Source organism: Candidatus Accumulibacter aalborgensis (genome assembly GCF_900089955.1).
Classification (GTDB): Bacteria; Pseudomonadota; Gammaproteobacteria; order Burkholderiales; family Rhodocyclaceae; genus Accumulibacter; species Accumulibacter aalborgensis.
This window is the reverse complement of sequence record NZ_FLQX01000150.1, coordinates 1-42,350: the sequence shown is the minus strand read 5'-3', so window position 1 is coordinate 42,350 and position 42,350 is coordinate 1. Positions and strand designations below refer to the sequence as shown.

General features: G+C 62.0%; 44 protein-coding genes and 2 riboswitches. Of the genes, 29 read left to right on the top strand and 15 right to left on the bottom strand.

Annotated features, from left to right (window positions below):
- Positions 1–132: 132 nt before the first annotated feature.
- The 22 genes from ACCAA_RS18945 (at position 133) to ACCAA_RS18840 (ending at position 17,051) form a co-directional block, all read left to right on the top strand.
- Complete coding sequence (locus ACCAA_RS18945) at positions 133–846, top strand: DUF6969 family protein (RefSeq protein WP_186408809.1); 714 nt, start codon at positions 133–135, stop codon at positions 844–846.
- Entirely contained in the window at positions 843–1,718 is an 876-nt protein-coding gene (locus ACCAA_RS18940; protein WP_186408808.1) for a phosphate/phosphite/phosphonate ABC transporter substrate-binding protein, read from the top strand. Before ACCAA_RS18945 ends, ACCAA_RS18940 begins: the two co-directional genes overlap by 4 nt.
- The gene (gene phnE, locus ACCAA_RS18935) at positions 1,719–2,612 is read left to right on the top strand and encodes a phosphonate ABC transporter, permease protein PhnE (RefSeq protein ID WP_186408807.1); all 894 of its coding nucleotides are present in this window, start codon (positions 1,719–1,721) and stop codon (positions 2,610–2,612) included.
- Positions 2,609–3,424, top strand: coding sequence for a phosphonate ABC transporter ATP-binding protein (locus ACCAA_RS18930; RefSeq protein WP_186408806.1), 816 nt, complete (start codon positions 2,609–2,611; stop codon positions 3,422–3,424). The genes phnE and ACCAA_RS18930 overlap by 4 nt, the downstream gene beginning before the upstream one ends.
- Positions 3,425–3,436: 12 nt before the next feature.
- Positions 3,437–3,553, top strand: a complete 117-nt coding sequence (locus ACCAA_RS18925) for a peptide-methionine (R)-S-oxide reductase (RefSeq protein ID WP_186408805.1) — start codon at positions 3,437–3,439, stop codon at positions 3,551–3,553.
- A gap of 106 nt (positions 3,554–3,659) precedes the next feature.
- Positions 3,660–4,562, top strand: a complete 903-nt coding sequence (locus ACCAA_RS18920; protein ID WP_186408804.1) for a hypothetical protein — start codon at positions 3,660–3,662, stop codon at positions 4,560–4,562.
- Between the two features lie 73 nt (positions 4,563–4,635).
- Positions 4,636–6,009, top strand: a complete 1,374-nt coding sequence (locus ACCAA_RS18915) for a patatin-like phospholipase family protein (protein ID WP_245754682.1) — start codon at positions 4,636–4,638, stop codon at positions 6,007–6,009.
- A gap of 159 nt (positions 6,010–6,168) precedes the next feature.
- Positions 6,169–6,429 carry a hypothetical protein gene (locus ACCAA_RS18910; RefSeq protein ID WP_245754681.1) on the top strand — a complete coding sequence of 87 codons (261 nt, stop codon included), beginning with the start codon at positions 6,169–6,171 and terminating at the stop codon, positions 6,427–6,429.
- The gene (locus ACCAA_RS18905; protein ID WP_342674073.1) at positions 6,356–7,714 is read left to right on the top strand and encodes a multiheme c-type cytochrome; all 1,359 of its coding nucleotides are present in this window, start codon (positions 6,356–6,358) and stop codon (positions 7,712–7,714) included. The genes ACCAA_RS18910 and ACCAA_RS18905 overlap by 74 nt, the downstream gene beginning before the upstream one ends.
- A gap of 174 nt (positions 7,715–7,888) precedes the next feature.
- On the top strand, positions 7,889–8,185 hold the full coding sequence (locus tag ACCAA_RS18900) for a BufA1 family periplasmic bufferin-type metallophore (RefSeq protein ID WP_186408801.1): 297 nt from the start codon (positions 7,889–7,891) through the stop codon (positions 8,183–8,185).
- A gap of 28 nt (positions 8,186–8,213) precedes the next feature.
- A complete protein-coding gene (bufB, locus tag ACCAA_RS18895) occupies positions 8,214–9,116 on the top strand; it encodes an MNIO family bufferin maturase (RefSeq protein ID WP_186408800.1) in 903 nt (300 codons plus the stop codon).
- Positions 9,113–9,883, top strand: coding sequence for an HvfC/BufC N-terminal domain-containing protein (locus ACCAA_RS18890; protein ID WP_186408799.1), 771 nt, complete (start codon positions 9,113–9,115; stop codon positions 9,881–9,883). The genes bufB and ACCAA_RS18890 overlap by 4 nt, the downstream gene beginning before the upstream one ends.
- A gap of 41 nt (positions 9,884–9,924) precedes the next feature.
- Positions 9,925–10,404 (top strand): DoxX family protein, encoded by a 480-nt coding sequence (locus tag ACCAA_RS18885; RefSeq protein WP_245754684.1) that lies wholly within the window; start codon positions 9,925–9,927, stop codon positions 10,402–10,404.
- A gap of 15 nt (positions 10,405–10,419) precedes the next feature.
- Positions 10,420–11,436, top strand: coding sequence for a YeeE/YedE thiosulfate transporter family protein (locus ACCAA_RS18880; RefSeq protein ID WP_186408798.1), 1,017 nt, complete (start codon positions 10,420–10,422; stop codon positions 11,434–11,436).
- A 65-nt stretch (positions 11,437–11,501) separates the two neighbouring features.
- Entirely contained in the window at positions 11,502–11,987 is a 486-nt protein-coding gene (locus ACCAA_RS18875) for a DUF302 domain-containing protein (protein WP_186408797.1), read from the top strand.
- 73 nt (positions 11,988–12,060) lie between these two features.
- A complete protein-coding gene (locus ACCAA_RS18870) occupies positions 12,061–12,348 on the top strand; it encodes a hypothetical protein (protein ID WP_186408796.1) in 288 nt (95 codons plus the stop codon).
- A 54-nt stretch (positions 12,349–12,402) separates the two neighbouring features.
- Positions 12,403–12,612: an RES family NAD+ phosphorylase gene (locus ACCAA_RS18865; protein ID WP_186408795.1), complete on the top strand. Its 210-nt coding sequence runs from the start codon at positions 12,403–12,405 to the stop codon at positions 12,610–12,612.
- 493 nt (positions 12,613–13,105) lie between these two features.
- Complete coding sequence (gene ltrA, locus ACCAA_RS18860; protein ID WP_186408794.1) at positions 13,106–14,425, top strand: group II intron reverse transcriptase/maturase; 1,320 nt, start codon at positions 13,106–13,108, stop codon at positions 14,423–14,425.
- An 87-nt stretch (positions 14,426–14,512) separates the two neighbouring features.
- Positions 14,513–14,848, top strand: coding sequence for an RES family NAD+ phosphorylase (locus tag ACCAA_RS18855; protein ID WP_186408793.1), 336 nt, complete (start codon positions 14,513–14,515; stop codon positions 14,846–14,848).
- Between the two features lie 82 nt (positions 14,849–14,930).
- Complete coding sequence (locus tag ACCAA_RS18850; RefSeq protein WP_186408792.1) at positions 14,931–15,641, top strand: TIGR04283 family arsenosugar biosynthesis glycosyltransferase; 711 nt, start codon at positions 14,931–14,933, stop codon at positions 15,639–15,641.
- On the top strand, positions 15,616–16,269 hold the full coding sequence (locus tag ACCAA_RS18845; protein WP_342674072.1) for a TIGR04282 family arsenosugar biosynthesis glycosyltransferase: 654 nt from the start codon (positions 15,616–15,618) through the stop codon (positions 16,267–16,269). Before ACCAA_RS18850 ends, ACCAA_RS18845 begins: the two co-directional genes overlap by 26 nt.
- A complete protein-coding gene (locus ACCAA_RS18840; protein WP_245754679.1) occupies positions 16,257–17,051 on the top strand; it encodes a DUF3047 domain-containing protein in 795 nt (264 codons plus the stop codon). Before ACCAA_RS18845 ends, ACCAA_RS18840 begins: the two co-directional genes overlap by 13 nt.
- Before the next feature lie 38 nt (positions 17,052–17,089).
- On the opposite strand, the gene ACCAA_RS18835 is transcribed toward ACCAA_RS18840, so the two are convergent.
- From ACCAA_RS18835 to nhaR, 3 genes are all read right to left on the bottom strand, one after another.
- Positions 17,090–17,992: a Tim44 domain-containing protein gene (locus tag ACCAA_RS18835; RefSeq protein WP_186408791.1), complete on the bottom strand. Its 903-nt coding sequence runs from the start codon at positions 17,990–17,992 to the stop codon at positions 17,090–17,092.
- A 421-nt stretch (positions 17,993–18,413) separates the two neighbouring features.
- Positions 18,414–19,460, bottom strand: coding sequence for a c-type cytochrome (locus tag ACCAA_RS18830; protein ID WP_186408790.1), 1,047 nt, complete (start codon positions 19,458–19,460; stop codon positions 18,414–18,416).
- A gap of 151 nt (positions 19,461–19,611) precedes the next feature.
- On the bottom strand, positions 19,612–20,622 hold the full coding sequence (gene nhaR / locus ACCAA_RS18825) for a transcriptional activator NhaR (RefSeq protein WP_186408789.1): 1,011 nt from the start codon (positions 20,620–20,622) through the stop codon (positions 19,612–19,614).
- 110 nt (positions 20,623–20,732) lie between these two features.
- Here nhaR and ACCAA_RS18820 point away from each other — a divergent pair, with 110 nt between their 5' ends.
- From ACCAA_RS18820 to ACCAA_RS18800, 5 genes are all read left to right on the top strand, one after another.
- Entirely contained in the window at positions 20,733–21,122 is a 390-nt protein-coding gene (locus ACCAA_RS18820) for an HPF/RaiA family ribosome-associated protein (RefSeq protein ID WP_186408788.1), read from the top strand.
- Between the two features lie 86 nt (positions 21,123–21,208).
- Positions 21,209–22,081, top strand: a complete 873-nt coding sequence (gene htpX / locus ACCAA_RS18815) for a protease HtpX (protein WP_186408787.1) — start codon at positions 21,209–21,211, stop codon at positions 22,079–22,081.
- A gap of 175 nt (positions 22,082–22,256) precedes the next feature.
- On the top strand, positions 22,257–23,348 hold the full coding sequence (gene moaA, locus ACCAA_RS18810) for a GTP 3',8-cyclase MoaA (RefSeq protein ID WP_186408786.1): 1,092 nt from the start codon (positions 22,257–22,259) through the stop codon (positions 23,346–23,348).
- Between the two features lie 4 nt (positions 23,349–23,352).
- Positions 23,353–24,648: a molybdopterin molybdotransferase MoeA gene (gene moeA, locus ACCAA_RS18805; RefSeq protein ID WP_186408785.1), complete on the top strand. Its 1,296-nt coding sequence runs from the start codon at positions 23,353–23,355 to the stop codon at positions 24,646–24,648.
- 167 nt (positions 24,649–24,815) lie between these two features.
- Positions 24,816–25,478 (top strand): CCXG family PEP-CTERM protein, encoded by a 663-nt coding sequence (locus ACCAA_RS18800; protein WP_245754683.1) that lies wholly within the window; start codon positions 24,816–24,818, stop codon positions 25,476–25,478.
- Between the two features lie 120 nt (positions 25,479–25,598).
- Here ACCAA_RS18800 and ACCAA_RS18795 read toward each other — a convergent pair whose 3' ends face one another.
- From ACCAA_RS18795 to gcvT, 8 genes are all read right to left on the bottom strand, one after another.
- Entirely contained in the window at positions 25,599–26,330 is a 732-nt protein-coding gene (locus ACCAA_RS18795; protein WP_245754678.1) for an alpha/beta hydrolase, read from the bottom strand.
- Positions 26,331–26,466: 136 nt separating this feature from the next.
- Positions 26,467–27,468 carry an ATP-dependent Clp protease ATP-binding subunit ClpX gene (gene clpX, locus ACCAA_RS18790; RefSeq protein WP_245754677.1) on the bottom strand — a complete coding sequence of 334 codons (1,002 nt, stop codon included), beginning with the start codon at positions 27,466–27,468 and terminating at the stop codon, positions 26,467–26,469.
- Positions 27,469–27,487: 19 nt separating this feature from the next.
- Positions 27,488–27,856, bottom strand: coding sequence for a hypothetical protein (locus ACCAA_RS18785; RefSeq protein WP_186408782.1), 369 nt, complete (start codon positions 27,854–27,856; stop codon positions 27,488–27,490).
- 17 nt (positions 27,857–27,873) lie between these two features.
- On the bottom strand, positions 27,874–28,452 hold the full coding sequence (locus tag ACCAA_RS18780; protein ID WP_186408781.1) for a DUF2946 family protein: 579 nt from the start codon (positions 28,450–28,452) through the stop codon (positions 27,874–27,876).
- Positions 28,453–28,524: 72 nt separating this feature from the next.
- Entirely contained in the window at positions 28,525–29,007 is a 483-nt protein-coding gene (locus ACCAA_RS18775) for a glutathione peroxidase (RefSeq protein ID WP_186408780.1), read from the bottom strand.
- Between the two features lie 89 nt (positions 29,008–29,096).
- The gene (gene gcvP, locus ACCAA_RS18770) at positions 29,097–32,021 is read right to left on the bottom strand and encodes an aminomethyl-transferring glycine dehydrogenase (RefSeq protein WP_186408779.1); all 2,925 of its coding nucleotides are present in this window, start codon (positions 32,019–32,021) and stop codon (positions 29,097–29,099) included.
- Positions 32,018–32,401: a glycine cleavage system protein GcvH gene (gene gcvH, locus ACCAA_RS18765; protein ID WP_186408778.1), complete on the bottom strand. Its 384-nt coding sequence runs from the start codon at positions 32,399–32,401 to the stop codon at positions 32,018–32,020. The genes gcvP and gcvH overlap by 4 nt, the downstream gene beginning before the upstream one ends.
- Before the next feature lie 52 nt (positions 32,402–32,453).
- On the bottom strand, positions 32,454–33,542 hold the full coding sequence (gene gcvT / locus ACCAA_RS18760) for a glycine cleavage system aminomethyltransferase GcvT (protein ID WP_186408777.1): 1,089 nt from the start codon (positions 33,540–33,542) through the stop codon (positions 32,454–32,456).
- A 76-nt stretch (positions 33,543–33,618) separates the two neighbouring features.
- Positions 33,619–33,721, bottom strand: a riboswitch (glycine riboswitch).
- Positions 33,722–33,724: 3 nt separating this feature from the next.
- Positions 33,725–33,812: riboswitch (glycine riboswitch) on the bottom strand.
- A 270-nt stretch (positions 33,813–34,082) separates the two neighbouring features.
- On the opposite strand from gcvT, the gene ACCAA_RS18755 reads away from it, so the two are divergent.
- Positions 34,083–35,843, top strand: coding sequence for a disaggregatase related repeat-containing protein (locus ACCAA_RS18755; RefSeq protein ID WP_186408776.1), 1,761 nt, complete (start codon positions 34,083–34,085; stop codon positions 35,841–35,843).
- Positions 35,844–35,895: 52 nt separating this feature from the next.
- The gene (locus ACCAA_RS18750; protein WP_186408775.1) at positions 35,896–37,125 is read left to right on the top strand and encodes a hypothetical protein; all 1,230 of its coding nucleotides are present in this window, start codon (positions 35,896–35,898) and stop codon (positions 37,123–37,125) included.
- A 136-nt stretch (positions 37,126–37,261) separates the two neighbouring features.
- Here ACCAA_RS18750 and ACCAA_RS22790 read toward each other — a convergent pair whose 3' ends face one another.
- The 4 genes from ACCAA_RS22790 to ACCAA_RS18730 all read right to left on the bottom strand — a co-directional run bounded on the left by ACCAA_RS22790 (position 37,262) and on the right by ACCAA_RS18730 (position 42,025).
- On the bottom strand, positions 37,262–37,378 hold the full coding sequence (locus ACCAA_RS22790) for a PEP-CTERM sorting domain-containing protein (protein WP_425394502.1): 117 nt from the start codon (positions 37,376–37,378) through the stop codon (positions 37,262–37,264).
- Positions 37,379–37,442: 64 nt separating this feature from the next.
- Positions 37,443–39,731, bottom strand: a complete 2,289-nt coding sequence (locus ACCAA_RS18740; RefSeq protein WP_186408774.1) for a nitric oxide reductase activation protein NorD — start codon at positions 39,729–39,731, stop codon at positions 37,443–37,445.
- 15 nt (positions 39,732–39,746) lie between these two features.
- Positions 39,747–40,550: a CbbQ/NirQ/NorQ/GpvN family protein gene (locus tag ACCAA_RS18735; protein ID WP_186408773.1), complete on the bottom strand. Its 804-nt coding sequence runs from the start codon at positions 40,548–40,550 to the stop codon at positions 39,747–39,749.
- 95 nt (positions 40,551–40,645) lie between these two features.
- Entirely contained in the window at positions 40,646–42,025 is a 1,380-nt protein-coding gene (locus ACCAA_RS18730) for a ribulose-bisphosphate carboxylase (protein ID WP_186408772.1), read from the bottom strand.
- Positions 42,026–42,350 lie beyond the last annotated feature (325 nt).

Below are 42,350 nucleotides of genomic sequence, written 5' to 3'. Positions count from 1 at the left end.
CACATCTTGACTTCAACACCACGACAGCGCCGCCGTTTCCTCCGCGTAGCGGCTTCGTCCAACGCCGAACTCAACCTGGGCTGGGTGATCGACACACCGGTCGGCGGGGATGACGGCCTCCGCTGATATCGCATGATCCCGGAAATCGACCTCACTGCCCTGCCCACCGCCCGGCGCCGCGAGATGCTTGCCGCCGGCCGCGAGATTGAAGCCTGTTACCGGGCCTTGGAAAATGGCGGCCTCAACATCGTTGGCGAAGTCCTGCGCGGCCAGGGAGATTTCGTCGAAATCGAGCATTACCCGAGCGACGATGTCTTCGATGCTGAGACACACGGCCAGTATTACTACCATGCGCACCGCGGTAACGACGATGAACACGGCCATTTCCACACATTCCTGCGCGCCGATGGCATGCCCGAAGGCAGCCGGCCAATCGACTACCCGCTGGCCAGCGACCCCTGGCCGACCGGCGACGAAGCGATCAGCCATCTCGTCGCCATCTCGATGGATGCCTGGGGTTACCCGATGGGGCTGTTCTGCACCAATCGCTGGGTGACGGCCGAAGCGTGGTACCCGGCCGAACAGGTCGTCGCCATGCTCGACCTCTTCGCCATCGGGCACGCCTTTCCGAACTGGGCGGTCAATCGCTGGATCGCGGCCATGGTTCGTCTGTACCGGCCGTATATCGAAGAGCTTGTTCGCCAGCGCGATGCCGTCATCGCCGACAGGCAGGAAAAGCTTCCCGGTCGCGATGTTTTTGAAGATCGCGACCTCGACATCACCACCTACCTACCCATCGACGTGCCAAGCCTGATTCAACGACTTGAAACCCTGGAGCAACCATGAAACGCATCGCCCGCCTTCTTTCCATTTTTGCCTCATTTTCCCTGTTGACCGTAGCAACTGCAGCCAGCGCCGCCGAGCCGCCGCTCAAGTTCGGCGTCGGCCTCTTCCAGCCGGACCGGGAAAAGAACGACGCGACTTATCGCCCACTCGCCGACTACCTGTCGAAAAAACTCAATCGCCCGGTCGAGTTGCGCACCGTCGATAGCTGGGAGGGCCTCGCCAAGTCGCTGGCCAATGGCGAAACCGATCTGGCGTTAATGGGCCCGTGGGGCTACGTACTGGCCAATCACCAGGCCGGTGTCCAGGTCATTTCGACCATCCTCTACGACGGCAAGCCCGAGTATTTCGCCATCACGGTCACCAGTCCGAAATCCGGCATCAACACGCTTGCCGACCTCAAGGGCAAGACCTTCGCCTTTGGCGACAAGGGCTCGACTTCAGGCTACCTGATCCCGCTGCACCACTTCATGATCCTGGGCATCGACCCGGAGAAGTATTTCAGCAAGGTCATCCACACCTCGCACCAGGCGATCGAAACCCAGGTCACGCAGGGAGTGCTCGACGCTGGCGCTGACTACAACCGCAATCGCAACGCGATGATCGAGCAGGGTCTGATCAAGGCCGAGGACTCGAAAATCATCTGGACCTCGGCCCCGCTGCCCAACGACGCCTTCGCCGTCAGTGCCGCACTGGCCGGCGACAAGGCCCTGATCGGCAAGCTGCAGGCCGCGCTCAGCGAAACGGGTGAGGCGCTGAAGAGCAATCCCAAGCTGCTGCCACCGCATTACACCGGTTTCGTCAGCCGTGATAACGCTTTCTACAAGCCGATCCGCGATGCCGGCATGGCGACCGGGAAGCTGCAGGCCAAGTAAATGAGTGCCCACGCTCTGACGACATCCTTCGTTGCCAAATTCAGCGGCCGGCTCGGCTTTCTCGGGCTAACGCTGATCTACGCGCTGCTCGTCGCCGCGTGCCTCGGCACGCTGGCGCGCGAAGACGAACTGTCGCTGGGGCGTAATCCCGTAGCCAACCTGGTCAAGACGGTGGGCGAATTCGCCCACCCGAGTTTTCTCGACGTCTGGTTCGGCAATCCGAAACTCGAATACAAGAGCGACGACGGCACCGTACTGCGCGTCGAGAACCGTCAGGAAGTCGAAGCCGACTACCTGGCCGGCCTCGGCCGCGCTACCTGGACAACCATCCGCATCGCCACCCTCGGCTCACTGCTCGGCGCCCTGCTTGCCCTGCCGCTGGCCGTGCTGACGGCGCGCAACCTGGCTGCCCCCAAGCCGCTGGCCTGGCTGGCCAAGGGCATCCTTGACGTCGCCCGCTCCATACACACGCTGGTCTTCGGACTGGTGCTGGTCGGTATCGTTGGCCTCGGCCCGACCGCAGGCATCCTGGCCATCGGCCTGCACTCGATGGGGACCTACGGCAAACTCTTCGCCGAAGCCATCGAGTCGCTCGACATGGCGGCCATCGACGCCGTGCGCAGCGTCGGCGCGACGCCCGACCAGGTTTTTTTCAACGCCATCTGGCCATCCGTGCTGCCGCAATTCGTTTCCAGTCATTTGTATGTCTGGGAATTCAACATCCGCGACTCGACCATCCTCGGTCTGATCGGGGCCGGCGGGCTAGGCCTGCTGATCACCGAAGCGACCTCACTTTTTCAGTGGGGCCGGTTATCGACCGTACTGATCGTCATCGTGCTGATGGTTTCCGCCTTCGACACCGTTAGTCGACGCATCCGGCAGGCCCTGTCATGAACGAGATTTCCATTTCCTTGCAGAAGGTGTGCTGCATTGCCGATGGACGAGCGCTGCTCGATGTCGGTGCGCTGACCATCCGCCACGGCGAACGTATTGCTATCGTCGGCCACAATGGCGCCGGCAAATCGACCCTGCTCCGCCTGTTGACCGGCTTCATGCCGGCCGCCCACGGTAAGGTCGAAGTGCTCGGCCGCAATCTAGCCGATAACCCGTCCGCACATGAACTGCGCACCCTACGGCGCAATGTCGGGCAGATCCATCAAGGCCTGCACTTGGTTGCCCGCCTGAGCGCGCTGGAAAACGTGCTGATTGGCAGCCTCGGTCGCGTCGTTGGGTGGCGCAGTTGGGTTCGCCACTTTCCGACTGCCGAGATAGCAAGGGCCGAAGCCGCGCTGCACGCCGTCGGCCTGCTCGCCCGCGCCAAAACACGGGCCGACAAGCTTTCCGGCGGCGAACGGCAGAAGGTCGCCATCGCCCGCCTGCTCGTCCAGCAGCCCAAACTGATTCTCGCCGACGAACCAACGGCCGCTCTCGACCCGGCTGCCGCCGGCGAGGTCTGCCACCTGCTGGCCCAGGCAGCGCGCCAGGCAGCGCGCCATGCGGCGCTGATCACGGTTGTCCACAACCCGTCCCTGCTGCCCTTGCTGGCCGATCGCGTCATCGGCCTGAAAAATGGCCGAATCGCCTTCGATTTACCGCTTGCTGCGGTCGACGATCAAAAACTGACCAATTTGTATCGCCCGGACGAGGCCGCTCCCGCAGCCCCCTGGCAATTGCCGGAGAGCACCCGGTGCTCGGTGTTTTCATAAGGGAACGACCCATTGCAAAAACACTGCTTCGACGACGGCCCGAAGCCGACCGGGAAGCGCTACTGCAACAATGGCGTCGCCCTCAAATTCGTCGTTCAGGGCGAGTCGCTGCCGGCGCTGCGGACATGAATATTGGTCATTTTTTCCGGTTGACCGCAACACCCACAGGGCTCCCGGCCAGTTTTCTGGCTCAGGCGACTGAAGCTAGCCAACAAGCTGAGCGGAGAAAATTTTCATGAGCAAACAGACCGGACGCACCTGCCCACTACATTACCGCTACGGCGCCGAAGCCATCGCCCGCCTGCCCACCGTCGAGGCGGAGACCCTTTATGTTATCGGCGGACTCTACGGCAACCTGCCGGCGCTCGATGCCATTGAAGCGATAGCTGCGCAGGAAGCCGGGCCGGTCACCCTCGTCTTCAACGGCGATTTCAACTGGTTCAATGTCGATGATGCCGGCTTTGCCGAAATCAACCGCCGCGTTCTCGCTCATCACGCCATCGTCGGCAATGTCGAGGCCGAACTCGGCGTCGATGGCAATGCCGCCGGCTGCGGCTGCGCCTATCCTGAGCACGTCGATAGCGGCGTCGTCGAACGCTCCAACCGCATCCATGCCCGGCTCAAGGCGACGGCAGCGCGTCACCCGGAAATTCTTGCCGCGCTCGCCGAATTGCCCATGATCGCGCGTTACCGGGTTGCCGATTGCCGCGTCGGCATCGTCCATGGCGATGCCGATTCGCTCGCCGGCTGGCGCTTCGACCCCGGTACGCTCGACCGGGAAAATGCTTCGGGATGGCTGCAAAACGCCTTCGAACACGCCATGGTCGATGTCTTTGCCAGCACCCACACCTGCACCCCTGTGCTCAAGCGCATCGGCGACTGCCTGCTCAGCAACAACGGGGCCGCCGGCATGCCCAACCAGGGAGGCCGGCAAAGTGGCCTGCTCACGCGCATCAGCCGCCACCCGCCAAGCCAGGCGCTGCTCGGCGGCGAAGTCGTGCGTGGTGCGCATGTGATTCTCATACACTACAACCATGCGGCCTGGAAAGACTGCTTTCTGGCGAACTGGCCTGCCGGATCGGACGCCTGGTTATCGTACTTCGAGCGTATTGCATCCTGGTCGGGCGAGCCCCAATAAACGCGAGGTGAATGCCTTGAACACCGCCCGGCCAGCGATTTTGTATCGATTCCTTCGGGCGGCGGCCCTCGCTGTGGCACTGCCAGCCCTGATTGTCGGATGTGCCGTCCAGCCTTACAACGCGCAGCTCGGCAACAACGCACCGGACAAGGCGTACACCTTCGCGAATCGTCTGCCCCGCAATTCGCCCAAGCTCTTCGTCGTCCTGACCTTTTCGGGCGGCGGCACCCGGGCCGCGGCTTTTGCGCTGGGGGTTCTCGAAAAACTTGCCGCCACGGAAATCCTCGTCGATGGCCAGCCGCGTCGCCTGCTCGACGAGGTCGACGTCATCACGGCCGTCTCCGGAGGCAGTTTTACCGCCGCCTACTTCGGACTTTTTGGCGAACAGGTGTTTACCGAATTCCCGGAGCGCTTTCTCTACCGCAACGTGACGCGCGACATGATTTTCTCGCTGCTCTCTCCCGGGCAACTGGCCAGGATTGCCGCGTCAAACTTCAGTCGCACCGACGCGGTCGCCGAATATTTCGACCGTACGCTCTTCGAGCGCCGCACCTTTGCCGATCTGTCATCTTCAGGAAACACCCCTTACATCATTCTCAATGCAGCAGACCTCAATACGGGTGCCACGTTTTCCTTTACACAAATGCAGTTCGACTATCTGTGCTCCGACCTCTCAAACTACTCCGTCGCCCGGGCAGTGATTGCTTCGGCGGCCGTACCATTCCTGTTTTCCCCCGTTGTGCTGCGCAACTACCCCGGCCCATGCGCCGGACGCAATCCACCCTGGGTGACGCAGGCACTGGCCGAGCGCAACCCGGCAGACCGCCGCTTTCATGCGGCAACGGCGCTGAACAGCTATAGCGATGCCAAAGCCGTGCCCAATGTCTGGCTCATCGACGGCGGCATTGTCGACAATCTCGGCGTTCGCGGCAGCATCATGAGCGAGGTCAACCACTACGGACGCGTTCTGGAAATGGCTGGTGCCTTCTCACCCGATGCGCTGTCCCGGGTTGAGCATGTGCTCGTCATCGCCTCCAACACCCAGACCGTCTCCGGCCGGGATTGGCTCACCTCGGAGGATGGCCCGGGCCTGGTCGATACCACCAAGGCGCTCGCCGACGCGACCACCAACCTGCTCAACGCCGAAACATCGCTGCTCGCGCAGCAGAGCTTCGACATGTGGTCCGCCTATGTCAATGCAGGACGATGCCCGACCTGCCCGAAGGTCACGGTCGATTTTGCAGTCCTTTCCTTCGACCGTATCGCCGACCCCACGGAACGTCATGAGTTTCAGACCACCGAAACCTCGCTGCACCTTGCGCGAGAAAAAGTAGACGCCCTGCGGGCGCTGCCGAGTCGGCTGCTTGATGCGTCGCCAGAGTTCGCTGCGTTTCTGCGGCGAGTTCAGTCGGTGCCTGCTGCGGATCAGCTACCACGCACAAAATAAATTTTCTATCTGGTGTAATAAATCGCCATGTACTAACGACTAATATTTACGGGCAGAAATGACCGTAGTTACCTCCGATCAATTGACCGGAACTACCAAGCAAAGAAACCGCAGCATTTCCGCTATATAGTTTGACCCATCATTCCTCAGGAGAAACCCATGAATCTGAAATCCGTCAAAATCGCCCTCGGCACCGCCGCCCTTGCCCTCGCCATTCCGTTTGCCCACGCCGCAAATCCGTGCGCGCCGACAAATCCCTGTGCCGCCAAGTCCGACCACATGCAAAAAGCCAACCCTTGTGCCGGCAAGAAAGCCAATCCGTGCGCAGCCAAGGCAGCCAACCCCTGTGCTGCGAAGAATCCTTGTGCCGCGAAGAATCCGTGCGCTGCCAAGAACCCCTGCGCTGCTAAAAAGCATTGATCGGAGTCTGAGCGCTTTGCGTTTCGAAGCCAAAACGGGAAGTGCACTGTTAGCCCTTCCGGTTTTTCTGTGCCTCCTGGTCGGCTGCGGCGAGCGCGATGGCGTGCCAGTCGCCTCACCGGCACCGGTCGCTGAAGGCGCGTCGGCGAGTGCTGCATTTCTCGAGCGCCACTGGGCACGACCGCAGGCCCCTCAGGGCAAAGCGCCCCCCGGGTTCAGCTCACTGGAAGCTTCCCTTTCCCCCGTCGATTGCGGCACCTGCCATGCCGACCAATACCGCGACTGGCAGACCGCCCTACATGCCCATGCCATGGGGCCGGGACTGATCGGGCAACTGGTCAACATGGCCCCGGAAGCACGTGATGATCACCAGGACTGCATCCGCTGCCATGCGCCGCTAGCCGAGCAGGCCGACAGCCTCGCCATGGCCTTGGCCGCCAGCGCAGCCAATCATTCCCCGACCGGTCAGCCGCGCCCCGCCCTGCACGAACACGGGGTCATCTGCGCCGCCTGCCATGTCCGCGCCCACACCCGTTACGGGCCGCCGCGCCGTGACGGCACAGCGCCAGCCAACACCGAAAACCTGCCGCACGGCGGCTTCGTCGTCAGCCAGGCATTTTCCGACGCCCGTTTCTGCTCGGCCTGCCATCAGTTCCAGCCCGACGAGTTCGCCCTTAACGGCAAGCTGCTGGAAAACACCTACGAGGAATGGAAAGATTCGCCCCAGGCAGCGGCCGGGCAGAGTTGCCAGTCCTGCCACATGCCCGCGCGCAGCCACCTGTGGCGCGGCATCCACGATCCGGAGATGGTGCGCAGCGGTGTCCGCTTCACGCCCGACGAGATTGAGCTGGCCAGAGGCACGCTGCGCACCGGCTTAAGCGTTCGCAACACCGGCACCGGCCATTATTTCCCGACCTACGTGACGCCGCGCGTCGTGGCTGAAATCGAACAGGTCGACGCCAAAGGTCATTTTTTGCCCAAAACCCGGGGCGACCGTAACATTCAGCGCCAGGTGCCGCTCGATCTCTCCCGTGAGATCGCCGACACGCGGCTGCCGCCCGGCGGCGAACTGCACCTGGATTACGCCCTGCCGCGCCACCCACGGGCAACGGCGCTGGTCTATCGCCTGCGCGTCGAACCCGATGAATTCTATGCCCGCTTTTATCGTGCCCTGCTGGCCGACGGTAGCGCCGGCAAGGGCAAAAAACAGATACAAGATGCCCTGCGCCAAGCCGAGTCTTCTGGCTTTGTCGCCTTTGAAGAGCGCCGGCAACTCCCCGACTGATCAAGGTCGAACGATAAATCTTTCGCTGGTGGGTGATGCCCTGCCATTTGATATCGCGAAAAAATATTTGTGCCGACGTGTAAGAAATTGATCCGAATTCCGACTGCTGGAACAGCAGCTAGTTTTTCTGGCTGTCCAGTCCTATCGATGCACCTCAATCCAGGAGATTAAACCATGAACAAGACTCTGACCGCCGCCTCTCTCGCCTTTGCCCTCGGCACTGCCATGACTGTCGCCGCCACCCCGGTTGCTGCCCCGATGGCCGACAAGGAAAAATGTTTCGGCGTCGCCCTCAAGGGCAAGAATGATTGCAAGGCGGGGGCGGGCACCACCTGCGCCGGTACCTCCAAGATTGATTACCAGGGCAACTCTTGGTCGCTGGTCCCGAAGGGTACTTGCGAAAAGACCGCCTCACCGACTTCGCCGACCGGTCACGGGCAAATGGCCGAATTCAAGGAAAGGAAAGCCTGATTTCCTGAATTAACCCGGAGAGCCTGCCATGACGACAGCCAGCCATTTTCTGCCGAAGGAAGCGGGCATTTCCACGCTACGAGCCGGTGCCGTACCCGCTCGTAGCGGACTCGGCCTAAAGCCCGGGCATTTCCGCACTATTCTTGTAACCCGGCCCGATCTCGGTTTCTTCGAGATCCACGCCGAGAACTACATGGTGGATGGAGGCCCTTTCCATCACTACCTGACACAGATTCGCCGCGACTATGCGCTGTCCATCCACGGCGTCGGGCTTTCGATTGGCGGCGAAGGTCCGCTCGACGAAGAGCATCTGGATCGTCTTGCTTCCCTAATTAGCCGCTATGAGCCGCAATCCTTTTCCGAGCACCTGGCCTGGTCGAGTCACGGCGACATCTTTCTCAACGACCTGCTGCCGGCGCCGTACAACCCCGCGACACTGCAGCGCGTCTGCGATCACATCGACCGTGTCCATGAACGCCTGGACCGGCGCATGTTGCTCGAAAACCCGGCGACCTATGTCGAGTTCGCCGCTTCGACGCTGGCCGAAACCGATTTCATCAGCGAGGTCGTTAAGCGTACCGGCTGCGGCCTGCTGCTCGACGTCAACAATGTTTACGTCTCCTGCAACAATCACGGCCGCGATCCTCAGGCCTTCATCGAGGCCCTGCCACTAGCGGCGGCCGCGCAAATCCATCTGGCCGGCTTCGCCGATGATGTCGATGCCGCCGGTGCTCCGCTGCTCATCGACAGCCACGGCGCGCCCATCGCCCAGGCGGTCTGGGATCTTTACCGCTACACGCTGGAACGGACCGGCCCGCTGCCGACGCTGATCGAGCGCGACAACGACATTCCGGCGTTCCCCGTGCTGCTTGCCGAGGCGCAGCAGGCGGAAAAGCGGCTGCAAACCTGCCGGGTCGAGGTTGCCGCATGAGCCAGCAGGATTTCGCCGCCGCGCTGCTCGACCCGGACCTGCCCGCGCCAGCCGGCTTGGCCGCATGGAATGGCTCTGACCCGGCACAGCGCTTCCGGGTCTATCGCAACAACGTCATCGTCTCGTTGATCGATGCGCTGGCCGACACCTTCGAAGTCACGCTGGAACTGGTCGGTGAAGAATTCTTCCGCGCCATAGCCCGCCTGTATGCCTATGCCTGTCCGCCGCAATCACGCCTGATGGCCTTTTACGGTGCCGGCTTTCCCGACTTCATCGAAAGCTTTCCGCCCGCAGCTGGTCTGCCTTACCTGGCCGACGTGGCGCGGCTCGAATATCGCCGCATCGTCGCCTACCACGCGGCCGATGTGCCAGGTGTTGGCGCCGAAGCGGTCGCCGCCGCACTGGCTGACGAAGCCACCTTGCCGACACTGGGCATGACACTGCATCCCTCGCTGTCGGTGGTCGTTTCTACCTCGGCCGTGGTCTCGTTGTGGGCAGCGCACCAGGGCATCCTGGATCTATCAACGGTTGCGCCGGATGCCCCGGAAACCGCCCTTATTCTGCGCCACGGGCTCAATGTCGAAGTGCTGCAAATTCCCGCAGCGGTCGGTGCCTTCCTCTGCGAATTGCAGGCGGGTGCCAGCCTCGGCAGAGCGGCGGCAGAAGCGATGTCCATCGACACCGATTTCAATCTGGTCAGCATCCTTGGCCTGTTACTCCAAAAATCAGCCATTACGGCACTGAATCCAACAAGGAGCCCAACATAAACACCTCCGTTACCAGCGCATGCCCCGCGCCGTCTTCGCCCATCGCCCGCCTGATTGGTGGCCTCATCGGCCTGTTTTCGCGCATCCCAGATTCACTGATCGCCCTGGTCGGCCGCTTCTCGATTGCCGCCATCTTCTGGAAATCCGGCCAGACCAAGGTCGAGGGCTTTGCCATCGACATCGTCTCCGGCGAATTCCAGTTCGGCTGGCCGAATCTTTCCGATACTGCCCTCGAACTGTTCCGCAGCGAATACCAGTTGCCGCTGATTCCGCCGGAACTGGCTGCGCCAATGGCCGCCTTCGGCGAGCATTTTTTCCCGATCCTGATCCTGCTCGGCCTGGCCACGCGTTTCTCGTCACTCGCCCTGCTGGTCATGACAGCGACCATCCAGATTTTTGTCTACCCCGATGCCTACCCCACTCACGGCGTCTGGGCGACGGTGCTGCTGGTACTGATCGCCCGCGGCCCGGGGAAAATATCGATCGACCACTGTCTGGCCAAGCGCTGCGTAGCGCGCTGATCGAACATCCCGGCCATGACCCTGCACCTGCTTCTGGCACTCATGCTGGTCGCCGGCATGGGCTTCGCAGCGCACCGCGCCAGCCTCTGTACGGTGCGAGCTGTCATGGAAGTGATGACCTCGGGCACCGCCTACATGCTGTTCAGTTTTGCCAAGGCGATGTTGTGGACGGTAACGATTTCCGGATCATTGATCGTGCTTTTTTCAATCGATCTGCAACCGGTTTATGGACGCCTGCCTTTCTGGGCTGCACTGCTCGGCGGTTTCGTCTTCGGCATCGGTGCGGCGGTCAATGGCGGCTGCTCCTTCTCGACCCTGCAACGCCTGGCCGATGGCGAACTGGGCATGCTTGTTTCGCTGGCCGGCATGGTCCTCGGCTTTCTTGGCATGAGCTACTGGCTGGCAGAACTGCCGGGCGTCTCACTGCAGCCTATCAACACAGGCAGGCTCTGGCAGCACAGTTGGGGCTCTGGTTTGCTGGTGCTGCTCTGGCTATGGGCCACCTGGGAATTGATCCGCCTCTGGCGGGCTCATGCCGGAGATTCAGGGCTGCTCGGTCGCTTGCTTGCCGACCGTTACCGTCTGTCGTCGGCCGCCGCCGTGCTCGGCATCGGTGGTGGCACGCTGTATGCCGTTCAGGGCGCGTGGACATACACCAATTTCCTGCGCGGCGAAGCAGCCTCGTGGCTCAATGCCGGCCCGACGCCAGCAGCGGGGCAAGCGTTTCTATTAGTAGCGCTGATCGTCGGGATGCTTTTTTCGTCATGGCACCGCGGCGCCTTCCGAGTACGTCGGCCAAAGCTCGGCGATCTGCCACCAAGATTGATCGGCGGCCTGCTCATGGGTATTGGCGGCACGCTGGTTCCGGGCGGCAATGACACGCTGCTGCTGGCCGCCATTCCGACCTTTTCGGCCCACGCCGTTGCGGTCTTTGCTGCGCTGCTGGCCGGGGTGGCCGGCACTCTTGCCATCATGCGCTGGCGGATGGGCGCCATGGCACCGGTCGCATGTTCCGGAGATCGCTGTCAGTAAGCCTATTTAGCGTTTTTTCAACCCGGCCGGCAGTCCTGCCAGCCTGAATCACAAGGAGTGTTTCCATGGCTCATCTCAACACCCTGCGCAGCATCGCTGCCGGCCTCGCCTTCGGCCTTGCTGCATTTTCGGTTCACGCCGCCGGTAACAGCGGCCTGCCTGAAATCAGGACCATCAACAGCCTGCAGCCCTTCGATACCGTGGTCCAGCAACTGGAAAAATCGATCACCGAAAACAAGATGGGCCTGGTTGCCCAAGCAAGCGCCAGCAAGGGTGCTGCCAGCAAGGGCATCAAGATTCCCGGCAATGCCGTGTTGATGGTCTTCCGTCCCGATTTTGCGGTGCGCATGTTGAAGGCCAGTGTCGCCGCAGGCATTGAAGCACCGCTGCGCATCTACGTCACCGAGAATGCCGACGGCACGACCTCTGTCAGCTACCGCACGCCGAGCGTTGTCTTCTCGCCTTATCGAAATTCGGAGCTCGATAAACTGGCTAGCGAACTGGACCCGATTTTCGAGCGCATTGTCGGCGATGCCGTGCAAGGTCGCTAAATTAGGGCTGGACAGCCCGTCGCGTCATTGAAGTGAGGAAAGCTGGGAGACGATCGATCAACAGGCCATGACCGTGAGCAAAACATCGCGCCACGCCTGGCTCTCCAGCCAGCCGCTCAGCCACGACAATGTCCATGAGCGCTGCAACCTCGGTGCCCGCCACCGCTGGGGCATCGAAGCGGGCTTTCTCGTCGAAAAACACCAGGGCTACCACTATGAGCGTGCCTTCGCCCTGGACTGGAATAACCTTGCCCATGCGTGCCCGAGAGACCCTCCCAAGCGCCGCGCTCTCTGCGCCGGGACAGGCTCGCCTGGCCATCCCGCCGGAGTTCCAGAAACCTCTCGACATCCTGCTGACTGACCCCATACCACGTATTGACCACAACTACTCATTGGATGTAGCGTGTACGCTCGCATGAGCGTAGCGCTCTGGCGCATCGCGGTCGCGTCGCGCAGCATCGCAGCCACCGACCTGAGCGGCCGCGGCGCAGAGCGCACCGGTGGCCGCGGGAACAGCGTCGGCGGGCCGGTGGTCAATGCCTCCACGAGCATCGCGCTGGCCTGCCTGGAAACGGTGGTGCACCTCTATGCCGGCGGATTGCCGTTGCGCCGCGTGCCACGGTAAATTTGTTCTGAAGCTAAGCTGTTGAATTACCGTCATTCCCGCGCAGGCGGGAATCGTGCGCCCGTGAAGGCGCGTAAACAGTAGGGTGCAAGTCCGTGCCGGGGTAAGCCATGACCCCGAAGCTGAAGGTAACTGCGTCGCTGCGAAGCGGGGTGAAAAGCAACCGGAAGCGAACTGGCAGTCCGCAGGATAACGAACTCGATTCGGCGGAGAGTGACGGCGAGCCAGCGATTCCATGGCGAAGCCTGAAACCCATCGGACACGCTGTATTGGCGGTCAAAGCGATGTCCGGGTCACCTACGTGGTTGGAGGCGGAATGTCGGGAAGTTTGCGCGAGATAAGCGGGGAGACCTGTCGTCGAGGTGAAGACGGCAGGAGTCAGAGCCTGCGTAGTACCGACGCGGCGCAAGCCGAGAGAAGCGCGGAAAGCAAAGTCGTGCCGAGGGAAGGCGGGTAGGAAGGTGGAGACGTGAGCGCTGAGAGGAGCGAGAGCATGAGCGAAGGAGCGGTAGTGCCTGTAAAGGCTACGCAAGCTTCGTCCATCCAGCCGGGAAACCGGGAGTGGATCGACCGCGCCATTTGGACGGAGCGTATGTTGGCGGCGCTGGATAACGGCGTCAAAGGAAACAAATGGTTCAGTCTGATCGACAAAGTCTATCGACCGCAAACGCTGATGGCGGCCTGGCAACAAGTCAAGGTCAACAAAGGCGCTGCGGGCATCGACGGACAAAGCATCGAACGCTTTGCGGCGGATGCCGAACGGTATCTGGGCGAACTGGCGGAAGACCTGAAAGAAGGGCGGTACCGAGCGGCTCCCGTGCGGCGAGTGGAAATACCCAAAGCGGGCGGCAAGCCGCGCCCGTTGGGCATACCCACGGTCAAGGACAGAATTGTCCAAGCGGCGGTCAAGCGGGTGATCGAACCGATCTTCGAGAAGGAATTTCTGCCGACGAGTTACGGATTCCGGCCCGGTCGAGGCTGCAAGGACGCGCTGCGGGAAGTCGACGAGTGGTTGAAGAAAGGCTACACCCACGTGGTGGATGCAGATCTCAAAAGCTACTTTGACAGCATTCCGCACGCCCGGCTGAAAGAACGGATCGAAAAGCGCATCAGCGACGGTCGCCTGCTGGAACTTCTGGCAGACCGGTTGCGGCAGGACATTGTTCATGGACTGGAAAGATGGACGCCGACGGGCGGCACCCCGCAAGGGGCGGTCATCAGCCCGTTGCTGGCGAACATTTACCTGCATCCGCTGGACGAGCATGTGACGCGGCAAGGCTATGCGATGGTGCGTTATGCCGACGACTTTGTGATTCTGTGCCCCACGGCGGAAGACGCCGGGAAAGCGTTGGATGAAATCAAAGCGTGGGTGGAAGCCAACGGCCTGGCGCTGCACCCGGACAAGACCCACCTTGGGGACTGCCGGATCGCAGGGCAAGGCTTCGAGTTTCTCGGTTATCGGTTTGAAACGGGCAAGCGCTGGGTGAGGAATAAGAGCTTGACGGCCTTGAAGGATAAAGTGCGCCGGCTCACGCGGCGCACGCGAGGCGACAGTCTTGGACGGATCATTGCCGACCTCAACCCGATGCTCAGAGGATGGTATGGCTATTTCAAGCATGCCCAAGGGCGCGTGTTTCAGACACTGGACGCGCTGATCCGACGACGACTGCGGGCGCTCCTGCGCAAACAGGAGAAACGTCCGGGCTTTGGCCGGTGTTATGCCGACCATTGTCGCTGGCCAAATGCATTCTTCGCTGCGGCTGGGCTTTTCACCATGGTCGAAGCCCGACGGCAGGCGAGCCAATCTCGATGAGAAACCACCCCTATCAGTTCGTTTTTCTAGATCGGTCTTTTAACATCTTGAACAGATGGATGAATCTGGATTCCCGCCTGCGCGGGAATGACTGTGGTCGGTCAGAACAAATCTACCGTGCGCCGCGTGCTGGTGCGCATTGACTTACTTGACGAAGTCTGGGCTACACGCCAGTGGCTATGGGTCAAGGGCCTTGCCGATGGGTGGAATGCAGGGTCGGCGGCCGCTGCGTCCGTAGATGCCGGCAACGCTTGGCTTGATGGCCTGGGGTCGTCTCTGCTGATGGTGTCGTCGGCGATCGTGCCCGAGGAGTTCAATGTACTGTTGAATCCGCGACATGGGGACGCCGCCAGGGTGACGGCAACGGCCGTCCGGCTATGGTCGCACGACGGGCGCCTGCTGGCGTCCTGTCTGAGCCTTTGATGCCGCCCCAGCCAGTTGGGCGACCCGTTGCCGACTGCGGCCTTGGTGGCTGGAAGTCAATGAAAGCACTCTTCTACCGGATATGGAAACCACGACCGATCACTCGTTTCTCTCCTTGATCCTTCCGGTGCTGAATGAAGCCGCGACGGTTGCCACACAGTTGACCGCATTGGAGGCTCTCAGGAGGCGAGGCGCCGAGCTGGTGCTGGTCGATGGCGGCAGTCGCGACGGCACGCCCGCCTTGGCGCGCCCCGCCGTCGACCGCCTGCTCGAATCGCCGCGCGGCCGGGCGACGCAGATGAATACCGGCGCGCGGGCAAGTCGGGGGCAGGTGCTGCTCTTTCTGCATACGGATACGGCGCTGCCGCCGGACGCCGACGACCTGATCCGGCAGGCGATCGTCGGCGGCGCATCCTGGGGACGCTTCGATGTACGCATTGATGGCCGCCATCCGTTGCTGCGTGTCGTCGAATGGATGATGAACCAGCGCTCACGCTTGACCGGGATTGCCACCGGCGACCAGGCGATCTTCGTTCGTCGCGAGGTATTCGACAGCGCGGGGGGTTATCCCGAAATACCGTTGATGGAGGACGTTGCGCTGTCGAAACGCCTCAAGCGGATCGCGAGTCCCGCCTGCCTGCGCGAACGGGTCGTCACTTCGGCGCGGCGCTGGGAGAAGCATGGCGTCCTGCGCACGATCCTGCTGATGTGGCGTCTGCGGGCGAGCTATTTCTTTGGTGCGGACCCACAGCAACTGGCGATTCGTTATGGCTATGTTCCCCGGCAGCGCTGAGTTGGCCGGCGTCGCCGTCTTTGCGCGTGCGCCGCAGCCGGGCTCTGTCAAGACGCGCCTGATTCCCGCCCTGGGCCCGGCCGGCGCCGCGCGGCTGCAGCGTCGCTTGACGCTGCATGCGCTGGCAGTTGCCAGGCGTGCAGCGATCGGCGCTGTCACCCTGTGGGGCGCGCCGGACGGCGGCCAGCGTTTTTTTCGTGCGCTGCAGCGCTGCAGCGCAGTCGCCGTGCGCAGTCAGTCGGAGGGCGACCTTGGCGCGCGCATGGCGGCGGCTTTCGCTGCCCACGACGGGCCCTTGCTGCTCATCGGCAGCGACTGTCCGGCACTGCAGGCGACGCATCTTGCTGCTGCCGCCGGCGCCCTGGTCGATGAGCGGCAGGGTAGCAACGACGCGGTGTTCATTCCGGCCGAGGATGGGGGCTACGTGCTCGTCGGCCTGCGGCGCCCGCAGCCAAGATTGTTTGCGGGCGTCGAGTGGGGTAGCGAGCGGGTGATGGTGCAGACGCGGCAGCGCCTGTCCGAGCTTGCGCTGAGCTGGGTCGAGCTACCGCCTTTGTGGGACGTCGATCGGCCGGCTGATCTGGCACGCCTTGCCAGTCTTGAAGGATTTGCCGCATGGATCGAATGAATCGGAACAATACGAACCGCCGTCGTCTCTCGCTGGCGCTCCTGGCGACACCGGCTCTCGGTGCCGCCGGTGCGCTCTCGGCGCATTCCGTCGCGGCAGCAGGCAACCCTGACCCGACGCGAGCAGATCCGCCGCGCTTCTCTGCCGCGCAGCCGGGGAACCGTCTGCCTGGCGGATGGACGCATCAGACCTTGCCTTCAGTCGAGCGGGCCAACCGTTTCGACCTGCTGGCCGACGAAGGCGGCACGGTGTTGCGGGTGACTTCCGACCGCTCGGCGTCGACGCTGGCGGTCGCGCTGCGCGTCGACCCCGTGGCGACGCCGATGCTCAGGTGGCGCTGGCGAGTCTCGCATGCCGTGGGCGCTTCGGATCTGCGCCACAAGGCCGGCGACGACTACGCTGCGCGGGTGTATTTGCTGTTTGATCTGCCGCCCGAGCGGCTCAGTATCGCCGACCGGATGAAGATTTCGGCGGCACGCCTGCTGCATGGTGCCGAATTGCCCGTGGCGGCACTGTGCTACGTCTGGGGTACGGCGCAGGCGGCCGGTGAGTCGGGCTGGAATGCCTACACTGACCGCCTGCGGATGATCGTCGTCGATTCAGGCAATGCTCACGTCGGGCAGTGGCGCGACGTTGTTCGCGATGTCGCGGCCGATTTCCGGGCGGCTTTCGGCGATCCCGTACCGACGATCTCCGGCGTCGCCGTTGGCGCCGATACCGACAACAGCGGCGACCAGGTCGAGGCCCGCTTTGGCGACCTGTGGTTCGATCCGCGCACTTGAAACAAGCGCCAGCGGTACGCTGCCGCTGGCGGTGAGTTTCAAGCCGCCTGCTGTGCTTGCTGAATCCCGGCCAGCACCCAGCCGGTCTGGCCATCGCGCGGCTTGACGAGGTGCCAGATCTCGTCGACCGTCTCTGCCGCTGCGTCCCTGTCGTCCCGGATCAAGCCGGTGAAACGCGCGCTGACCAGGTAACGGGTCTCTTCTTCGGTGATGTCCAACACCTCTGCGTCGATGATGACGACCTCGGTTTCCTGCGTCGCGTTGCCGCGATCGGCGATGTTCATCCTGATTTCTGCGAACATCTCGGGCGTTGTGAAATCGCGGATGTCGGCCAGGTTGCCAGCGTCGTTGGCGGCCTGCAGACGGATGAAGCCAAGTTTGGCGTTGCGCACGAAACCGGCGACGTCGAAGTCGGCAGGGATGTGGCCAGTGGCGATGAGAGGTGTACCCGTGGCGGCTGCCGGCATCGACAAATCAGCGCCGCCGCGGTTCATCGCCGTGACGTTAGCATCAGGCGCCGTGTACTGCAGGCCACTGGTGCTGGCCATGACCGATTCATGGGCAGCGGTGCGGCGGCGCATGACGAGGCCGATGACCACCAGCACGGCCATTACCAGCAGACCGATCATCAGCATCGAGGCGAGTTCTTCGCCGAAGCCCAAATGGGAGGCCAGAGCGGCCAGACCCAGACCGGCGGCGAGGCCGGCAAGCGGGCCCATCCACGAACGTTTGGGCTGGCTCTGGGCCGCCGCCGGTTGCGACTTCGCAGCGCTGGGCGCCAGCGTCGGGGCCGCCGAGGGGGATTTGTCCGCGCTGACCGCCTCGCGTTGCATGCCCGATGACTTGCCCGCGCCGAGGCGTTTGCTCGCGGCTTCGGCATCGCCGGTCATCAGTGTGAAGCCGAAAGCCAGAACGGCTGTCAGCAGTGAGAGGGTTTTCATGGCTGTCTCCTGTCAGATGGGGTAAGGAGAGACAAAGAGTATAGGCCGGCGAAGATATAAAAAAGCAGAATTATCGATCACCATACTTCCAAATAAACCGATTGTTGCTGGCATCGGGGCAGGCGTCGGCAGGCAGGGATTTTGGGACCCAGGAACGTCACCGATGCTGTCGGTACTGTCGCGGCGCCTTCTCCGTTTGGTAAGATCGGTATGTCGGATGTCTTTTGCCAGTAGATGAGAACACGCCCTTGACTGTCCTTGATCAAGCTGCCCGAGAACGCTTAAAGCGACACAATCGCGATTTGAGAATTGTCGCCGCCTGGGAAGCTGGGCGGTCCTATGCCGACATTGCCGTGGCATTTCGACTCTCCAGGGAAAACGTCACGGACAGGATTGATCGGCATTTGAGGATTCATGCAAGTCATGACCGTTTGGCGAGACCGTAGCCCTGCTGCCTAGCGTGCTTTGTAGTCGATTCCGCCTTGGTTACCGTGGCAGACCCCGGACGCTGAATCTGCGCCGTAATCCTGTAGGGGTTCTGGCCCGACATGCGGAAATAGCCCCCGTAACTCACTGTGTTATTCGCCGAGATGGCATCAAGTGTTTTCGTATCGGCGCCGATCGGATCGGCCACCGTCAGCTTGACCTGCGCGTCGGTGATGGCGGCTCGGGTCTCCGCATCGAAGAGCGAGATGTTCACGTGGTAGTAGCCCTTGCCGCGCGGAACGTCACCCTGCCGTTGGCCGGCCGACATGGCCTCCGCCCCGACAATGCCGAGGTAAATATCCGTGCCGTCGACGACCTTGCGATAAGGATTGGCTGGCGCTGCCGTCGGAAGAGGTGGCGTCTGTACTGCCACGACCCCGTAGTTGAACATATAGACGATGGCACCCTGAATTTCGAGATCGCTCAAGTCGGCGACACCGCCGCGGGCCGGCATGGGGCCATGACCATGCACTGCGGACTTCACCAAAGTGTCCAGACCCTTATTCATGCGCGGTATCCAGGCGGCGCGATCACCGATCCTGGGCGCACCATCCGAGCCGTCCTTATGACACTTGGCGCACTGCGTCTGCACGATTTGCTCGCTGCTGCGCACGGTGGCCGGCGCGCTTCCTGCCAGAGGCTCGACCCAGTGGCCGCCGGACTGGTTAACCATGTAGGTAATGGCCCGCTGGATCTCGATGTCGCTGAGCCCCGCATTGCCGCCGTGGGCGGGCATGTTACGAATACCCTTCAAAGCATGCGCCGTGAGTGCCGTGAGGCCCTGAGAAGCGCGCTTCGTCCATGCTTGGTTATCGCCGATCCGCGGCGCGCCGTTCTCGCCCTTTGCATGGCAGGCTGCGCAGACGGTGTCGACGACCTCCTTGCCGGTGTGTTCAGCCTGCTGGGCGTTCGCTGAGGGGATCAGCATCGCGGTGGCGCTTGCGGCAATTGCTGCCGATGCGCGCAGTTTGGATGTGTTCATTGACGTGCTCCTGCAAGGAGTTCGAAAGACATATCCGCGCCTCCTGGACTGGATATGGAACCGAGCGATCCGGGACACTATGGCAACGAAAATACTCTGGCCACCGGCGAAGATGTTGAGGCAGGTCAACCTCTGGCGAAATGTGACTCCATCACCGGGTCATCCCGGTCGATCTCGATGGCCTGCGTGACCGCGCCGGGCGGGTCTGCGTCGGCGTCTGCTGGTCAGGAATAGCGCCGTTGACACCGGCGCCGAACGTCGCGTCAGCGAAGACCTCGTCACGTGCAACCTGGATGATGGCCACGATCGCGGGGTGGCTCAGGCGGCGCTCGGTGGTGATGGCGTAAAGCTGTTCGCTGATCGAATCGATCCGGCCGACGGCGCTGACGCGATACTGATCGGTGACGTAGGCCGCAATCGCTGTCGGAGCGACGAAGAGTCCGGCTCCTGCCTGTCCGAAAGACTTGAGGAGTGCGCTGTCGTCGAATTCGCCGACGATGCGCGGATGTAACCGGAGGACTTCGAACCATTGTTGGAGCCGCGACCGGATGGCGACATCATCGCCCGGCATGAGAAAGGGGGCGCCCTGGAGTAGCGCCGGGAATGCTCCGTTGAGTGTCTGCACCAGTGCCGGTGCGCCGAAAACGGTCAGATCGCTTTCGCCGAGCAGGTGACTGTAGCCGCGTACATTCAGATTCGGCGGCATCGGTCGGTCGGCGATGACCATGTCCAGGCGATGCACGGCCAGATCCGCAAGGAGTGCGGTCAGGCGGCCCTCGCGACAGATCAGGCGGACCGCTTCCGGCAGACGCAGCGCCGGTTCGACCAGGCGATGAGCGACCGATTTCGGCACCGAATCGGCAATGCCGACGGTGAACGGCAGGCTCTTTCTGGTCGTCTGGTCGCGCGCAACTTCGAGCAGTTCATCGCCGAGCGCGAAGATCTCCTCGGCGTAACTGAGGATGCGGCGGCCGGCGTCGGTGAGTTCCAGGCCGCGGCCGACGCGGCGAAAAAGCTCGATGCCGAGCGCTTCTTCGAGTTCGCGCAACTGGCCGCTGATCGCCTGCGGGGTCAGGTGCAACTGCTCGCCGGCGCGAGCAATGGCACCGGACTTGGCGACCATCCAGAAGTAGCGCAGATGCTTGTAGTTGAGCGCGGCCATGATCGTAAAAGGTCCAGAAAAATGAATTATCAAGACATTATATTCGATTTGTCAGATGTCTTTTGATGCCCTAGACTGCGTTCTCCGTTCACCTCAAGAGGAGTATTTCAGTGCAGATCGTCATCCAGGCCAGAGGCTTTGATCTTACGGCAGGACTGCGCGAGCGCATCGAGCGGCGCCTGTGTTTCTCCCTCGACTGGGCGCACGACCACGTCAGCCGGATTTCCGTCGTTCTTTCCGACGTTAACGGACCGCGCGGCGGCGAGGACAAGCGCTGCCACATCCAGGTCGCCGTTCCCGGTACAGCGGACGTGTTGGTCGACGACACGCAAGCTGATCTCTACATGGCCATCGACCGATCCATCGACCGCGCCGGGCGGACGCTGGCGCGGCGGCTGGCACGCCAGCGCCAGCATCGGCATGGCAGCCGTCGTGATATGCTCTCTGCGGCGAACTCGCCGGCTGCCGACGACGCTGCGCCGGCTGTTGCACAAGGCTGAATCTTCAACTTCCTTGCCAGCTCACAGGCGTTATCGGCATTGGTCAAGAACGGCGGGCATGGCAAGAGTTTTTACGGAGTCAAATCATGAAACGTGTAATGCTGCTCATCGCGACCAACCTGGCAATCGTCATCGTGCTTGGAGTGGTCGCGACGCTCACCGGCGCGAACAGGTTCTTCACGAGTGGTGGCCTCGATCTTGGCAAGCTGTTGTTCTTTGCGTTGATCATGGGCTTCGGCGGCTCGTTCATCTCTTTGTGGATGTCGAAGACCATCGCTAAATGGAGTACCGGCGCGCAGGTCGTCGAAACGCCGGCCAATTCCACCGAATTCTGGCTGGTCGAAACGGTGCGCCGTTTCGCCGACAAAGCCGGCCTGCCGATGCCCGAGGTGGCGATCTATGACGGCGAGCCGAACGCCTTTGCCACCGGGGCCAGCCGCAAAAGCTCGCTGGTTGCCGTGTCGACGGGTCTGCTGCAGAGCATGACGCGCGAGGAGGCTGAGGCGGTGATTGCCCACGAGGTCGCGCATATCGCCAACGGCGACATGGTGACGCTGACGCTGATCCAGGGTGTGGTCAACACCTTCGTCATTTTTCTCGCCCGCGTCGTCGGCTGGTTCGTCGATTCGGCGCTGCGCAAGGCTGATGACCAGTCATCGGGGCCGGGAATGGGCTATACCATCACCGTGGTGATCTGCGATATCGCCTTCGGTGTCCTGGCCAGCGTCATCGTCATGTACTTCTCGAGGGCGCGAGAGTTCCGTGCCGATGCCGGCGCCGCGCATTTGATGGGCTCGCCGCGGCCGATGGTCGCCGCACTGCGTCGCCTCGGCGGCATGGAAGCCGGCGAGCTGCCGCAGAACGTCGCCACGGCGGGGATCAACGGACGTCCGGGCTGGATGGAATTGTTCTCCAGCCACCCGCCGATCGCACAACGTATCGAGGCCTTGCAGCGATAAGGTCGGCTTACCCTGCGCTCAGCCAACCGGCGGAACGCGCGGAACCTGGTGCTGGCGGTTTCTGGCTGGCAGCACCAGCTTGGAGGGCTTACGGCGGCGCCATTTCGGCTATAATCGGCCGCGAACCGTCCTCATCTTCGCTTCGCCACAGGCAAGCCTCAAGGGAGTCTCTCCCATGCGCAATGAATCGCTGACGCCGGAAGCCGTGCCCTCTGCGCTGGCCGGTTTTACTCCCCCGGCCCCGTCGTTCCCCACGTCGGCGTCGTTCCGCCATCCTGCCGGGACGCTGGTTGACAAGTATGGGCGGCACGTCACCTACCTCCGGCTGTCGATTACCGATCGTTGCGATTTCCGCTGCAGCTATTGCATGGCTGAGGAGATGACCTTCCTGCCGCGCGCGCAGGTGTTGACGCTTGAGGAGTGCTTGCGCATCGCCAGTGCCTTTGTCGATCTCGGGGTGACCAAGGTGCGCGTGACGGGTGGCGAGCCGCTGGTTCGCCACAACGCAATCTGGCTGCTTGAACAGATCGCCGGCTTGCCCGGTTTGAAAGAACTGGTGATCACCACCAATGGCTCCCAACTCGACCGTTTTTCCCCGGCTTTGCGCGCTGCCGGCGTCAAGCGCATCAACGTCAGCCTCGATACCCTGCGCGCCGACCGCTTCCGCGAGATTACCCGTGTCGGCGACCTGCGCAGGGTACTGCGTGGCCTCGACGCCGCGCAGGCGGCCGGATTCGAGCGCATCAAGGTCAACACCGTGATGATGCGTGGCGCCAACGACGACGAGTTGATCGATCTCGTCGAATTTGCCGTCGAGCGGGCGATCGACATCGCCTTCATCGAGGAAATGCCGCTCGGCGAAATCGGTCACGCGCGTCAGTCGACTTATTTCAGCAGCCAGGACGCGCTGGCGCGCCTGCAGACCCGTTTCCTGCTGTTGCCCTCGACCGAGACCAGTGGCGGGCCGGCGCGCTATTGGCGGATCCCCGGTAGCGCGACGCGGGTCGGCTTCATCTCACCGCACAGTCACAATTTCTGCGATACCTGCAATCGGGTGCGTATCACCGCCCGCGGCGATCTGTACCCCTGCCTGGGCAACAACGATGCCGTCCATCTCCTGCCCCTGCTGCGCGCTCACCCGACCGACGACGGGCCGCTGCGGGCGGCGATCATGCACACCATGGGTATCAAGGCCAAGGGCCATGACTTCAGCAGTCAGATGGACGCGCCGCAGGTAGTGCGTTTCATGTCGATGACCGGCGGCTGATGCGATGAGTCTTGCCGCCCAATTCAGTTGCCATAGCGATTACGACCCCGAGTCGCTCTCGGTCCACCAGGCAAGCGACTTCATTCGCAGCCAACTGACCCCTGTGCGGACGCACGAACGCCTGGCCTTGCGCAGTGCCCTCGGCCGCGTGCTCGCCAGCGACGTAATCGCGCCGTGCAATGTGCCGGCGCACGATAACTCGGCGATGGACGGTTACGCCTTGCGCCATGCGGATCTGGCTGGCGCCGGCCACACCCAGCTTCGGATCGCGGGTACGGCGCTGGCCGGAAAGCCCTTTGCCGGCAGCGTCGGCGCGGGCGAATGCGTGCGCATCATGACCGGCGCCTTGCCGCCGGCCGGAGCGGATACGGTGGTGATCCAGGAAGAGGTTCGCACCGACGGCGACAGCGTCATCATCCCGCCGGGGCAAGGCCGTGGCCAGAACATCCGGCGCGCCGGCGAAGATCTGGCCGTTGGCAAGCCGGCGCTCGCTGCCGGGCGGCTCATTCGCCCGGCAGAACTGGGGCTGATCGCTTCGCTCGGCTGCGCCGAGGTCAGCGTCTACCGCCGCCTGCGCGTCGCCTTCCTGTCCACCGGAGACGAACTGTGCTCAATCGGCACAGTGCTGGGCGACGGCGAGGTCTATGACAGCAATCGCTACACGCTTTTCGGAATGCTTTCCCGCATGGGCTGCGAAGTCCTCGATCTGGGCGTTGTGGGTGACGATCCGGCAGCCATCGAGGTGGCTTTCTGCCAGGCCGCAGCGGCGGCCGACGTGGTGATCAGTAGCGGCGGCGTTTCGGTGGGCGAGGCCGATTTCGTCAAGGATCTGATGGCCCAACTCGGTGAAGTGCTGTTCTGGAAAATCGCCATGAAACCCGGTCGCCCGATGGCCTTCGGGCGGATTGGCGCCGGCGGCGAGGGCCGCGGCCACGATAGCGCCACCTCGGCCTGGTTATTCGGGCTGCCGGGAAACCCGGTGGCGGTGATGGTCACTTTCTACCAGTTCGTCCGCGACGCGCTGTATGCGTTGATGGGTGCCGACCCGCTTCCAGTCGTTCCGCTGCTGCCGGCAGTGTGCTCGGTGGCCCTGAAGAAGGTACCCGGTCGCAGCGAATTTCAGCGCGGCGTTCTCACCCAGTCGGATGGCCGCTGGTCCGTCCGCCCCGCCGGCGCGCAGGGCTCGGGCATCCTGCGCTCGATGTCCGACGCCAACTGCTTCATCGTCCTCGAACACGATCGCGCCGGGGTCGCCGTCGGCGACCTGGTCAGTGTGCAGTTGTTCGACGGTCTGGTCTGAACACGGCCAAGAGCCAGCGCGGGTGGGCAAACTCACCCCACCGACGGACGGTGAAGAAGATAGGCTGGCAAGCGTGAAAAGCGACACAGGGGCCAAATGCTTTCTCTGTTCCAATGCGTCTGTACGCGGAATCCCACCCACAGACCCAAGGAGCTACAGTGAAAACAATGATCAAGCGGATCAACGGAAAACTCTTGACCGGCCTCGTCGTATCGACCATGGCGGCGTACATCGGCAGTGCCAATGCGAGCATGATCACCGTCGCCACTGGTTATTCCACCGACCAGTACCAGGCCAATGCCGCCGATTACAAGACCACGGTCGAGGCTGCGGTGGCCATCCCGTCAGTGGGCTATGGCAGCACTTCGGTGGCCGTATTCGACAATATTTCAAACCAGAGTGTGTTTGGTGGCCCAAATTCTAACGTCGCCTTTGCTTTCACCATCGACTTTGGCGTCACGGCAGCGCAGGCTGGTTCGTGGGATTTTCGTGCTGGAGTCGATTTTGGCTTCGGTGGCGCGGTGTTCCTCGATGGGGTCGCTCTTGGCTACATGGACCACGATATGTGGTGGAGTGGTTCTTACGCCAATCCCAGCCAGTTCTTCGATTACGCAGCGACTCTTTCAGCCGGTAATCACCGTCTGAACATCTATGGCTTGGAAGGCTGCTGCGATGGCGGCCAACAGGCCCAGTTCCTCGCACATGGGGCCACGGGATTTACCACGTTCAGTTCGACAGATGGCCAGGCAGCGATTCCCGAGCCGACAACCTTCGCCCTGCTCGGCATCGGTTTTCTGGGTTTTGGCGTGGCCCGCAAGCGTAAGCAGTAATCACGCCTCGCTAAAGCATGGCTCCGCCATGGCGGGGCTTGTCATTTAAGGCGCGCGAGCGCGGGAAGCTTGCGCGGCTTTCGGCCAAGGGTCAGGCGATCGCCATTGGCGCCTGCTGGATCAGCGATCCCCGGTCAGGAGGAAGTCGATGGCCTGCCGCCACCAGGCGTCGTCGAGGCGATCGAACCAGTCGTTATGCCCGGCCGCCTTGATGACCGACAACTGCCTGGGTTCTGCCAGTGCGTCGTAGAGCGCCCTGCCGAAGCGGGGCGGGATGATCCGGTCTTCGGCGGCAATGGCGACCAGTACGGGTCGCCCGAACGAGGCCAGGTGGATCATGCTGTCGTAACGGTCGCGCAAGAGCCACTTTACGGGCAACAGCGGGTAGTGGTGGCGCGCGACATCTTCAAGCCGGTTCCATGGCGTGATCAGCAGCAGACCCGCAACCGCCTCGTGCTGGCGCGCGCTGGCTGCCGCCGCGACGCCGGCACCAAGCGATTCGCCGATGATCAGCAACGGTCCGCCGTAGCGCGCATGGGCGAGGGCAATCGTCTGTTCGGCGTCGGCGACCAGACTTGTCTCGCCCAGGTCTCCAGCGCGTGGCCCGTAACCCGGATACTCGGCGAGGATCACGCGCAGCCCTAGTCTGGTGAGCACACCCACGTAGAAGTCCCGGTGGCCCGCATGTCCGGCATTGCCATGGAAGATGACGGCGGTGCCGCGTGGCGGACCGTCCGCTTCGGCCAGGAGGCCGCGAAAATCCACCGCGCTGGGCCACGCTGCAAGGCCACCGGAGACCATTTCGGCGACATTGGCGGCTTCGGGGTAGTAGAGCAGATTATCCTGGAACATGGTGACTCCGCTGCAGGCGATCAGACCACTGAAGACGGTGACGCCCAATGCTGCTCGGGCGACAGCAGAGGCCCGCGAACACGCCCTCCTGGCGCGCCCGATGGCCGGCGAGGGCCGCGACTTCGTCGAACCGGGTTCACTTTCTTCTGACGAGACGCGCATCTTCGAACAGCGAGGCGATTTCAACCCTGCAGATGTCGTGCTCATCGGGTATGACGTAGAGAATCGGGGTGATCAGTTCCTCGAAGATCCCGCGCAGGCTGCGGGCGCCGGTCTTGTATTCGATGGCGATTTCGGCAATCTGTTCGAATACTCGCTGGCTGATGCTCAACTCGACGCCTTCACCGTGGAAGATCTCGATGTATTGCCGGTAGATCGAGTTCTTCGGCACGCTCATGATGCTGACCAGCATTGCCTTGCTCAGAGGGTGCAGGTTGGCGATCACCGGCAGACGGCCGGTGAACTCGGGAATCAGGCCGAATTCGAAGAGATCGGTCGGTTTCACCCGCTTGTTCAGCCGATCGAGGATGTTCTGGTTGTCGTCACCCGAGGTAGCGATAAAGCCGAAACCATGCGTCTTGGACATGATGTTCTCGAGGCCGACGAAAGCTCCACCGCAGATGAACAGGATGCTGCTGGTATCGATGTATTGGTCGCTCTTCAGCTTTACCGGCGAACCTTCCATGATCTTGAGCAGGGCGTGTTGCACGCTCTCGCCTGAAGTGGCTCGCGACTGCGCGTTCGTCGCTTTTAGTTTGTCGATTTCGTCGATGAAGATGATCCCCTGCTGCGCCTCTTCTATCTTTCCGTCAGCCTTGTCGAGCAGCCTTTGCAAGGCCGCCTCGATCTCTTCGTTAACATACTTGGTCTGCGCCAGTGAAGTCGCGTCGGCGGTCACAAAGGGGACATCGAGCATTCTCGACAGAGTGTCACAGAGCAGCGTTTTCCCCGTCCCTGACGGTCCGACGAGGAGGATATTGCTCTTGGCAATCGACCCCTTGCTGGTCTGAAAGGCGGCGATCTTCCGGTAATGCGAGTAGACGGCAACGGCGAGGACCTTCTTGGCCTCTTCCTGGCCGATGACGTACTGATCGAGGTAGCGGACGATCGCGCTGGGCGTGGTTTCTCTGGCTAGCAAGGTGGTACCTCGAGATCGGCTATTTGCCCTTGAAGTCAAAAAACATCTTGAAGCAGCGAGCGAAGGCAAGCGGCGTCTCGCAGTGCTCGGCCCAGAGTTCACCGGTCAGAGAAAAGGAGACATCTCCCTCGGCCTCCCGGTCCTTGACCCAGACCAGGCGCCGGTCGCTGAAGACGCCCGTCGGCAAACGGCTCTGAATAAACTCCCAGACCTCGTCCAGATGGTCGAAATTCGCCAGATCCCCAGATCCCTCGGCGCCTTCCTCTTCTTCCACGAAAACCTGATAGCGCATCACAAACCTCGGCAAAAAAAGGCCCGCATCTGCTGCGGCGGGCATATTGTTGGCTGAAAGCCCGCAATTATTGGCGAAGGCGGGGGAATAGTCCATCCCGCTGCTGACGGAAACTACGCTACGGTTGCCTGCGGCGAGGCAATGAAGCCATAGCGTCCCGGCACTTCCGAGCGGCGCAGCGGGATGACCGGCACGCGGGCGTCCCGCCAATCGAGGGTCAGCGCGCTGACACAGGCTTCTGCCTGCGCGATGAAGGTGAGCAGAAACGTGTCGTCGGCCAGTTCGCCGCTCGGCAAATGCAGGTGGCCGAGGAGGGCGGGCAGATCGCGGTCGCAGAGCAGCGCGACGCCGTCCGGCGTATCGAGCAGGAGGCTGCCTTCCTCGTCGAGCGCGGCGCCGCGAAGCACGGTGACCGCGCGGCCGACATGCGTTTCGAGCCCGCCTGCGGACGTCAGTCGCACCACCCACGGCGTATAGTCGAGTTCGACAAAAACCCTTTGCGGGCCGTTCTGGACGAAGAAGTTGCCGTGCTCGTCGTGGGCATAGTGGCGATCGAGGAAATCGTTCAGACCGCGATGAGTGACCGCTTCACTGCGCAGTCGCCAACGGCCACGCCGGTCGAGCGACAGCCAGCCATAGCAGGCTGGAACGTTGGGCCAGCGCCGCGTGGCGCCTAGGTCAGGCGCAGGCATGGGCCGGCCCTGAGCCAGGCGAGTGTGGCCGGTCCTGCCGGTCACTGGTCGGCAGCACAGCGTGCATGAACGTCACAGCAGCTCTTCGATGTGCCGCGCGAGGGTCTCCGGTGTGCTGGCCGGGGCATAGCGCTCGGTCACCTCACCCTCGCGGTTCACCAGGAACTTGGTGAAGTTCCACTTGATTCCCTCGCTGCCGAGCAGGCCGGGCGCCGCTTTCTTCAGAAATCGATAGAGCGGATGGGCGTCGTCGCCGTTGACGTCGATCTTGGCAAACATTGGAAAGGTGACGCCGTAGTTCTTCTGACAGAAGGTGGCGATTTCTGCCGCCTCCCCCGGTTCCTGCGCACCGAACTGGTTGCAGGGAAAGCCGAGAATCACCAGCCCGCGTGCGCCATAGCGCTGGTAGAGTGCTTCGAGGCCTTCGTACTGCGGCGTGAAGCCACAGTGGCTGGCGGTGTTGACGATCAGCAACACCTTGCCGGCGTAGTCACCCAGGCTTTGGCTGCCGCCTGAGAGAAGGTCGGCGGTGAACTCATGGATCGGTGCAGTCATGGGGCTATCTCCAGGGTGGGCGTGCGCAGGGGCGGAAGTGGCGTCAGTCGGGTGAGCGTGGCGTCACCCGACATTCTTCACCGCAAAACCTAGCGAGTGTCGTCGTCGATCGGCACGCAGGCACAGAACAGGTGGCGGTCACCGTAGACATCGTCTACGCGATTGACGTGCGGCCAGAACTTGTTCTCGGCCACCCAGGGCAGCGGGAAAACGGCTTCGCGGCGGCTGTAGGGTCGGTCCCACTGGCTGTCGACGATGTCCGCCTGCGTATGCGGTGCATGCTTCAGCGGGCTGTCATCCAGCGGCCAGCGCCCCTGCTCGACGTGGCGAATCTCGTCGCGGATGCCGATCATGGCGGCAACGAAGCGGTCGAGTTCAGCTTTCGATTCGGACTCCGTGGGCTCGACCATCATCGTTCCGACAACCGGGAAGCTGACCGTCGGCGCGTGGAATCCGTAGTCGATCAGGCGTTTGGCGATGTCGATTTCCGACACTCCGGTCGCCGCCTTGAGTGGGCGGATATCGAGGATGCACTCGTGCGCGACGCGGCCATTCTTGCCGGTGTAAAGCACCGGGTAGTGTGGCCCCAACTGACTGGCGATGTAGTTGGCGTTGAGGATGGCCACTTCGGTGGCGCGCTTGAGTCCGCTACCGCCCATCATGGCGATATACATCCAGGCGATCGGCAGGATTGAAGCTGACCCCCAGGGGGCTGCGGCAACCGCTCCCTGTCCCCGGTGCGGGCCGCTGATCGGCTGCACGCGGTGGTTGGCCATGAACGGCGCCAGATGGCCTTTCAGACCGATCGGCCCCATCCCCGGGCCGCCACCGCCGTGTGGGATGCAGAAGGTCTTGTGCAGGTTCATGTGGCTGACGTCGGCGCCGATCAACGCCGGTGAGGTCAGACCCACCTGGGCGTTGAGGTTGGCGCCGTCCATGTAGACCTGGCCGCCATGCTGGTGCACGATGGCGCAGATGTCCTTCACCGATTCCTCGAAAACGCCGTGCGTCGACGGGTAGGTGATCATCAGGCAGGCGAGCTGGTCGGCGTGCTGGGCTGCCTTGGCGGCGAGGTCGGCAACGGTGATGTTGCCGGAATCGTCGCAATCGACCGCCACCACCCGCATGCCGCACATCTGTGCCGTGGCGGGGTTGGTGCCGTGCGCCGAGCGGGGGATCAGGCAGACCTTGCGCCCGCCTTCACCGCGGCTGGCGTGATAACGCGAGATGGCCACCAGGCCGGCGTATTCACCCTGTGCGCCGGAGTTGGGCTGGATGCAGATGGCGTCGAAGCCGGTGATCGCCTTGAGCCAGGTCTCGAGGTCGCCGATCATTTGCAGGTAGCCTTCGGCCTGATCGAGCGGGGCAAAGGGGTGGATGTCGGCGAATGCTGGCCAGCTGATCGGGATCATCTCGCTGGTGGCGTTGAGTTTCATGGTGCACGAGCCGAGCGAGATCATCGACTGATCGAGCGCCAGATCCCGGTTCTGGAGCTTCTTCAGGTAGCGCAGCATCTCGTGTTCGGTGTGGTGCGTGTTGAAGACCGGATGAGTCAGGATGGCGTCGCTGCGCAGCAGCACCGAAGGCAGACTTGGATCGGCCTGCTGTAGTGGCTCGTCGAGCGGCGTCAGGTCGGCGTTGATGCCGGAGAGGAGTTTGATCAGCCGGACGATGTCTTCGCGTGTGGTCTTTTCGTTGACCGCGATGCCGAGGACGCCGGGGGAAACCTGGCGCAGGTTGTAGCCGGCGTCGATTGCTGCCTTGTAAGTGCTCAGCGCGCGGCTGCCCAGATCGACGCGCAGGGTATCGAAGAACTGGCTGGTCAGTACCGTTACTCCGGCCCGTTGCAAGGCAGCGGCGAGAATCGCGGCCAGGCGATGGATGCGGCCGGCGATCGCACGCAGGCCCTGCGGCCCGTGGTAGACGGCATACATGCCGGCCATGTTGGCGAGCAGTACCTGCGAGGTGCAGATGTTGGAGTTGGCCTTTTCACGCCGGATATGCTGTTCGCGGGTCTGCAGGGCCATACGCAGCGCCTTGTGGCCACGGGCATCGACGGAGACACCGATGATGCGGCCGGGCACCGAGCGCTTGTACTCGTCCCGGGTAGAAAAAAAGGCCGCGTGCGGACCACCGAAGCCGAGCGGGATGCCGAAACGCTGTGACGATCCGAGCGCGATATCGGCGCCCATCTCGCCCGGCGATCGCAGCAGGACCAGGGCCATCAGGTCAGCGGCGACAGCCACGACGCCGCCACGCGATTTCACGGCGGCGATCTGGCCGCTGAGGTCCCTGACTTCGCCGTGGTCGTTGGGGTACTGGAACAGGGCACCAAAGACTTCCTGCCGAGCTGCCTCATCTGGTGAGCCGAAGACCAGTTCGAAGCCGAAGAAAGCGGACCGAGTGGTGACGACATCGATCGTCTGCGGGAAACACGCCGCGTCCACGAAGAAGATGTTCGACTTCGACTTGCTGATCCTGCGCGCCATGCTCATCGCTTCGGCAGCGGCGGTCGCCTCGTCGAGCAATGAGGCATTGGCGAGTTCGAGGCCGGTCAGATCGATCACCATCTGCTGGTAGTTGAGCAGAGCCTCCAGGCGACCTTGGGCGATCTCTGCCTGATATGGCGTATAGGCGGTGTACCAGCCGGGGTTCTCGAGCACATTACGCAGCACGACCCCGGGTGTCAGGGTGTCGGCGTAGCCCATCCCGATGAGCGCGTGCTGAACGCGATTACGGCCGGCTATCACCCGCAGCGCGGCAAGCGCTTCGTTTTCCGGACGCGGCTCGACGAGCGCCAGCGGTGCCGCCATTCGAATCGCCGCCGGAACGGTCTGTTCGACGAGTTGATCGAGGCTGGCGGCGCCGATGCTGGCCAGCATGGCGTTCACGTCACTTGTGGATGGACCGATGTGACGGCCGACGAAGTCGTCGCGCTGTTCCAGTGCGGCGAGGGTCGCCGACGGTGACTTGAGAGCCCTGGCGTCTTCCGGACCCTGTGCGAGTGGCTTCACGCGGCGTCCACGATCTGCTCGTAAGCGGCGGCATCGAGCAGCGCATCGAGATCGCTGATGGCAGAGGGCTTCATCCTGAACAGCCACGCCGCGTAGGCATCCTGGTTGACGGTTTCAGGTGCGTCCACCGCCGCCTGATTGATTTCGATGACCGTGCCCGCGATCGGTGCGTACACGTCGGCGGCCGCTTTGACTGATTCGACGACGGCTGCTTCCTGCGCGGCCGCCAGCGAGCTGCCGACTGCCGGCAACTCGATGAAGACGAGGTCGCCGAGCAACTCCTGGGCATGGTCGGTGATGCCGAGGGTGATCGTTCCGTCCGCTTCGGCACGGATCCATTCGTGACTCCTGGTGTACTTGAGATCGACTGGGATGTTCATGTCTTTTCCTGCAATAGATGTAAAGTCAAGTGGGACCAATGGGGGCGAGATGTCAAACCAGAATGCTGCCGTTCCTCACGAAGCAGGGTTTGACGACGTTGGCGGCGAGCAACTTGTCGCGAATCACGACCTGAACCGTCTCGCCGATGGTCAGTGCGAGCGGTAGCCGGGCCAGGGCAATCGACTGCTGCATCGTCGGAGAGAAGGTGCCGCTGGTGACCTCGCCGCTTCCCTGGGGGGCAAGAACCTTCTGGTGCGCCCGCAACACGCCGCCGCTGGCCAGCACGAGACCGAGAAGCTGATATTGATGCGGCCTGGTGACGAGGGCAGCTTTACCGACGAAGTCGCGCGGTGAAATCAGGTCGACCGTCCATGCCAAGCCGGCATCTAGAGGCGAGACAGTCTCGTCCATCTCCTGGCCATAGAGATTCATACCGGCTTCGAGACGCAGCGTGTCGCGGGCGCCCAGACCGCAAGGCGCCACGCCGGCCTGGTCCAGTGCTCGCCACAAGGAGGTAGCCCGTTCGGCGGGCAAAGTGATTTCATAGCCATCCTCGCCGGTATAGCCGGTCCTGGCAATGAAGTGCTCGCCGGCCATGGTAGCCATGAATGGTTGCAGCGATTCGCAGGCGGAACGATATTCCGGCAGTACCTGGCACACTTTCGAGCGGGCGTTCGGTCCCTGGACGGCAATCATCGCCAGCGCTCTCGCACCCTCGCGGCGCGGCGTAAGGGTAGCCGACAGCCGCCACTCATCGAGGCGGGCCGTCATCCACGCCAGATCCTTGGCCGCCGTACCGGCGTTGACGACGATGCGATAGCGCGTGTCATCGAGGAAATAGACGATCAGGTCGTCGATGACGCCGCCGGCATCGTTGAGCATCGTGCTGTACAGGGCCTTGCCCGCGGTCTTCAGCTTGTCGACGTTGTTGGCGAGCAGGCGGCGCAGAAAAGGCGTCGCCTCGGAGCCTTCGAGATCGACGGCGCACATGTGCGAAACGTCGAACATGCCTGCGTCCCGGCGAACAGCGTGGTGCTCCTCGATCTGAGATCCGTAGTGGACAGGCATCTCCCAGCCACCAAAATCGACCATTTTGGCGCCGCTTTCGCGATGGGTTTCATTGAGGACAGTTTTTTGCATGGGATCAATCCATTAAAGGAGGTTGTTGACGTTGATTCCCGAAACGAAAAAGGGCGAACTCGAATCGAGTTCACCCCCCTGTCCATTTACCTGAGAGATTGTCGGGCTGCAATCGTCATTTGCAGCCGCCTTGCCCCATCGGTGGGCGCTTGGCCAGAAGCGTGCGCCGCTCTCCAGAGTTCCTTGCACGAAAGGTCCTTTTGCCTGAGCGTTTCCGGGTGGATTGCGCCTTCGGCGGTGGCATTTGCCGCGCTCTCCCATTCGCGTCGCTACTATAGCGCGCGGGAAGCTTTGCCCGCAAGGCAATCGGCGACCGGGAACCCGCGTATGCCGCTTCGGCGTGCTCCCCGTGTGCTGCCCTGCAGACGGCGGTAGCGCTTTGCAGTAGAGTGAACGAAGTGACCCTACGCAGGCGCGCCTCATCTGCACAGTGAGAAGGCCTGGTTCCGCAAAGCAGTTTCCTCCTGGCGACGAGAGATGTACGCCCCTGGATTACCTGCCAAGGACTTGCCCCGAAGCTTGCCAGATCAAGGATAGATAGTGAAACGCCATACCATTTGCATGATCTCCTTCGCGGTCAGCGCTCTCTTGAGTGCCGGTGCGCTGGCACAAAGCATGCCGGGCGTCGGAGGTCCCACCGCGCCACCTCAAACGGTGAATGCGCAGGCAATCATCCCGGAAACGGCTCTACGGGTTTTTGACAGTCCTTACACGGGAACGGTGTGGCGTTTCCTGGTCAATGAGCCGATAGGGGTTCCGTGGGTGCATCCCGGTGGTGACTGGCGCGACAGGAAGGGCTCTCTTCAGGGAGCTGTACCATGGAGTTCGGCTACGGTTCGGAACATCGCTGCCGAACAAATCGTCGTCTTCGATGTGACCAGTCTGGTAAACAGCCAGCTCTCCACGGACGTCAATAGAAGCCCGAACCGCGGCTGGATCGTCAAGAGCGACGCAGGCGATGTCTCGGCCGCTTTCTATAGCAGGGAATATGCCGACATCGCCAAGCAGCCAAGGTTACGGATCATGACTTCGTCCGGCGGCTACACGATTGTTGCCGGCGGCGATGTTTCCATGTCGTCATCAACAGCCATGTCAACACACGGTCTCAAAACGACGCTGGGGCTGTCGGGAAGCAATCAGCGACTGGCTCTCTGGTTTGACCTGGCATCGGTTAGGGGAAGCATCAACAGCGCTACACTTTCACTGACCACGACAGACAAACAGTATGGTAGTGGTAGCAGCACCATTGGTGTCTACGCGGTTGATTTGACCGCTTCGTTCGCCCCGATCCCCATACAACGAGGCATTGCTGCGCGCTATCCATCCGACCAGGGAATCGAAGGTGATCCAGACGTGCTTTTTGTCGACAAGTTTCCTGATCTCGCCATGCATCATCGGGGCTGGTACTGGGATGCAGGTTCTCCTGACATCAACAATAATCGCTCGATCATTGGCGATCATGATCCGGCAGATCCGAACTTTCACCCTCTTGCACCCGGAGTAAAGGCGTATAAAATGACCATACCAACCGGCCATTATGGCGGAGAATTTGGCAGATGGTCGTTCTGGTCAAACCTTGGATACGAACCGGATGCGGTTTACATGAGAGTGTATGCGCGCATCGGTACGGATTTCGACTCCGAAGCCGGAAAATTCCCCTTTGGTTTTGACGGCACTTATTTGGCGCCGAGAACTTACTTGCACTATAACGGCCAGTTGCTGGCTACCAACCCTGTGACGGGTCGGAAGTGGATTCGCCCCGATGCGCCAGCGTATGCGGGAAACGGCGGTGCGACATCGAATGGAAAGAATGGCTGGAGCGCGCGCGGCGGCTTCGCGGCTGAGGAGTGTGATTCTGGCGGAAAATGTTCACCGAACCGTACCGACAATCCGCTGATTGCCAGCGGATATAGAGGACTACATTACTACGCCTATTGGGCAGACCAGCCCGACGCCACGGGGTCTGATTTAGACTGGAGAAATGGACTTCTTGGTGTAATACCGAAGAACAAGTGGGTGGCGATCGATCAATACATGGAGTTGAATACCGTGAATGCCGACGGCAGCGGTAACCGGGACGGTATTCTTCGGGTATGGATCGATGGACGGCTGGCCTTTGAAAAAATTGATTTTCGGGTACGCCACTGGCCGGGCAATCCAGCGGGCGCCAATAATATCAAGTTCGATTCCGTGTGGCTAAATCTGTACCACGGCGGCCGGCGCGCGGCCAAATCTCCGATGACGGTATATTTGTCGGATCTGGTGGTGGCGAAGTCTTTCATCGGCCCGGCCACGTTCTGACCGGCCCGTTCTCGCGTTGGCGGGACCGAGCATTACCAGTCGAGGATGGAAGATGAAGCAGCATAGCTCGTCGCGCAGCCTGTTCTCCCCGGGGAGTGGAGCTATTCTCTTGCTCTCCCTGGTATTTCTTGCGGCCCGCTCCAGCGTCGCAGTTTCCCAGAATTCGATCCTCGCGAAAATTCCGGTCAATACTGCGCATTATCTTGGGTCATATAACCCGCCTCCTTTGTCTGGTTGTCCTCAGATGGAATCGGGCCACATTACGGACTATAGCCGTTTTTCGTATGACTCGATTCACAATCAGATGTTGATGTTTGGTGGAGGTCACGCCTCGGTGCCGCGTACCGATGTCGATGTTCTCGATCTGAATGAAGGAAGTAGCCTGACCTGGGGTAGCGCCTATCCATCAACACCTGTTTCTGATATGACGTTTGCCAATTTCAACCAGGCAACGGGCTCATGGATCACGACGGGGCATCCGTTGACCCGCCATACATACGATATGATGACCTTTGATAAGGACACTGGCGAGCTGATTTTGCTTCAACCTGTTGGACCACAAGCCCACTGCCAGGAAAAACGGGATTGGTACCTCTATCCCGGCAAGGTATGGATTTATAATCCGACGACGAAAATCTGGAGGGCGACCGCGGGTAATCCGGATGTATGGGGTATCAGAGAGATGGAGCACCTGGCTGCCGAATACGATCCGATCTCCAGGCAAGTGATTATCATCGGGCGGCTGGGGATCTACTCCTTCGATCCGGCGAGCGAAGTTGCTGTAAGACGCAAGAGCTTCGTGCGGCCGGAATTGAGTCTCGCTCAGAATCTGGTCTACTACCCACCCAATGGCAAGATGTACTACATCTTGAACAATGGAACTATTTTTGAAGTGACCATCGAGCGCAGCAACCTCGCGAAGTCAAGCATCGTACAAATGAAAGGTCTGGTCGGGACTTTCCCGAGGGGCGTCATGCCACCACTCTCGGATGCCGGCGAGACAGGATGGGCCTATGATTCGACCAACAAAATAATTGGTGGTGGCATAGCCAACAGCACGTTCTATGCGTTTGATCCTATTGCCAGGAGATGGACAGCAACACGGATGCGCTCTGACAGTTCTTCCCGAACGATTGGCAAACTCACTTTTCACGCACTCGATTATGATCCGGTGGACAATGTTTTCATCTTTATCAGCCGGGCTCCTGGCGATGGTATTGACAAGCAAAATACATGGGCATACAGGTACGGGGATGGGGGAAAGAGCAGGGGGAAGCAGTGAATCCTGTACTGACTGCTGGCGAGTTGACAAATCTGACGTGGTCCAGTGGAAGAAACTGGCAGGCGGATGGGCACAATATCCGCCTGCTGAAAAATGTTCGGCGTCGTGGTTGGGCAGAGATTGCCCAGGTGCCAGATCAACCCGGGCCAGCGAGTCGCCGGCGCCTATGCCGGCGAAGCGCCAGCAGGGCGGCGGCAAGCAGGCTCAGGCCTGCCGGTTCCGGTACCGCGCCGCCGTCGAGCGGCTCGGCCAGCTTGAGATTGATGCGCTTCGTACCTCAGCGCATCCTGCGGACCTGGAGGGAGCCGCGTTCGACCCTACTTGGTCAGCGCCATGAACAACTCCGGCAACCTCTCGGGTAGCCGTTCGATCTGGTCGATCACCGAATACCGCCGGCCGAAGATGTCGCTGACGTAGTCGTCGGCTTTTCGGTCGAGGCTGATGCAGTAGGTGAAAATGCCCTTCTGGTCGAGTTCGGCGACCGCCTTGCGGGCATCTTCGATCAGCAGACGCTCGTCTTGCACATCTACGTCGGACGGTCGGCCGTCGGTGAGGACGAGCATCAGTTTCTTCTCGGCCTTCTGCGAGCCCAGGTAGTGCGCCGCGTGGCGCATGGCGGCGCCGATGCGCGTCGAATAGCCGGCCTGCATTGCCGCCAGGCGTCCCTTGACGGTATCGCCCCAGCACTCGCTGTAGCCCTTGATGTGCAGGTAACGCACGTCGTGGCGCGTGTCGGAGTGGAAGCCGGCGATGGCGAACGGGTCGCCGAGCTGGTCGATCGACCAGGCGAGCAGCGACACCGCTTCCTGACTGAGTTCGAGAATGCTCTGCTCGCCGCCTGATGCACTGACTTTGACCTGGTCGGCCAGCGACTCGGAGAGGTCGAGCAGCAGCAGGACGGCAAGGTTGCGGCCGCTGGTGCGGTGGCTCATGTTGATGCGCAGTTCAGGAGTAGCGCCACCCTTGAAGTCGATCAGCGAGCGGATGGCGACGTCGAGATCGAGTTCGCTGCCGTCTTCCTGGTAGCGGATGCGCACCCTTTCCTGCGGTCTGAGGAGATCAAGCAGACGCTTCAGGCGCCTGGCGAGTGCGGCGTGCTTTGCGAGCAGGCGGTCGATGACGCCGGCGTCGCTGGTGGGGTGGAGCGATTCGTAGAGGCTCACCCAGTCCGGGCGATAGGTCTGGCTCTGGTAATCCCACTCCGCGTAGTGGCGCGGCGGCAGGCGGTCGGGCTCAGCGACCATTGCCGCGGGGCGAAGCTCGTCGAACATCTCCTCGTCGTCGCTGAGTTCGTGGAAGCGCCACAGGTGGCGATTGTCGTCGCGATAGCCGAATTCCGCATCGGTGAAGTGGACGTTCGGCAACTGGTCGCTCTGGCGGCGGGTGCGCGCGATGTAGGCGAGTGCCAGAGCGGCGACTTCTTCGCTGCTCGACTCGCTGTGCGCCATCGTTTCCTGAAAGCGGACGACGAATTCGCGCAAGGGCGCGCCCTGATAGCCATGTTGCGGGTCGAGCAGCGCGCGCGATAACATCGCCAGACGATGGCGCAGGCACGAGTGGGTTTGCGGGTCGCACGCGTCTTCGACCGGCTTCGGGTGCAGCGCCAGGAAGATGCGCCGCAGGCCGGGGTACGTGCGCAGGATCAGCGTTTCGACCCGGCTGTCCTCGAAGGTCTCGATGGCCAGGCGCTGCATCGGGCTGAAGTTGTCGGCAAACATCGCCTCGCTCCAGCGTCGATGGCCGGCGATGTGCGCCAGCATGGCGCGATAGCGGTCGATACCGGCGACACCTCGCTCTTCGTCGAGGACATCGGGCAGGCGAATCCCGCTGGGGTCGTAATAGGGCAGCGATTTCGGCAACGGGTCGAGGTCGGTCGCGTAGGGAACCAGGGGAGCGTTGTCGTGCCAGAGCGCGCGCAGATAAAAATCGAGCCGACGCTCGTTGTCGACCAGCAGCGTGCCGTGGCGCTCGCGCTGCAGCACTGCGCGGCTGTCGGCCGACTGCAGGCTGAAGTAGGCATGCTGACGTTCTGGATGGTTGGGGTAGTTGCGGATGCCGTAGTCGACCCAGTTCGTCAGGCCGACGATGGCGAGGTTGTTGAGCAGCCTCGGCGACTGGGCGAAAAAGTCGGCCAGGCACGGACTGGCGAAGGTCTTGTGGATGCCGTGAATCGAACCTGAGGTACGCTCCATCAGGTCCAGCGTCAGGTTCAGGTAGCGCTGCATCTGCTCGCGCGACCCTAGCCGCCGGGCAACCGCCGCCAGGTTTTGCAGGAAAGGCGTGATCGCCTTGGCGTTTGGCGATTTCCAGAGAGCGTGAATGGTCCGGCTGACCATTGGCAGGGAGCCTTCGCCTAGGGTTCCAGCGATCGACGGCCACTCCTCGAGAAATGCCAGCACCGGCTCGACGCCGCGCCCCATGCGGCCGAGGAAACGCCCGCAGTCGAGGTAGGCGTTGACGCCCTCGACGGAGAGCACAGCCAGCGCGTCGACCAGGCAGCGCTCGAACACTTCGCCGACCTGCGGGAATCGGCAATCGAGTTGCGCGCGATACACCTGCAGGCGCTCGGGCCAGCCTGTGCGGCCGTCGGCGGTGTGCTCAGCCATGGCAATGCACGCCGGCTAGGCGAAGGTCGCGTCGATCGCGTGGTCGAGCGTGTCGCGAATGTCGTGGTCGTCGGTGATCGGTCGCACCAGCGCCATGCGGCAGGCGTCGCGCGGCGAAACGCCGCCGCGGATCAGCGTCGCGGCATAGACCAGGAGACGCGTCGAGATGCCTTCGTCGAGGCCGTGACCCTTGAGCCGACGGGCAGCAGCGCCGATGCTGACCAGTTGTGCAGCAGTGGCAGGATCGATGCCGCTTTCGCTGGCCAGAATCGCGGTCTCGAGCGCCGCCTCGGGATAGTCGAACTCAAAAGCGGTAAAGCGCTGCTTGGTCGACTGTTTCAAGTCTTTCATCAGGCTCTGGTAGCCGGGGTTGTACGAGATGACGAGCTGGAAATCGGCATGGGCGTGAATCAGTTCGCCCTTCTTGTCGATCGGCAGCGTGCGCCGGTGGTCGGTCAGCGGGTGAATGACGACGGTGGTGTCCTGGCGCGCTTCGACGATCTCGTCGAGGTAGCAGATGGCGCCGATGCGCGCCGCGGTGGTCAGCGGACCGTCGAGCCAGCGCGTGCCGTTGGCTTCGAGCAGGTAGCGCCCGACCAGGTCGGAAGCGGTCATGTCTTCGTTACAGGCGACGGTGATCAGCGGCTTGCCGAGCTTCCAGGCCATGTATTCGATGAAGCGCGACTTGCCGCAGCCGGTCGGTCCCTTGACCATCACCGGCAGGCGCGCCGCGTAAGCAGCTTCGTAGAGCGCCACTTCGTTGCGCTGCGGCTGGTAGAAAGGTTCGTCGAGAACCTTGTATTGCGCCTTGTTGGTCATTGCTTGCACCCTTTTCGCCCATTCAATCGCCGTGCAGGTCAGGGGCGGCCAACCCTCGACCCCAGGACCTGTCCCCTGAAACCTGGCCCTTGCTGCTAGCGATGCACGCCCAGCTTCTCGCGCCAGCCCGGATAGAGCTGGTCGGCATCGCCGGGGAAGGATTCGAAGGCGCGCGCGAACTCCCTGTGCTCCTTCGCCCACTCGATCGGGTCGGCGCCGGCCTGCCAGCACTTGTAGGCCTGGCGTAGCGAAATGGCGCCGGCAGCCGGGCTGTCGATATGTCCGTAGGAACCGCCGCCGGAAGTATTGATGACGTTGCCGTGCCCGAGGTTGGCGAAGAAACCCGGCAAACGCAGCGCGTTCATGCCACCGGAGATGATCGGCGTGGTCGGTTTCATGCCGTACCATTTCTGGTAGTACGCCGGGCCCTGATACTCGTCACGCTCGATGATGTAGGCGATCGCGCGGTCGTCGGCGCTGCCCTCCATCTTGCCATAACCCATGGTGCCGACGTGAATTCCCGAAGCCCCCTGCAGGCGGGACATCTTGGCCAGCACATAGGCGTCGTAGCCGCGCTTCGAACTCGGTGAGGTGACGGCGCCGTGACCTGCGCGGTGATAGTGCAGGTACTGATTGGGGTACTGTCGGCGGGCGGTGGTCACCATGCCGGGGCCGCCGACATAGCCGTCGACGAGAAAAGCGACCTTGTCGGCGTCGGGGCCGAAAGTTTCGAGGATGAAGTCGGCGCGCGCGCACATTTCGTAGTGATCGTCGGCGGTGATATTGGCCGAAAACAGCTTCGCTTGTCCGGTCTCGTCCTGTGCGCGCTGCATCGCGTCGTATACCATGGGCATTACCTTCTTCATCGGCGCAAAGACCTGGTTGCCCTGCGGCTCGTCATTCTTGATGAAGTCGCCGCCTAGCCAGAACTGGTAAGCGGCCCTGGCAAAGGGCTCCGGACGCAGCCCGAGCTTGGGTTTGATGATCGTGCCGGCAATGTAGCCGCCATCCTGGACCGGGCGACCGAGAATCCGCCACAGGTCGGAGATGTCTTTGGCCGGGCCATCGAAGAGCTGAATGGCACGCTCGGGCATGTAAAAATCGTAGATCTTGGCGTTCTCGATGTCGCCCATTCCCTGGTTGTTGCCGATGACCAGCGTCAGGAAAGAAACGATCATCATTCGCCCGTCGGTGACATTGCGATCGAACAGCTCGATCGGATAGGCGATGCGCATCTCTTCGCTCGGCTCATCGATCAGGTAAACCAGCGCATCGACGCCGCGCGTGAAGTCGTCGGTGGTGCTCACTTCTACGTTGGTGCCGGTGGACGACTCGGCGGCAAAGTGCGCGGCGGCCTGCAGATAGTCATAGCCGGTCTTGGGCTTCATCTTGTAGGCCACCAGGATATGCTTGCCGCCCTCGATGAGCTCCTTTTCTGTCAGGCTGAGGTCGGCGTAACGATTCGATTGGTCCATGCGGGTCTCCGTGTCCATGTAAGTGCGACCAGTTTAGGCGGCGCAATTGATTATTAAAAGTTAAACTTTTTGCAATATATGTTTAGCTTTTACTGTTGAATTGTGCGCGCGACGGAACTGAGCGAAGCTCTCTCCACGCCGAATGGTGGCGCCGACGGCCGGGTTCACCAGCCCGCACAGCCCTGACGCCCGAGGGCTCCAACCCCGTATTTTCACGGCCTGGCGGTGGGTAGCAAGAAAAAACTTTCGCACACGGGGGCTAGACAGCCGGTCGCACTTCTGGCAGGATAGGTGGAGCGTAATTGATCCACGTTTCAGCCGGAGG

What these genes read in the sequence shown, in the direction of transcription:
- ACCAA_RS18740 (WP_186408774.1), bottom strand. Translation starts at nt 39,731, where the DNA reads ATGGCTGAGCACACCGCCGACGGCCGCACAGGCTGGCCCGAGCGCCTG.
- gcvH (WP_186408778.1), bottom strand. Translation starts at nt 32,401, where the DNA reads ATGAACATCCCAGTCGATCTCAAGTACACCAGGAGTCACGAATGGATC.
- ACCAA_RS18835 (WP_186408791.1), bottom strand. Translation starts at nt 17,992, where the DNA reads ATGAAAACCCTCTCACTGCTGACAGCCGTTCTGGCTTTCGGCTTCACA.
- ACCAA_RS18750 (WP_186408775.1), top strand. Translation starts at nt 35,896, where the DNA reads ATGAAGCAGCATAGCTCGTCGCGCAGCCTGTTCTCCCCGGGGAGTGGA.
- ACCAA_RS18940 (WP_186408808.1), top strand. Translation starts at nt 843, where the DNA reads ATGAAACGCATCGCCCGCCTTCTTTCCATTTTTGCCTCATTTTCCCTG.
- bufB (WP_186408800.1), top strand. Translation starts at nt 8,214, where the DNA reads ATGACGACAGCCAGCCATTTTCTGCCGAAGGAAGCGGGCATTTCCACG.
- ltrA (WP_186408794.1), top strand. Translation starts at nt 13,106, where the DNA reads ATGAGCGAAGGAGCGGTAGTGCCTGTAAAGGCTACGCAAGCTTCGTCC.
- ACCAA_RS18865 (WP_186408795.1), top strand. Translation starts at nt 12,403, where the DNA reads ATGAGCGTAGCGCTCTGGCGCATCGCGGTCGCGTCGCGCAGCATCGCA.
- ACCAA_RS18910 (WP_245754681.1), top strand. Translation starts at nt 6,169, where the DNA reads ATGAATCTGAAATCCGTCAAAATCGCCCTCGGCACCGCCGCCCTTGCC.
- ACCAA_RS18945 (WP_186408809.1), top strand. Translation starts at nt 133, where the DNA reads ATGATCCCGGAAATCGACCTCACTGCCCTGCCCACCGCCCGGCGCCGC.
- ACCAA_RS18785 (WP_186408782.1), bottom strand. Translation starts at nt 27,856, where the DNA reads ATGGACTATTCCCCCGCCTTCGCCAATAATTGCGGGCTTTCAGCCAAC.
- ACCAA_RS18850 (WP_186408792.1), top strand. Translation starts at nt 14,931, where the DNA reads ATGGAAACCACGACCGATCACTCGTTTCTCTCCTTGATCCTTCCGGTG.
- htpX (WP_186408787.1), top strand. Translation starts at nt 21,209, where the DNA reads ATGAAACGTGTAATGCTGCTCATCGCGACCAACCTGGCAATCGTCATC.
- ACCAA_RS18775 (WP_186408780.1), bottom strand. Translation starts at nt 29,007, where the DNA reads ATGACTGCACCGATCCATGAGTTCACCGCCGACCTTCTCTCAGGCGGC.
- ACCAA_RS18900 (WP_186408801.1), top strand. Translation starts at nt 7,889, where the DNA reads ATGAACAAGACTCTGACCGCCGCCTCTCTCGCCTTTGCCCTCGGCACT.
- ACCAA_RS18890 (WP_186408799.1), top strand. Translation starts at nt 9,113, where the DNA reads ATGAGCCAGCAGGATTTCGCCGCCGCGCTGCTCGACCCGGACCTGCCC.
- ACCAA_RS18800 (WP_245754683.1), top strand. Translation starts at nt 24,816, where the DNA reads ATGATCAAGCGGATCAACGGAAAACTCTTGACCGGCCTCGTCGTATCG.
- ACCAA_RS18840 (WP_245754679.1), top strand. Translation starts at nt 16,257, where the DNA reads ATGGATCGAATGAATCGGAACAATACGAACCGCCGTCGTCTCTCGCTG.
- nhaR (WP_186408789.1), bottom strand. Translation starts at nt 20,622, where the DNA reads ATGGCCGCGCTCAACTACAAGCATCTGCGCTACTTCTGGATGGTCGCC.
- ACCAA_RS18735 (WP_186408773.1), bottom strand. Translation starts at nt 40,550, where the DNA reads ATGACCAACAAGGCGCAATACAAGGTTCTCGACGAACCTTTCTACCAG.
- ACCAA_RS18795 (WP_245754678.1), bottom strand. Translation starts at nt 26,330, where the DNA reads ATGTTCCAGGATAATCTGCTCTACTACCCCGAAGCCGCCAATGTCGCC.
- phnE (WP_186408807.1), top strand. Translation starts at nt 1,719, where the DNA reads ATGAGTGCCCACGCTCTGACGACATCCTTCGTTGCCAAATTCAGCGGC.
- ACCAA_RS18845 (WP_342674072.1), top strand. Translation starts at nt 15,616, where the DNA reads ATGGCTATGTTCCCCGGCAGCGCTGAGTTGGCCGGCGTCGCCGTCTTT.
- ACCAA_RS18875 (WP_186408797.1), top strand. Translation starts at nt 11,502, where the DNA reads ATGGCTCATCTCAACACCCTGCGCAGCATCGCTGCCGGCCTCGCCTTC.
- moeA (WP_186408785.1), top strand. Translation starts at nt 23,353, where the DNA reads ATGAGTCTTGCCGCCCAATTCAGTTGCCATAGCGATTACGACCCCGAG.
- ACCAA_RS18780 (WP_186408781.1), bottom strand. Translation starts at nt 28,452, where the DNA reads ATGCCTGCGCCTGACCTAGGCGCCACGCGGCGCTGGCCCAACGTTCCA.
- ACCAA_RS18730 (WP_186408772.1), bottom strand. Translation starts at nt 42,025, where the DNA reads ATGGACCAATCGAATCGTTACGCCGACCTCAGCCTGACAGAAAAGGAG.
- ACCAA_RS18830 (WP_186408790.1), bottom strand. Translation starts at nt 19,460, where the DNA reads ATGAACACATCCAAACTGCGCGCATCGGCAGCAATTGCCGCAAGCGCC.
- moaA (WP_186408786.1), top strand. Translation starts at nt 22,257, where the DNA reads ATGCGCAATGAATCGCTGACGCCGGAAGCCGTGCCCTCTGCGCTGGCC.
- gcvT (WP_186408777.1), bottom strand. Translation starts at nt 33,542, where the DNA reads ATGCAAAAAACTGTCCTCAATGAAACCCATCGCGAAAGCGGCGCCAAA.
- ACCAA_RS18880 (WP_186408798.1), top strand. Translation starts at nt 10,420, where the DNA reads ATGACCCTGCACCTGCTTCTGGCACTCATGCTGGTCGCCGGCATGGGC.
- ACCAA_RS18855 (WP_186408793.1), top strand. Translation starts at nt 14,513, where the DNA reads ATGACTGTGGTCGGTCAGAACAAATCTACCGTGCGCCGCGTGCTGGTG.
- ACCAA_RS18930 (WP_186408806.1), top strand. Translation starts at nt 2,609, where the DNA reads ATGAACGAGATTTCCATTTCCTTGCAGAAGGTGTGCTGCATTGCCGAT.
- ACCAA_RS18920 (WP_186408804.1), top strand. Translation starts at nt 3,660, where the DNA reads ATGAGCAAACAGACCGGACGCACCTGCCCACTACATTACCGCTACGGC.